Consider the following 57,671-nt stretch of genomic DNA (forward strand, 5'->3'; position numbering starts at 1 on the left):
CCTCCTCGGCGGGGGCCTCCTCGATGATCACGTGGGCGTTGGTGCCGCTGATGCCGAAGGAGGAGACGCCGGCGCGCCGGGTCCGCTCCCCCGCCTCCCAGGGCCGGGCTTCGGTGAGCAGCTCCACCGCGCCCTCGGTCCAGTCGACGTGACTGGAGGGGGTGTCGACGTGCAGGGTGCGCGGCAGTTCCTCGTTGCGCAGGGAGAGGACCATCTTGATGATCCCGGCGACGCCGGCCGCAGCCTGCGTGTGGCCGAGGTTGGACTTGATCGAGCCCAGCCACAGCGGAGCGCCCTCGGCACGGTCCTGCCCGTAGGTCGCCAGCAGCGCCTGCGCCTCGATCGGGTCACCCAGCCGGGTGCCGGTGCCGTGCGCCTCGACCGCGTCGACCTGCTGCGGAGTGAGGCGGGCGGAGGCGAGGGCCTGGCGGATGACACGCTGCTGGGAGGGGCCGTTGGGGGCGGTGAGGCCGTTGCTGGCACCGTCCTGGTTGATCGCCGAGCCTCGGACGACCGCGAGGACCCGGTGTCCGTTGCGGCGGGCGTCGGACAGCTTCTCCAGGACGAGCATGCCGACACCCTCGCCCCAGCCGGTGCCGTCGGCGGCCTCCGCGAACGGCTTGCACCGGCCGTCGGGGGCCAGTCCGCGCTGCCGGGAGAAGTCGACGAAGGTGTCCGGAGTGGCCATCACGGTCACGCCGCCGGCCAGGGCCAGGGTGCACTCGCCGCTGCGCAGCGCCTGCGCGGCGAGGTGCACGGCGACCAGCGAGGACGAGCAGGCCGTGTCGACGGTGACCGCCGGGCCTTCGAGGCCGAAGGCGTACGACACCCGGCCGGAGGCGATGCTGCCGCCGACCCCGAGGAAGCCCTCCAGGTCGTCGGTGGCGCGCTCCAGGACCTCGCTGTAGTCGTGGTACATGACGCCGGCGAAGACACCGGTGGCGCTGCCGCGCACACCCGCAGGGTCGATCCCGGCCCGCTCGAACGCCTCCCACGAGGTCTCCAGCAGCAGCCGGTGCTGCGGGTCCATGGCGAGCGCCTCGCGCGGGCTGATCCCGAAGAACGCGGGGTCGAACTCCGCTGCCTGGGAGAGGAATCCACCCTCGACCGAGTACGTCCGCCCGGCCGCGTCGGGGTCGGGGTCGTACAGGCTCTCCGTGTCCCAGCCGCGCTCCTCCGGGAAGCGGCTGATGGCGTCGCCTCCGGAGGCCAGCAACTCCCAGAGGCCTTCAGGCGAGTTGACGCCCCCGGGGTAGCGGCAGGCCATGCCGACGATGGCGATGGGCTCGTGCGCGGAGGCGGTCAGCCGGCGGTTCTGCTCGCGCAGCCGCTCGGTCTCCTTCAGTGACGCCCGGAGAGCCTCGACGATCTTCTCGTTCTGTGCAGACACGTTCTGTGCAGGCACCTTCTGTCCAGACACTTGTTACCTCACCCAATCCGCGTCGCGCGTCGTCAGCCGCGTCATCAGAAGTCCGATCCTTCGAGCGCCATCGAGATGAGGCTCTCCGCATCCATGTCGTCGATGTCGTCGACGGCCCCGGCCTCCGCGGCCGGGTCGTCCGCCGACCGGGGCGTTCCCGTCGACTCGGGCCGGTGGCCCCCGAGTTCGAGCAGCGTGTCCAGCAGGCCCGCGTCCCTCAGCCGGGCCAGCGGGATCGCCAGCAGGGCCGCCCGTACGCTCTCCTCGTGCGCCGCGTCACCGGCGTCGGCCGCGTCGTCCGGAACCAGCTGCTGGAGCAGGAATCCGGCGAGTTCGGCCGGCGTCGGATAGTCGAAGACGAGCGTCGCCGGCAGGCGGACCCCCGCTTCGGCCCCCAGGGCGTTGCGCAGTTCGACCGCGGTGAGCGAGTCGAACCCGAGTTCCTTGAACGGCTTGTCCGGCGTGATCTCGGGGGCTCCCGCATCGCCGGCCGTGCCGAGGACGGCTGCCACGTGCCGCTTGACCACGTCGAACACCAGCCGCTGCCGGTCGGTCGCGGCGAGCCCGGCCAGCCGCCGCGCCAGCTCCTGCCCGCCGCCCGAGCCGCCCGCCCCGGCCGCCGCCGACCGCCGTACGGCCGTGGGGCGTACCAACTGCGAGAGCAGAGCGGGGACTTGACCGCCCCCCGCCCGGGCGAGGGCGGGCAGGTCCAGTCCGGCCGGCAGCAGCAGCGCCCGGTCCGCCGCGACCGCCGCGTCCAGCAGGGCGAGCCCGTCCGCCGCCGCGAGGGGGCGAACACCGGAGCGTGCCATGCGGTCGACGTCGGTCTCGGTGAGACCCGCGCCCATACCGCCGGCCTCCGACGCCCACAGTCCCCAGGCGAGCGAGGTGCCGGGCAGCCCCTGCGCGCGCCGTTCGGCGGCCAGGGCGTCCAGTGCGGCGTTGGCGGCGGCGTAGGCGCCCTGTCCGGCGCCGCCCAGCACACCGGCGGCGGAGGAGTAGAGCACGAACGCCGCCAGGTCCCGGTCCGCCGTCAGCTCGTGCAGATACCGGGCCGCGTCGACCTTCGGTGCGCGCAGCTCGGTGAGCGTCTCCGCGGTGAGCGAGGCGACCGTGCCGTCCCGGACCACACCGGCCGTGTGGATGACGGCGCTGAGGTCGGGGTGCGCGTCGATCAGCCCGGCGAGGGCGGCACGGTCGGTGACGTCGCAGGCGACGACCTCGACCTTCGCACCGGCTGCCTCCAGCTCGGCGCTCAGTTCGGCGGCACCCGGCGCGTCCGGTCCACGCCTGCTGGTGAGCAGGAGACCGCGCACCCCGTGGGCGCCGACGAGATGCCGTGCCGTGAGCGCGCCGAGCCCACCGGTACCGCCGGTGATGAGCACCGTCCCGGAGGTGGACCAGGAGCCTTCCGCCACGACGGTCTCCCGGGTCAGTCGCGGTGCCGTGAACTGGCTGTCGTTCTGCGCGAGTTCGGGTTCGCCGGTCGGGATGTGGTCGGGCAGGTCGCCGGTCGTGTCGATGAGGACGATCCGGTCGGGGTGTTCGGCCTGGGCGGCTCGTACGAGTCCGCGGATCGCGGCCTGGTCGGGGTCGGTGCCGGCCTGGCGGGTGTGGACGAGCAGGGGCTGTTCGTCCTCCAGGCGGGCCTGGAGGAGGGGGAGCAGTTCGGTGGCCGTGGCGGCCTGGAGGATCGTGTACGACGTGGTCGGCTCGGTCTGCTGCGCGGCGACCGGTGTCCAGTCGATCCGGTACAGGTCGCGGACCGTGCCGGACTCCACGGCCAGCGGCCGCAGCGCCAGCGAGCCGACCGTGGCCACCGGAGCCCCCGCCGCGTCGGCCGCGTCGATGCGGTAGGCCGAGCCGCTACGGCCGATGCGCAGCCGCAGCGCCGAGGCACCGGTGGCGTGCAGCGCGAAGTCCGCCCAGGAGAAGGGCAGTTGCGCCGTCCCGCCGTCCTCGTCCGTCAGCAGGCTGATGGCGTGGAGGGAGGCGTCCAGCAGGGCCGGGTGGATGCCGTAGCCGTCGGTGTCGGTCCCCTCGGGGAGGGTCACCTCGGCGTACACGGTGTCGTCCCCGTCCCGCCAGACCTCCGAGACACCCTGGAAGAGGGTGCCGTACTCCAGGCCGAGAGCGGCCAGGTCGGCGTACAGGGTCGTGGTGTCGACCTGTTCGGCACCGGCCGGCGGCCAGGCGGCCCCGAGGTCGGCGGGCTCGACGGCCTCGGCCGTCAGGAAGCCCTCGGCGTGCAGCGTCCAGTCTTCGCCCTCCACGCGGGAGTGGACGGAGAGCGTCGGCTCGTCGCCCTGACCGACCCGCACCCGCAGGTCCACGCCACGGTCGGCCGCCACGACGAGGGGGGCGTGCAGGGTCAGGTCGCGTACGGTGCCGCAGCCGATCTGGTCTCCGGCGCGCACGGCGATCTCGACGAGGGCGGCGCCGGGCACGATGACAGTGCCGTTCACGGCGTGCTCGGCGAGCCATGGGTGGGTGGAGAGGGACAGCCGGCCCGTGAACAGCACGCCTTCGCCGTCCGGCAGCTCCACCGCCGCCCCGAGCAGCGGGTGCCCGGCATCCGACTGGCCGAAGCCGGTCGCCGTTCCGGCTCCCTTGTCCGCGAGCCAGTAGGTGCCGTGCTGGAAGGCGTAGGTCGGCAGGTCGACGGCCAGGCTGCCGGTGCCGGCGAAGAACGCGGTCCAGTCGACGGAGGGGAGTCGGGTGAGGGCTTCTGTCAGGGCTTGGGGTTCGGTGCGGTCTCGGCGGAGGGTGGGGATGGCACGCGGGTCGGCTGCCATGGCGGTCAGGACCGCGTCGGGGCCGAGTTCGAGGAAGGTGGCGATGCCCTCGCCGTCGAGGGTGGCGATCGCGTCGACGAAACGGACAGCTTCACGGACGTGGCGAACCCAGTAGGAGGGCCGGGCGAGGTCGTCGTACGACACCGTCTGACCGGTCAGCGTCGAGACGATCGGGACCGTGAGGTCCTGGTACGTGAGCTGGGCGGCGATCTGCTCGAACTCGGCGAGCATCGGCTCCATCAGCGGCGAGTGGAAAGCATGGCTCACGGTGAGCTTCTTCGCCTTACGGCCTTCACCACTGAAGTGGCTGACAACCGAGTTCACACCCGTTTCCGGGCCGGAGACGACGATCGCGTTCGGCCCGTTCACAGCCGCGATACCGGTGCCGTCCGGCAACACGGCCCGCACCTCGTCCTCGGTCGCCTGCACAGCCGCCATCGCACCGCCCGCAGGCAACTCCTGCATCAGCCGGCCACGAGCCGCCACCAGCGTCGCCGCGTCCTCCAGCGACCACAACCCCGCCACATGCGCGGCAGCCAGCTCACCGATCGAATGCCCGGCCAGCACGTCAGGCCGTACACCCCACGCCTGAAGCAACCGGAACAGGGCAACTTCCAGAGCGAACAGCGCGGGCTGCGTGTACCCCGTCTCACCCAGCCCCTCACCCCCGAACATCACACCCTTCAGCGGACGTTCCAGGTGGGCGTCCAAGACAGCGCACACCTCATCCAGCGCGGCGGCGAACACCGGGAAGGCCTCATACAGCTCCCGACCCATCCCCGCCCGCTGACTCCCCTGCCCCGTGAACAGGAACGCCAGCGGACCCGACGGCACAGCCTTGCCACCCTCGACCGCCTCCAGCCCGGCCAGCAGTCCCTCACGGTCCCCCGCCACCACACCCGCCCGGTAGGCGAACGCGGCGCGTCGGGAGACGAGGGAAGCGGCGATGTTGGTGGAGTCCAGCTCCGGGTGGGCGGTGGCGAAGTCGAGCAGGCGGGCGGCCTGGGCGCGGACGGCCTCGGCCGACTTGCCCGACACGATCCAGGGGAGGACCGGCAGGCGGCGCGCCGAGGAGTCCGGCTCGGCCGGGGTCTCGGCAGGAGCCTCCTCGATGATCACGTGGGCGTTGGTGCCGCTGATACCGAAGGAGGAGACGCCGGCGCGCCGGGTCCGCTCCCCCGCCTTCCACGGCTGGGCCTCGGTCAGCAGCTCCACCGCCCCCGCCGACCAGTCCACATGCGAGGACGGAGCGTCGACATGCAGCGTGCGCGGCAGTTCCTCGTGATGCAGGGAGAGGACCATCTTGATGATCCCGGCGACACCGGCCGCAGCCTGCGTGTGCCCGAGGTTGGACTTGATGGACCCCAGCCACAGCGGGGAGTCGGCGGCGCGTCCCTGACCGTAGGTCGCCAGCAGCGCCTGCGCCTCGATCGGGTCGCCCAGCTTGGTGCCCGTACCGTGCGCCTCGACCGCGTCGATCTGCTGGGCGGTGAGCCGGGCGGCGGCCAGCGCCTGCTTGATCACACGCTGCTGGGACGGACCGTTGGGAGCGGTGAGCCCGTTGCTCGCACCGTCCTGGTTGATCGCCGAGCCCCGCACGACCGCCAGCACGTGGTGGCCGTTGCGGCGGGCGTCGGACAGTTTCTCCAGGACGAGCATGCCGGCGCCCTCGCCCCAGCCGGTGCCGTCGGCGGCCTCCGCGAACGGCTTGCAGCGGCCGTCGGGGGCCAGCCCACGCTGGCGGCTGAAGCCGACGAACGTCTCGGGTGTCGCCATCACGGTCACGCCGCCCGCGAGGGCCAGGGTGCACTCGCCGCTGCGCAGCGCCTGCGCGGCCATGTGGACCGTGACCAGGGAGGACGAGCAGGCCGTGTCGACGGTGACCGCCGGGCCTTCGAGGCCGAGGACGTAGGCGACGCGGCCCGAGGCGACGCTGCCGGAGCTGCCGGTGCCGAGGTATCCCTCCAGGTCGGCCGGGTAGCCGTTGAGCCGGATGCCGTAGTCGTTGTACATGACGCCGGCGAAGACACCGGTGGCGCTGCCGCGCACGCCCGCAGGGTCGATCCCGGCCCGCTCGAATGCCTCCCACGAGGTCTCCAGCAGCAGCCGGTGCTGCGGGTCCATGGCGAGCGCCTCGCGCGGGCTGATCCCGAAGAACGCGGGGTCGAACTCCGCTGCCTGGGAGAGGAATCCGCCGTGACGGGCGTAGGTCTTGCCGACGGCCTCCGGGTCCGGGTCGTACAGGCCGGCCACGTCCCAGCCACGGTCGGTGGGCAGGGAGGTGATCGCGTCGCCGCCGGACGCCAGCAACTGCCACAGGTCGTCGGGCGAGTTGACGCCTCCGGGGTAGCGGCAGGCCATGCCGACGATGGCGATCGGCTCGTCCGCGGGGGCGGCCGAGGTGACCGTGGCGCCCGATTCCGCCCCCGACTCCGGGTCGGCTCCGACGAGTTCGGCCAGCAAGTAGTCGGCGACCGCGCCGGGGCTCGGGTAGTCGAAGACGAGTGTGGCGGGCAGTCGTACGCCTGCCTCGGCGGAGAGCGCGTTGCGGAACTCGACGGCGGTGAGCGAGTCGAAGCCCAGCTCGGTGAAGGCCGCGTCGGTGGCTACGGCATGGGCTCCGGAGAACCCGAGTACCGCCGCCACGTGCTTGCGGGCCAGGTCCAGCAGCACTTCGCGGCGGGCCGGGCTGTCGGGCAGGGCGGCCAGCCGGTCCTGCAGGGAGTTGCCGGTCGTTCCCGCCGTGGCCTGCGTGAGGGACGCGCGACGTGCGGCACGGCGTGCGCGTGGCCGTACGAGGTCGCGCAGGAGGGCCGGCGCGTCCTCCGTGCCGTCCCAGGCGCGCGGGTTGAGCTTGATCGGGACGAGATGAGCACGGTGCTCGGCGGCTGCCAGCGCCGCGTCGAAGAGGGCGATCCCTTCCTCGGCCGTGATGGCCTCGACTCCGGCGCGTGCCATGCGGTCGAGGTCGGTGTCGGTGAGTCCGGCGCCCATGCCTCCGGCGTCGGGCGCCCACAGTCCCCAGCCGAGCGACAGGGCAGGCAGTCCCTGGTTCCGGCGCTGTGCGGCGAGTGTGTCCAAGTAGGCGTTGGCGGCGGCGTAGTTGGCCTGCCCGATGCCGTCGAAGCTGCCGGCGGCGGAGGAGAACAGGACGAAGGCCCCGAGGTCCCGGTCGGCCGTCAGCTCGTGCAGGTGCCGGGCGGCATCGGCCTTGGGCGCCCATACGCCGGCCAGGCGCTCCGGGGTGAGATGGGTGACGGTGGTGTCGTCGAGGACCCCCGCGGTGTGCAGGACGGCGGTGATGTCCTGGTGGGCGTCCAGCAGCCGCGCGACCGCGTCCCGGTCGGAGACGTCACAGGCCTCGACGGCCACCGAGGCGCCCAACTCGACCAGTTCCGCCACGAGTTCCGTTGCGCCGGGCGCCGCGGCGCCGCGCCGGCTGGTGAGCAGCAGGCTGCGCACGCCGTGCCGGGTGACGAGGTGGCGGGCGACGAGCGCGCCGAGCCCTCCGGTGCCGCCGGTGACGAGGGTGGTGCCGGTGGCCGGCCACACGGGGGCGTCCAGGTCGGCGGGGTCAGTGGTGTCAGTGGTGAGGCGAGGTGCGGTGAACGTGGCGCCGTCGTAGGCGAGTTCGGGTTCCAGGGTGGGGATGTGCTCCGGGATTTCCGTGTTCGTGTCCAGGAGCACGATCCGGCCCGGCTGCTCGGCCTGGGCCGCCCGTGCCAGGGCGCGCACCGCCGACTGGTCGGGGTCGGTGAGCGCGTCGTGCGTGACGACGAGCAGCGGTTCCTGTCCCTCCAGGCGGTCCTGGAGCTGCGGGAGCAGGCCGGCGGTGGTGTCGGCGCGCAGCACGCTGTACGAGGCGGTGGGCTCGGTCTCCTGGGTGGTGACCGGCGTCCAGCCGATCCGGTAGAGGTCACGGGCGGCACCGGTCCCGGCACCGGCCACGGCCATGGGCCGCAGGATCAGCGTCCCCACCGTGGCGACCGGCGTCCCGGTGGGATCGGCGAGGTCCAGCCGGTGTCCGGCGCCCTCCTTCGTGATCCGCACCCGCAGGGCGGTGGCGCCAGACGCGTGCAGGGTGACGTCGGACCAGGAGAAGGGCAGCTCGGCCCGTGAACCGTTGCCGGAGGGCCACAGTCCGATGGCGTGCAGGGAGGCGTCGAGCAGGGCGGGGTGGATGCCGTAGCCGTCGGTGTCGGTGCCGTCGGGCAGCGCGAGTTCGGCGTAGACGGTGGTGCCGTCCGTCGAGCGCCAGGCGGTGGTCACGCCCTGGAACAGGGGGCCGTACTCCAGCCCGGCCGCGGCCAGTTCGTCGTAGAGGCTCGTGGTGTCGACCGGTTCGGCGCCGGCCGGCGGCCAGGCGGGACCGAGGTCGGCAGGGCCGGCGTCCTGGGCGGACAGGGTGCCTTCCGCGTGCAGCGTCCAGGTGTCCTCGCCCTCGGGGCGGGAGTGCACGGTGACTGCGGGCTCGTCGCCCTCACCTACACGCACCCGCAGGTCCACCGCACAGTCGGCCGGTACGACGAGGGGAGCGTGCAGGGTCAGGTCGCCGACCGTGCCCCGGCCGACCTCGTCACCGGCGCGGACCGCGATCTCCACGAGCGCGGCGCCGGGCACGATCACGGTGCCGTCGACCGCGTGCTCGGTCAGCCACTGGTGCGCGGCCTGCGACAGCCGGCCCGTGAACAAGACACCGTCGCCGTCCGGAAGTTCGACCATCGCGCCGAGGAGCGGGTGCCCGGCGGTCGCGACTCCGGCGCCCTGGACGTCGCCCACGCGGGTCGCCGGGATCGCGGGCCAGTACGTCTCGTGCTCGAAGGGGTAGGTGGGCAGGTCGACGGCCTGCCGGCCCGGCCCGAAGTAGCCGGTCCAGTCGACCTCCGGGAGCCGGGTGAGCGCCTCGACCAGGGCCTGCGGCTCGGACCGGTCCCGGCGCAGCGTGGCGACCGGCGTCGCCTCCGTGCCGGTGTCTGCGGCCATCGCGGTGAGCACGGCGTCGGGGCCGAGTTCGAGGAAGGTGCCGATGCCCTGGCCGTCGAGGGTGGTGATCGCGTCGGCGAAGCGGACGGCTTCGCGGACGTGGCGGACCCAGTAGGAGGGCTGGGCGAGGTCGTCGTAGGAGACCGTCGTGCCTGTCAGCGTCGAGACGATCGGCAAGGCCGGCTCGTCGTAGGTGAGCTGGGCGGCGATCTGCTCGAACTCGGCGAGCATCGGCTCCATGAGGGGCGAGTGGAAAGCGTGGCTCACAGTGAGCTTCTTCGCCTTACGGCCTTCACCACTGAAGTGGCTGACAACCGTGTTCACACCTGTTTCCGGGCCGGACACGACGATCGACATCGGTCCATTCACAGCCGCGATGCCCGTGCCGTCCGGCAACACCGCCCGCACCTCGTCCTCGGTCGCCTGCACAGCCGCCATCGCACCCCCCGAAGGGAGCAGCTGCATCAGCCGGCCACGAGCCGCCACCAGCTTCGCCGCGTCCTCCAGGGACCACAGCCCCGCCACGTGCGCGGCAGCCAGCTCACCGATCGAATGCCCGGCCAACGCATCCGGCCGCACACCCCAGAACTCCAGCAACCGGAACAGAGCGACTTCGAGAGCGAACAGCGCGGGCTGCGTGTACCCCGTCTCGTCCAGCTCCTCCCCGCCGAACATGACGTCCTTCAGGTCCCGTTCGAGATGCGCGTCAAGCGCCCCGCACACCTCATCCAAGGCAGCGGCGAACACCGGGAAGGCCTCATACAGCTCCCGTCCCATCCCCGCCCGCTGACTCCCCTGCCCCGTGAACAGGAACGCCACGGAACCGGCCGTGCTGGACGGCTGGACCGTCCCGTCGGCGATCGCCGACAGCCCGGTGAGCAGCGTTTCCCGGTCGTCCGCGACCACGGCGGCGCGGTGGGTGAACGCCGAGCGCTGAGTGGTCAGGGAGTAGGCGACGTCCGCCGGATCGGCGTCGGCCCCCGTTCCCTCGCCGAGGGCGGTCAGGAGTCGTACGGCCTGTTCGCGTGCCGCGCTGGCGGTCCGGCCGGAGACGATCCAGGGCACGACCGGCAGCGCGGCCGGCGCCTCGGACGCGGTCGGCTCCTCGGCCGGGGCTTCCTCCACGATGACGTGGGCGTTGGTCCCGCTGATGCCGAAGGAGGAGACGCCGGCGCGCCGGGTCCGCTCCCCCGCCTCCCAGGGCCGGGCCTCGGTCAGCAGCTCCACCGCCCCCGCCGACCAGTCCACATGCGAGGACGGAGCGTCGACATGCAGCGTGCGCGGCAGTTCCTCGTGGTGCAGGGAGAGGACCATCTTGATGATCCCGGCGACACCGGCCGCAGCCTGCGTGTGCCCCAGGTTGGACTTGATCGAGCCGAGCCACAGTGGCGCGTCCGAAGTCCGCTCGTGGCCGTAGGTCGCGAGCAGCGCCTGCGCCTCGATCGGGTCGCCGAGCTTCGTGCCGGTGCCGTGCGCCTCGACGGCGTCCACGTCGGCCGGCGCCAGTCCCGCCGCCGCGAGGGCCTGCTTGATGACGCGCTGCTGGGCGGGGCCGTTGGGGGCGGTGAGGCCGTTGCTGGCGCCGTCCTGGTTGACGGCGGAGCCCCGGACCACGGCGAGCACGCGGTGGCCGTTGCGACGTGCGTCGGACAGGCGCTCCAGAACGAGGACACCCACGCCCTCGCCCCAGCCGGTGCCGTCGGCGGCCTCCGCGAACGGCTTGCAGCGGCCGTCGGCCGCCAGGCCGCGCTGGCGGCTGAAGTCCACGAAGGTGTCGGGCGTGGCCATCACGGTGACACCGCCGGCCAGGGCGAGCGTGCACTCGCCGCCCCTGAGCGCCTGCGCCGCCAGGTGCACGGCGACCAGGGACGACGAGCAGGCGGTGTCGACCGTGACGGCCGGTCCCTCCAGGCCCAGGGCGTAGGAGACCCGGCCGGAGGCGATGCTGCCGCCGACGCCCATGAAACCCTCGGTGTCATGGTGGGCGGAGCGTTCCAGGACGGTGGCGTAGTCGTGGTACATGACGCCGGTGAAGACACCGGTGGCGCTGCCGCGCACACCCGCCGGGTCGATCCCGGCCCGCTCGAACGCCTCCCACGAGGTCTCCAGCAGCAGCCGGTGCTGCGGGTCCATGGCGAGCGCCTCGCGCGGGCTGATCCCGAAGAACGCGGGGTCGAACTCGGCGGCCCCGGTGAGGAATCCGCCGTGGCGCGTGTAGGTCTTGCCGGCGGTCTCCGGATCCGGGTCGTACGACTCCTGCCACTGCGGGCCCCGGTCGGCGGGGAACTCGGAGACGGCGTCACCGCCTGCCGCGAGGAGCCTCCACAGGCCCTCGGGTGAGGTCACTCCGCCGGGGTAGCGGCAGGCCATGCCGACGATCACGACCGGATCGTCGGTCCCGGCGGACGGGCCGTTCGTCGGCGTCAGCGCGAACTGCTCTTCCCCGCCGACGAGTTCGGACTGGAGGAAATCGGCCACGGCACCGGGGGTGGGGTGGTCGAAGACGAGGGTCGCGGGCAGGCGCAGGCCGGCTTCCGCGCCGAGCCGGTTGCGGAATTCCACGGCCGTGAGGGAGTCGAAGCCGAACTCCTTGAACGGCTTCTCCGCGGCGACCTCGCCGGCCCCGCCGAAGCCGAGGACGGCGGCGACGTGGCGGCGGACGAGGTCGAGCAGGACGCGGGTGCGCTCGGCGGCCGGGAGGCGCTCCAGTCGGGCGGCCAGGTCACCGGCCGCGGCGGCGGCTCCGGCGGCCGCGGTCCTGCGTACGGCGGAGGGGCGGACGAGTCCGTGCAGCACGCGGGGCAGTCCGCCGAGCTTGGCCCGCTGTTCCAGGGCCCGGGTGTCCATGACGACGGGAAGCAGCTGGGCGGGGGTGCCGCCGCGGAGCGCCGCGTCCAGGAGGGCGAGGCCCCGCTCCTCGTCCAGGGGCAGGACGCCGACCCGGGCCATCCTGTCGATGTCGGCCGCGGTCAGCCCGGCGCCCATGCCGCCGACGGACGGGTCCCACAGGCCCCAGGCGAGCGAGACACCCGGGAGGCCCTGGGCCTGGCGTGCGGCGGCGAGGGCGTCCAAGTAGGCGTTGGCTGCGGCGTAGTTGGCCTGGCCGGTACCGTCGAAGGTGGCGGCGCTCGACGAGTACAGCACGAAGGCGTCGAGGTCGCGGTCCGCCGTCAGCTCGTGCAGGTGCTGTGCCGCGCGCGCCTTGGGCGCCCACACCGACTCCAGCCGTTCCGGTGTCAGCGACTCGATGGTCGCGTCGTCGACGACGCCCGCCGTGTGGACGACCGCCGTGATGTCCGGGTGGTCGGCGAACAGCCGGGCCAGCGCCTCCCGGTCGGAGACGTCACACGCCTCGACCGTCACCTCGGCGCCCACCTGCCGCAGTGCGGCGGCCAGTTCTTCGGCGCCGGGCGCTGCGGTGCCGCGCCGACTGGTGAGCAGCAGGCTGCGGACGTCGTGTGCGGTGACCAGGTGGCGGGCGGTGAGCGCGCCGAGGCCGCCCGTGCCGCCGGTGACGAGGACCGTGCCGGACGTGGACCAGGCTCCGGTCTCCGGTGTCTCCCGCGCCAGGCGGGGCACGAGGAAGTGGCCGTCGACGTAGGCGAGTTCCGGCTCCCCGGCGGGCAGCCGGGCGGGCAGGTCCTCGGCGTCGAGGAGGACGATCCGGTCCGGGTGCTCGGCCTGCGCGGCCCGGGTGAGGCCACGGATCGCCGATTGTTCGGCGTCGGTGGTTGCCCCACGGGTGACGACGAGGAGGTTCTCCTCACCGCCGAGGTGAGCCTGGAGCCGCGGGAGCAGGTCTGCGGCCGTGTCCGCCCGGAGGACGGTGTACGACTCCGTCGGCTCGGTCGCCTCCGTGGGCGCCGGGATCCAGTCGACCCGGTACAGGTCGCGTACGGCACTCGCCGCCGAACCCTTGTCGGCCGTCGCGGCGGGCCGCAGGGCGAGCGCGCCGACCGTGGCGACCGGGGTTCCGGCCGGGTCGGCGAGGTCGATCCGGTAGCCGGAGCCCGCGTCGCCGATGCGCACCCGCAGGGCGGTGGCCCCGGAGGCGTGCAGGGTGACGTCCGACCAGGAGAACGGCAGTTGGGCCGCCGAGCCCTCCTCCTGGGCGAGGGTGATGGCGTGCAGGGAGGCGTCGAGCAGGGCGGGGTGGACGCCGAAGCCGTCGGTGTCGGTGCCGTCGGCCAGGGCGACCTCGGCGTAGAACGTGCCGTCGGCGGTGCGCCAGGCGGCGCTCAGGCCCTGGAAGAGGGGGCCGTACTCCAGTCCGGCCGCGGCCAGTTCGTCGTAGAGGCTCGTGGTGTCGACCGGCTCGGCGCCGGCCGGCGGCCAGGCGTCCCCGAGGTCTGCGGGCTGGACGGGCTCGGCCGCCAGGGTGCCCTCGGCGTGCAGGGTCCAGGTGTCCTGGCCCTCGGCGCGGGAGTGCACGGTGACGGCGGGCTCGTCGCCCTCACCCACGCGCACCCGGAGGTCCACGGCCCGGTCGGTGGGCAGGACGAGCGGGGCGTGCAGGGTCAGGTCACGGACGGTCCCGCGGCCGACCTGGTCGCCGGCCCGCACCGCGATCTCGACGAGGGCCGCGCCGGGCAGGACCACGGTCCCGTGCACCGCGTGCTCGGCCAGCCAGGGCTGAGCGGCCGGGGACAGCCGCCCGGTGAACAACACGCCTTCATCGTCCGGGAGTTCGACGGCGGCGGTGAGCAGCGCGTGCTCGGCGTCCGTCTGGCCCGCACTCGTCACGTCGCCCTTGGCCGCGCCCGCGTAGGCGTCGAGCCAGTACGGCTGGTGCTGGAAGGCGTAGGTGGGCAGGTCGACCGGCTGCCGGCCCGGCCCGAAGTAGGCGGACCAGTCGACGCCGGGCAGCCGGGTCAGCGCCTCGACGAGGGCCTGCGGCTCGGACCGGTCCCGGCGCAGGCCCGCGATCAGCGTCCCCTCGGTGCCGGTGTCGGCGGCCATCGCGGTGAGCACGGCGTCTGGGCCCAGCTCCAGGAAGGTGCGGACTCCGCGCCCGTCGAGGGTGGCGACGGCGTCGGCGAACCGGACTGCCTCGCGGACGTGGCGAACCCAGTAGGAGGGCTGGGAGAGGTCGTCGTACGAGACCGTCGTGCCCGTCAGCGTCGAGACGATCGCGGTCGTCGTCTCGTGGTACGTGAGCTGGGCGGCGATCTGCTCGAACTCGGCGAGCATCGGCTCCATGAGAGGTGAGTGGAAAGCGTGGCTCACGGTGAGCTTCTTCGCCTTACGGCCTTCACCACTGAAGTGGCTGACAACCGTGTTCACACCTGTTTCCGGGCCGGACACGACGATCGACATCGGTCCGTTCACAGCCGCGATGCCCGTGCCGTCCGGCAACACGGCCCGCACCTCGTCCTCGGTCGCCTGTACGGCAGCCATCGCGCCCCCTGAAGGGAGCCGCTGCATCAGCCTCCCGCGGGCAGCGACCAGCTTGCTCGCGTCCTCCAGGGACCACAGTCCCGCCACGTGCGCGGCAGCCAGCTCACCGATCGAATGCCCGGCCAGCACGTCAGGCCGTACACCCCACGCCTGAAGCAACCGGAACAGGGCAACTTCCAGGGCGAACAGCGCGGGCTGCGTGTACCCCGTCTCGTCCAGCCCCTCCCCGCCGAACATGACCTCCTTGAGGGGCCGTTCGAGATGCGCATCCAGCGCATCGCACACCTCGTCCAACGCAGCGGCGAACACCGGGAAGGCCTCATACAGCTCACGCCCCATCCCCGCCCGCTGACTCCCCTGCCCCGTGAACAGGAACGCCAGCGGATCACGCCCGGCGCCCGGCAGCGGAGCGGTGCCGCCGGCCAGGGCCTCCAGGCCGGCCAGCAGTCCTTCCCGGTCCCCGGCTGCCACACCGGCCCTGTGGGCGAAGGACGACCGGTGCGCCACCAGGGCGTGGCCCACGTCCGCGAGGTCCAGGTCGGGACGGGCGGTGGCGAACCCGAGCAGGCGTGCCGCCTGGCCGCGGACCGCCTCTGCGGTCTTGCCGGAGACGATCCAGGGAACGACCGAGAGCGGCGCGGCTTCAGGAGCCTCGGCGGACTCCTCGGCGGGAGCCTCCTCGACGATGACGTGGGCGTTGGTGCCGCTGATCCCGAACGAGGAGACACCGGCCCGCCGTACCCGCTGCTCATCCGCCTTCCACGGCCGGGCCTCGGTCAGCAGCTCCACCGCCCCAGCCGACCAGTCGACGTGGGACGAGGGAGCATCGGCGTGCAGGGTCTGCGGCAGTTTCTCGTGACGCAGGGAGAGGACCATCTTGATGATCCCGGCGACACCGGCCGCCGCCTGCGTGTGTCCCAGGTTGGACTTGATGGACCCCAGCCACAGCGGGGCTCCCTCGGCACGGTCCTGACCGTAGGTCGCCAGCAGCGCCTGCGCCTCGATCGGATCGCCCAGCCGGGTACCGGTGCCATGGGCCTCGACCGCGTCGACCTGCTGGGCGGTGAGGCGGGCGGAGGCGAGGGCCTGCCGGATGACACGCTGCTGGGACGGCCCGTTCGGCGCGGTCAGCTGGCTGCTCGCACCGTCCTGGTTGACCGCCGAACCCTTGATGAGGGCGAGGACACGGTGGCCGTTCTTCCGCGCGTCCGACAGCCGCTCCAGGACCAGGACACCCACGCCCTCGCCCCAGCCGGTGCCGTCGGCGGCCTCCGCGAACGGCTTGCACCGGCCGTCCGACGCAAGCCCCCGCTGCCGGGAGAAGTCGACAAACGTGTCCGGCGTCGACATCACCGTCACACCACCGGCCAGAGCGAGCGTGCACTCGCCGCCCCGCAGCGCCTGCGCCGCCAGGTGCACCGCGACCAGCGACGACGAACACGCCGTGTCCACCGTCACCGCCGGACCCTCAAGACCCAGCGCGTACGACACCCGGCCCGACACCACACTCGCCGCGCTGCCGTTACCGAGGAAGGCGGAGAGATCCTGGGGGACGTCCTGGAGGTGGGCGCCGTAGTCGTGGTACATGACGCCGGCGAAGACGCCGGTCGCGCTGCCGCGCAGGGCCGCCGGGTCGATGCCCGCCCGCTCGAACGCCTCCCACGAGGTCTCCAGCAGCACCCGCTGCTGAGGGTCCGTCGCCAGCGCCTCACGCGGGCTGATCCCGAAGAAGTCGGCGTCGAAGTCGGCGGCGCCGTCCAGGAAGCCGCCCTCGACGGACGTGGTCTTGCCCGGGGCGTCCGGGTCGGGGTCGTACAGGCCCGCCACGTCCCAGCCGCGGTCCGTGGGGAACGGGGTGATGGCGTCGCCGCCCGCGGCGAGCAGGCTCCACAGGTCCTCCGGGGAGGTCACCCCGCCGGGGTAGCGGCAGGCCATGCCGACGACGGCGATCGGCTCGTGGCTCTTCTCCTCCTCCTCGCGCAACCGCCTGCGGGTGTCACGCAGTTCGGTCGTGGCCCTCTTGAGGTAGTCGAGGAGCTTCTGTTCGTTCGACTCATTCGACATGCGGTTCGTCCACCTGTGGGAGAGGAGAGCGGGAGGAGGGAGAAAGGGGGGCGGGATCCGTCAGCTCAGGGCCGCGGTGCGCAGTCCGGAGAGGGTGCGCCAGAGGGCCCCCGGGGTGCTGAAGGTCTCCATGGACAGGGCGTCGTCGGTGAACTTGACGTCGTAGGCGTTCTCGATCTCGATCAGGAGGTCGACGATGCCGAGGGAGTCGAGGCCCGCGTCACGCAGGTCCAGGCTCTCGGTGAAGGAGGCGTCCTCGGGGAGGAAGCCGAGGTGGGGGCGGACGATGCCCTCGAACTGGTCGTCCCACATGGCCGGTTGGTCCTCTCTGCGGGTGGGGTTGCTGGTCAGTCGCGCGGGGCGAGAACGCACTCGACGACGCTGTGCTCGGTGGAGAGATTGCGGATGGACCGCACCTGGAGGCCGGCGCCCACCGCCTGCGCCCGCATGTCCTCCTCGGAGCGGATGCGGGTGCCCTCCTCGCAGACGACCATCTGGAACAGGGAGCGGATCGCGGAGGCGTTGTCGTGGCCGAGGAGCGGCTCGATGACGAACAGGACGGGCTCGGCGGCCAGGCCCTCGGACTCCTCGACGGTGCGGGTCATGGCCCGCTGGACGGTCTTGAGGATGCGGGTGCTGCTGTCGGGGCTCCAGTTGTGCAGGACGTTCTTGAGGAAGTAGGCGTCGGCGCCGCTCGGCACCTCCTCGAAGAAGTCGGCCTCGGCGAAGGACAGCCGGCGGATCAGGTCCTGGTCGCCGGACTCCTCCAATATCTGGGCGCCGCGCTTGGCGACGTCGGCGCGCTCGGCGACGGTGCCGTGGATGTCGGGGTGGGCCGCGAGGATGCCCTTGAGGAGGTGGCCGCTGCCGCCGCCGACGTCGACGACGGTGGAGATGCGGGAGAAGTCGAAGTCGCGGGCGAGTTCGGCGGCGGCGGGCCGGGTGATGTCGGCCATGGCCTTGTCGTAGACCTCGCCGGCGTCGGTGTCCTTGTCCATGTAGGCGTAGATGGACTCGCCGTACTCGGAGCGGGAGGCGGGCTTGCCGCTCTTGACGGTGGTGAGCAGGTCGCGCCAGACGTCGTAGTACATCTCGCCGCCGAGGACGCACCAGTAGCGCATGGACTGCGGGTGGTCGTCGCGCATCCGCTCGGAGGTCTCGGTCTGCTCGAAGGTGCCGTCCTCGCGTTCGTGGAAGACGCCGACGATGCCGAGGACGCGCAGCAGGTAGAGCACGCCGTCGGGGTTGGCGTCGGTCAGCTCGGCGAGCTGGGCCGGGGTCTTGGGGCCGTCGGCGAGGTGGTCGGCGATGCCGAGCCGGGCGGCCACGCTGAGGGACCGGGAGATCCAGCCCATGCCGGCGAGCTGCAGCAGCTCCATCGTGTCTCCAATTCCTGGTGCTGGTCGTACGTCGGCCGGATGTCGGTCGTACGTGGGTGTCGGCGGGGTCCCGGCGGAAGCCGGGGAGGTCACTCGGCGGCCGGGGCGAGGGCCGTGCGCAGGCGCCGTACGGTGCGGTGGTCGGCGATGTCCTGGAGGCTGACCCGGATGCCCTGCCTGCGGGCCTTGTTGGCGACCTGGGCGGCGCCGAGGCTGGTGCCGCCGAGGGCGAAGAAGTCGTCGTCGAGGCCGGCCTTCGGGGCGCCGGAGAACTGGGCGAACAGGTCGCACAGCAGCGTCTCTTCGGGGGTGCCGGGTGCGGTGTAGCGGGTGACGGCGGCGAAGTCGGGCGCGGGAAGGCGTCCGGTCTCCAGCTTGCCGTTGGCGTTCAGGGGCAGCGTGTCGAGGGTGAGGAAGGCGCTCGGCACCATGTAGTCGGGGAGGGTGTCGGCGAGGTGCTTCTTCAACTCGCCTCCGTCGACGTGTCCTTCAACCTCCGACTGCGGTACGACGTAGGCGACGAGGTGCGTGTCGCCGGTGGGCGTGCGGTGCACGGTGACGGCGGTGCGGGAGACCGCGGGGTGGCGCAGCAGGGCGGACTCGATCTCGCCGAGTTCGACGCGGTAGCCGCGGATCTTGACCTGGCCGTCGAGCCGACCGAGGAAGAACAGGGTGCCGTCGTCGGCGCGGCGGACCCGGTCGCCGGTGCGGTACATGCGGGTGCCGGGCGGGCCGTAGGGGTCGGCGACGAAGCGTTCGGCGGTGAGGGCCGGGCGGCGCAGGTAGCCGCGGGCGAGCTGGCCGCCGGCGATGTACAGCTCGCCGTCGTCGGTGGGCCGCAACTCCTCGTCCAGGACTCTCAGTTCGCTGGTCCAGGTCGGCCGGCCGATGGCGACGGCACCGGACGGCAGGGTGTCGCCGGGGCTGACGGTGTGCACACAGCAGCCGACGGTGGCCTCGGTGGGGCCGTACTCGTTGAGGACCGTGACCTTAGGGTGGCGGGCACGGAAGGCGTCGACGGTCTCGGCGAGCAGGAGTTCGCCGCCGACGACGAGCTGCTCGGTGGGCGCCGCCTCGGGCGGCAGGGTGGCGAGCAGCGCCATGTGGGACGGGGTGACCTTGAGGAGGGCGGGGCTGGGGGCCGGGTCCTCCAGGGCGCCCACGCGGATGGTGCCGCCGCTGGTGAGGGGCGCGTACAGGGTGGTGACCGTCATGTCGAAGGCGACGGAGGAGTGCAGCAGCGTGGTGCGGGCGGCGCTCGGGTAGGTTCCGCGCGCGTAGGCGAGGTAGGCGGCCAGCGGGCGGTGGGTGACGACGACGCCCTTGGGGCGGCCCGTGGAGCCGGAGGTGTAGATGATGTACGCCGGGTGGTCGGGGTGCAGCGGCCGGACGCGGTCGGTGTCACCGGGGCCGGTGGCGGGGGCGGCGTCGATACGGGCGCGGGTGGCGGGGTCGTCGAGGAGGACGGTGACCACGGCGCCGGCCGGGGCCGCGCTGCCGCTGTGGGTGAGCAGGGCGGCCGGGCGGGCGTCCTCGGTCATCAGGGCCAGTCGCTGCGCCGGGTTCTGCAGGTCGAGAGGGAGGTAGGCGGCGCCGGCCTGGAGGACGGCGAGGAAGGCCGCGACGAGGTCCGCGCCGCGCCGCATCCCGACGGCGACGATGTCCTCCGGGCCGAGGCCCAGGGAGATCAGGTGGTGGGCCAGCCGGGAGGACCGCTCGGCGAGCTCGCGGTAGCTGACCGTGTCGTCACCGTCGACGAGGGCGACGGCGTCGGGGGTACGGCGGGCCTGCTCGGCGAAGAGGGCGGGGAGCAGGGCGGGCTGGGCGTCACCGGCGGGCGCGGCGGCCGGTGCGACGGGCGCGACGGCCGGTGCGACGGGCGCGGTGTTCGTTGCGCCGGGCGCGGTGTCGGTTGCGCCGGGCGTGGCGGCCGGCGTTTCGAGGGTGGCGGCCGGCGTTTCGACGGTGGCGGCCGGCGTTTCGACGGTGGCGGCCGGCGTTTCGACGGTGGCGGCCGGCGTTTCGAGGGTGGTGAAGGTGGTGTCCCCCGTGGTGGTCGTCATCGCGGTCACCCGGCCTTCCCGGCCGCGGTCACGGCCACCGTCGCGGCTGCGGGCACCTCGGACAGCAGGCGTTCCAGGGCCCGTGCGGTGGCGGGTGAGCGCAGCAGCTCGTCGTGGGGTACGTCGATGCGGTGCTCGTCGGCGACCGGGTGGTCCGGGGTGGTCGTCGTGAGGGCGGTGGCGGCCGACCAGGCGGGCAGCGGGCTGAGGGTGGTTGCCGCGGTGAGGTAGGAGACCAGGGAGACGAAGGCGCCGGAGAGTTCGTCGCGGATGTCCTCGTCGAGGTCGAGCCGCTCGGCGGCGGCGGCCACGGCGGCCGTGAAGGTTTCGGCGAGTTCCCGGCCGACGACGGGCAGCCGCTCGTCGCCGTACCGCGCCCGCAGGGCCTCGCCGCGGGCGTGGAACGCGTCGAGTTCGGCCGGGGTGAGCAGCGCGCCCAGGGAGTCGCCGGCGGTGTGGAAGTCGTCGTACAGACCTCTGTTCGCGGGGAGTTCGGGGTCCAGGAGGATCAGCCGGGGGGCGGGCTGCCAGTCGGCGATGCGCTCGGCGAGGGCCGCCGCGAAGACGCCGCCGGCGCAGTAGCCGAGCACCGCCTCCACGGGGGCGCCGAAGGCGCGGACCTCGCCGAGCCACCAGTCGAGGTAGGCGTTGCCGGTGGGCGGGACCTGGTCGTCGGGGCCGGGCGGGCGGCTCGTCCAGAGTGTGCGCGGCTGGTCGAGGAGCGGGGCGAGGTCGGCGAACTGGGCCGGCCCGCGGCTGCCCGCGGCGAAGTCGACCGCCAGCAGGAGACTTTCACTCTCTCCGCGCTTGAGCGTCTTCCACGCTATTCGGCTCACGGCGATTCCCTGTTTCTGTCCTCGGGCCACAAAAGGAGAATTCGTGGCAGCGGTGAACGTCACGCTAGATGCGGGCGGGCGCGGTGCGGACCCCTACCTTCGGCGGGGGCCACCCCTAACCTCGGATTCCGGCCCGGGCGCCGATACCGGTGGTGATGGCGTCGAGCACCTCGCGCTGGCGGTCGACGAGGTAGAAATGGCCGCCGGCGAACACCTGCACGTCACAGGCGGCGGTGGTGTGCGCGGACCAGGCGCGGGCCTCGTCGAGGGTGGTGTTGGGGTCGCTGTCCCCGGTCAGCACGGTGACAGGGCTGTCGATCCGCGCGCCGGGGTCGGCGCGGTAGGTCTCGACGGCCTTGTAGTCGTTGCGCAGCACGGGCAGGGCGAGCCGCATGATCTCCTCGTTGCCGAGGACCCGGTCGTCGGTGCCGCTGAGCCTGCGCAGCTCCCGGATGACGCCCTCGTCGTCGCGGGTGTGGACGCGGTCCGCGCGGGTGCGGGAGGGGGCGCGGCGGGCGGACGCGAACAGCCGGGCGGGGGCGGGCAGTCCGGCGCCGGCGAAGCGGCGGGCGATCTCGAAGGCGACGGTGGCGCCCATGCTGTGCCCGAAGAAGTACAGCGGCCGGTCGGCGTACTGCCGTACCTCCTCGAAGGCGAGGTCGGCGAGTTCGGGAACATTGTCGATCAGGGGTTCCCTACGGCGTTCCTGGCGGCCGGGATATTGCACGACGAGGACGTCGATGCCGGGGGTGAGCGCCTTGGCGACCGGGAAATAGAAACTCGCCGAACCGCCGGCGTGCGGAAAGCAGATGAGGCGGGGTGCGCCGGCCACGGCGGGGTGGTAGCGGCGAATCCAGTCGCTTTCGAGAAGGTCGGTGTCGGCCCCCTGTGCCTGGGTGTGCGCCAACTGCTGCTGTGTGGTCATGCGAAGCCCCTCGGGTCGTCGTCAGTGCTGGGTGTCGTCGGTGTCGGGCGCCGGTGCGGGAGCGGGGCCTGCGTCGGCGTCCGCGTCGGCATCGGCATCGGCATCGGCATCCGCGTCCGCGTCCATACCCGGGCCCGCGTCGGGAATGTCCGGGAGGAATCCGAAGAGCATCTCGGTGAGCTGCCACTGCCCGGCGAACTCGGCGAGTTCCGCCTCCGGGACGGGCACGCCGGCCCGCCGCAGTGCTTCGCCGAGCTGCCGCTGGGCGTCCGGCTCGGAGGGGGCGCCCTGCGGGAGGACGACCGGTGCGGGACGGCCCGCCGGGAGCGGGCCGGGGGCGCGCAGGTGCCAGTCGGTGTGCTGCTGGTAGGCGTCGGCGACGGCGAGCAGGGCCCGGTCGGTGCCGGGGGCGCCGGCCAGTTGCAGGGACAGCGGGAGACCCGCCGGGTCGAAGCCCATGGGCAGGGCGACGGCGGGGAAGCCGACGGCACTCCACAGGCTGGGCAGCCAGGACACGGCGCCGAGGCCCGCCGGGTCGTCGTAGCGGGGGGCGACGCCGGGCCAGGTGGGGGTGGCGATCGCGTCGAGTCCGTCGAGCCGGCGGCGCAGCCCGGCCGCGCCCCAGGCACGGACCCGCTGGGCGTGGACGTACACGGAGGCGGGGATCAGGCCGCCGAGGACGAGGGTGCGCCGGAAGGGCCGCCCGTACTGGTCCCAGCGGGCGCGCAGTCCGGCGCCGTGGGTGTCGAAGCCCTCGGCGAGGAGGGTGATGAGCTGGGCGGCGAACAGCGGGTACAGCTCGGGGAGTTCGACGCTGACGACCTTGGCGCCCTGGTCCCTGAGGCGTTCGAGGGCGGTGTCGAAGGCGTCCCGGCAGTCCGGGGAGAGCTGGCCGGCCTCCTCCAGGGCGCGGTCGGGCACGCCGACGCGCACGCCGTCCAGGCCGGTGCGCCACTCGGGTTCGGGGGCGTCCCAGGCGGCGGCGACACCGAGGGCGCGGGCCGCGTCGCGGACGGTACGGGCCAGGGTGCCGACGGTGTCGAGGCTGGGCGCGAGCGGGCGGCAGCCGGCGGTCGGGACGAGGCCGTGGGTGGGCTTGACGCCGGTGACCCCGCACAGGGCGGCGGGGATGCGGATGCTGCCTCCGGTGTCGGTGCCGAGGCCGACGTCGAACAGGCCGTGCACGAGCCCGGCCGCGCTGCCGCTGCTGGAACCGCCCGGGTAGCGGTCGGGGTCCCAGGGGTTGCGCGGCACGGGGAACGGCAGGGCCGGGTCGGGGCGGCCCAGCGCGTGCTCGCCCGCGGTGGTCAGGCCCAGCGGGACGGCGCCGGCGGCGCGCAGCCGTCGTACGGCCACGGCGTCCCGGCCGCGGTGCCAGTCGGCGTCGTGCACCTTGCTGTGCCCGGTGGGGACGGCCTCGCGGGTGGCGAAGACGTCCTTGACACCGAGGGTCACCCCGTCGAGCGGGCCTGTGCCGGTGGTGGCGGTGTGCGGCTCGTCGGCGTGTGGTGCGCCGACGTGTGGTGCGTCGGCGCGTGGTGCGTCGATCTGCGGCTCGCCGGTGTGCGGTTCGCCGGTGTGCGGTGCGTCGAAGCGGTGCGCGAACACCCCGAGCCGCTCGTCGAGGCGGTCGGCGGGGAGCCGCCCCCGCTCCCCCCGGGTACTGACGTCCACCATGGCCGCTCTCCGTAGGTCCGTTGACTGCCCGGGCGTTCCGGGTCTACGACCCTAGGAAGGGGTCACGGGCGTGCAGTCCCCCTTGACGGACCCCTGCCCACCCCTGAATTCCCACCCCTGCCTGCCGGTTGTCCTCGGGCTTCCCGGCTACGGTGGCAGGGGCGCCCGGAACAGGACGGCGTCCGGGGCGGTCCAGGCCGCCGCGATCCCGGGTCCGGAAAGGGGGGATTTCCTTGCTGCGGGACGACACACCTCTGCCCATCGGGCAGGTGACGCTGTACGACGACGCGGGCGACGCCTCTCCGGCCCGCGTCCTGATCTCCGCGCTGGGCGACCTCTACGACCCCGGACCGGCCCCGGAGGACGGCCCATTGGCGCTGCGCACCGCGACATCCGTCGTCGACCCGCCGTTCTTCGGCAACGGCGACATCGGGCGGCTCGCGGTCTGTACGGCCGTCAACGCGCTCGCGGCCACCGGCGCGCTGCCGCGCCGGCTGGCGCTGGCCGCCGTCGTCGAGGCGGGGCTGCCGTCCGTGCTGCTGCACCGGGCCGCCGGGTCCGTACGGGAGGCCGTGCGGGAGGCCGGGGTGCGGGTCGCGGCCGTCGACGCGCGGGTGGTGCGGGCCGGTGAGGTCGATCAACTCGCCCTCATGGCGACGGCGTTCGGGGTGTTTACCCGCCCGCCGCTGGACGCGTCCGCGCTGCGCCCCGGCGACCGCGTCCTGCTCTCCGCCCCGCTGGGCAGCCACGCCGTGCACGTGCTCTCGCTGCGCGCCGGACTGGGGTACGAGTACCACGTGCCCAGCGACGCCGCCCCGCTGGCCGGACTGGTCGAAGGGGTCCGCGCGGCCCTGCCGCCGGACGCGGTCCGCGCGGCCGGGGCGGTGGCCGAGGGCGGACTGGCGGCGGTCCTGCGGGAGTTCGCGTCCCGCTCGGGCCACGCGGTGCGCGTCGACGAGTACGCGCTCCCCGTCCCCTACGGTGCCCGCGAGGCGTTCGACGTGCTCGGCCTCGACCCGCTGTACGCCGCAGGAGCGGGCTGCCTCTGCCTGGTGGTCGCCCCCGAGGCGGAACCGGCCGCCCTGACCGCCCTGCGCGCCCACCGCGCGGGCCGCCTCGCCACGGCGGTGGGGTGGATCGGCGGCACCGCGCGCGGTGTCGTCGAAGTCCGCGCGCTGGACGGCACGGTGACGCCGGTGCGCGCGGAGGGGGAACTCGACGGGGGGCCGGCCCGGTTGCTGTGAGGCGGGAGGCCGCCGTGGCGCTACGGGTTGCATCCCGGCTGCCGGTCCGTCGGAGCTTGTCGCGCAGTTCCCCGCGCCCCTGGGGGGGCGACCCGGTCGGCCGGGCCGGGCCCTGCGTTGCAGCGGGAGCCCGGCCCGGGCGTCATTCCGGCTACCGGTCCGTCGGAGCTTGTCGCGCAGTTTTTTCCCCCCGCGAGGGGATCCGCGGTTGGCCGGGCTGGGCCTCAGTTGGATGGGCTCTCGGGGGGTGTCGTTCTGCCCCGCCCCAGTACTGCGGTCGCCGCCGCTGCCGCGAGGGCGGGGAGCAGGGCGATGCCGACGAGGATGCCCTCGCGGGCCGTGTGCGACTGGGTGACGGCGAGGCCGGTGCCGGAGGAGACGTAGCCGAACGCGGCCAGCGTCAGGCCGTAGAGGAAGGGGCCGACGGCCAGGCCCAGGGTCTCGCAGGTGGTGAACAGGCCCGAGGAGACGCCCGCCCCGCGCAGCTCCTGACCGGCGATGCAGTCCTGCAACAGGGCGTACAGGAACAGCAGTTGTCCGGCATGTCCGGCGCCGGCGACGACCATGAGTAGCAGGACCAGGGGCAGCGGCAGGACCGGCGCGGCGAACAGCAGCAGGCAGCCGGTGCCGAACACGGCGCAGGCCCACCGGTATCCGGCGCGGTGTCCTACGCGGGCGCCGAGCCGGGTCCAGGCGCGCACGGTGAGGAGGTTGGGGGCGACGAACGCGGCGACGAGCAGGCCGGTGGCGTTCTTGTCGCCGAGGATGTGCTCACTGAAGTAGGGGGCGCCCGCCGTGAGGCCCCCGGTGGCCACCGACTGGATGACGATCCCGGCGAGGAGCGCGGGGAAGCCCGGGATCGCGCGCGCGAAGGCGAGTTGCCGGCGCAGTCCGGCGGGCCGGTCGCCCGGGCGGGTGTCCGGTGCCGCACGCCGGGGCGCGCCCTTGACGCCGAGCACCACGCCCGCCGTCCCGGCGAGCACGCACAGCGCGCCGAAGACGCCGACGAGCCGGTGGCCCGGCACTCCCCCGCCGCCCGCGTCCACCAGTGCCGGGCCGGCGCCGCCGATGAGCAGCGCGGACACGGCGATCACGGCGACGCGGCCGGCCACGAGGGCGACCCGGTCGGCCGGCCGTTCGGTCAGCTCGGCGGGCAGCGCGGAGTACGGCACCTGGAAGAAGGCGTAGGCGGTCGCGGCGAGGAAGAAGCCGACGGCGGCCCACCAGACGCCGGCCGCGTGGGAGCCGGGCGCGGAGAACATCAGGGCGAACGCGGCGGCCACCCCGACGCCTCCGGCCGGCAGATGGAGAGCGCGGCGGGGCCGCAGGTCCCCGGCATGGCCGACGAGGGGTCCCAGCAGGGCGTTCCACACCTTGGGCACGAGGACGACGGTGCCGGCGAGGGCCGCGCCGGCGCCGAGGGTGTCGGTGAGGTACGGCAGCAGCAGGAGGCCGGGCAGCGTGCTGAACGCGCCGGTGACCAGGGCTCCGGAGGCGTACCCGGCCCGTAGCCCGCGGCGGACGCCGGGCACGGGGGGTGCCGTTCCCTCGCGGGCGGCGGGTTGTGAGTCGACAGCCATGGTTCGAGCCTGAACCGGCCCCGGAACCGGCAGTAGTCCGGTGTTCACCCCACGTTCGGGGGAGTTCCTGTCGTGCAACTACCGGACAGGGGCGCACCCTTGGAGCGGCGGCGCGGGTGGGAGAGGGTCGTGGTGACCAGGGGGAAGGCAGGTACGGGGATGCTGACCGAGGACATCACGAACGGCGGCGCGGAAGCGGCCGGGGGCGGGGCCGGGGCCGGGCTGCTGCGGGTCGCGGCGAGTGGTCTGCACCGGGAGGCCAACGCCGCGGCCTCGCTGCTGCGGCTCCTGCCGCCCGACGACGTGGAGGCGGCCTCGCTGCGCGCGCGTGCGCTGGTGCTGGCGGGCCGCCCCGAGGCCGCCCTGCGTGCGTACACGCCGCTGCCGGCGTCCGCGAGGGAGACACCCACCAGGGCAACGGCTTTGCGCCTGCTGGGCCGTTGGAACGAGGCCGAGCAGTGCCTGGACCACTGCGCCCCCGGCCGGCCCACCACGGCCGACGGCACACCGGCCCATTCGTGGCCCGTCGGCCCGTCGGCCCACGAATGGACAGCGGAGTGCGCCGCCCTCGCCCTCGACCGCGGCGAACCGGTCCTGGGCCGCCCCGCCCAACACTGGGCACAGCAGGCACTGCGCACCGCGCAACGGACCGACGCCGACACCGCGGCCCAGCCGCGCCAGGCTATGACTCCGACCGCCCGCACGCCGGAGCAGGCACCGCGCACCGCGCACCCGGCCCTCGACACTCCGCCCCGCCACCACCTGGACCCCGCACCCCTCGACCCGGCCCGGGAAGCAGTGCCCACCGCGGATCCCGCCACCGGCAGCTTTCCCCAGCCGCATCCGGCGCCCGCCCCGCCCGACCCGGGCCTCGACACCACGCGCCATCCTCATCCGGTTCCCGCAGCCCCGGACTCGGCCCAGGTGGCACCACACGCCCCGAACGCCGCCCCCGACACCCCTCCCCAACCGCATCCGGCGCCTGGGCCGCCCGGCCCGACCCGCGAGGTGCCCCGCCGCGAACACCCCACCCCCACCCCCGGCACCGCGTACGCGTGTTCGCTTCTTGCTGCCGCCTGCGCCGCCGCCGGGCTTTTCGGGGCCGCTCTCGATGCCGCCGATGCCGCTGTGCGGGAGCTTGAGGTTCTCGGGGAGGACGGGCTGTTGCGCAGGCTGGACGCGGTGTGCCGGGTGGCCGACGCGTTGTTCCACACGGGGCGCCGGCATGCGGCGGAGCGGTGGCTGGAGGCGGCGTTGGTGCCGGCGCGGGAGGCCGGGCAGGAGCTGGTGGCGGGCCGGCTGGAGCTGGGGCTCGCGCGGGCGCGGCTCGCCGCGGAGGATCACGCGGCGGCCGGCCGGTGGGCCGAGCGGGCGGCGGAGTCGGCGCGGCGGACGGGCGGTGTGCCGCTGGCCGTGGACGCTGACCTGTGGCTGGCCCGGATCCGGCTCGCCGCCGGTGACAGCGTCGCCGCGCTCGCGGCGGCCCGCGCGGCGGCGCGGGGGGCACGCCCGCTGGGCGGGGTGTGGCGGGACCGTGCGCAGGCCCGGCTGCGCGAGGTGCGGGTCGTCCTCGAACAGGAGGCGCCTGGGACGGTGCCGCCGGCGGCGCCCGGTGACGGGGACGCGGCGGACGGGGCGGGGACGGCACCGGGGTCGGAGTCCGCGTCGCTGAGCCGGCGGGAGGCGCAGGTGGCGCTGCTGGTCAGTGAGGGCTGCACGAATCATCAGATCGCGGCCCGGCTCCAGGTCAGTCCGAAGACGGTGGAGACCCATCTCAGCCGTATCTTCAAGAAGCTCGGCATCACCTCGCGCGCCCAGGTGGCGCACTGGGTCGGAGTGGGCGCGGGCCCCGCCCGGGACATCGGGGGATGACGTCCCGGGCGGGGCTGGCAGACGGCGCCGGCCCGCGGTGACGGGGGGATCGGTGGGACCGTGCCGTGGGCACCACCCTCGCGCCGGCGGCATGAGCGTGACTAAAGCGCGGCTGGCGTGCCACCAGCGGCGTCACCCCAACTAACTGCCGTGCAACTTGCTGCCACCGTCCCCGGCTGGCATCCGGGACCGTCGGTTTCGCACCCTTGTGGGCGTGGGCCGTCCGCGTGACGGCCACGGGGACAGCGCGCGCCGCACGACGGGCCCTCCCCCACGCTCTGCGAGCAGGGAGCGCTCCCAACGCGCCGAGGAGAGACCATGACTGTCGACACGACCAGCAGCACCGTGCAGGGACTCACGTACGCCACCCGCCACCTGATCCACTGTCCGACGTCCTGGGAGCACTACCTCCTGGACGCGCCCAGCAGCGGCGAGGAGAACTTCGTCCTGGCCGGCGCCGTGCCCACCGGGCACCCGCTGTTCAACGACGGTCCGGGCCACTTCCACGACGCGCAGTCGGTCACGGAGGAGGTCCGCGAGGTCGGCGAGTTCGTCGGCCACCGCTACTTCGGCGTGCCGCGTGACCGGCCGGGGCTGTTCTACCGGTTCTCGCTCGCCCTGACCGATCTGCGGGCCTGGCGCGCCGGTGACAGCGAGCCGCCCCGGATGACGACGCGGCTGACCGCCCGCCCCGACCACATGATCGGCGGGGTGCCGCGCGGCCTGACGTTCGGTGTCGACGTCCGCATCGACGACGTCCCCTGCTGCACCGGCAGCGCGGGCCTGGTGTTCCTCACCCCCGCCCTGCACCGCAACCACGTGGAGCACAGCCGCCGCGCCCTGCGGGCCGCGCCGGAGCTGGACGACGCCCCGGACGGCGCGGGCTGGCCGGTGGACCCGGCCGAGATCGGCCGCCGCGCGCCGGGCAACGTGGTGGTGTGCGAGCCGAGCGTGTCGGCGCAGGGCCGGCTGACGACGTGGATCCTCACCCGGGGTGACAATCCGGCGCTGGCGCCGTCCGACGACGGGCAGGTCTCGGGTCTGCTGCTGCTGGAGGCGCTGCGCCAGACGTCGATCCTCACGGCGGGCCGGGCCAGCGGGGTCGACGCCGACCGGGCCGTGGTCGCCGACTGGGACGTGCACTTCCGCGGCTACGCGCAGGCGGGGCTGCCGCTGCGCTGTGTCGCGGTGCCGGGGCCGCTGGAGCGGGACGCCGAGGGGCGCCCGTCGGTGCCGGTGACCCTGACGGTGACACAGCACCGGCGCGCGGTGGCCGAGGCCCGCACCAGTGTCGTGCAGGATCTGTGACCCGGGTGTCCGCATGAGGTTCCGCATCCTCGGCCCGATGGAGATCGAGGGCAGCGCCGGCCCCGGGGTGTCGTACACGCCGCGGGCCGCGAAGCTCCGTGTCGTGCTCGGCACGCTGCTGGTGCGCGGCGGCGAGGTGGTGTCCGTGCAGGCGCTGACGGACGAGCTGTGGCAGGACGATCCGCCGCGTACGGCGACCACCACACTCCAGGTGTACATCTCGCAGCTGCGCAAGCAGCTCAACGCCGCCGAGGACGGGTTCGGCCGCGAGTCGCTGGTGACCCGGCAGCCGGGCTATGTGCTGCGGCTGGAGCCGGACCAGCTGGACCTGGCCCGGTTCGAGGCACTGCACGCGCGCGGCCGCAAGGCGCTGGAGTCGGGTGACTTCGCGCAGGCGTCGGCGCTGCAGCGGCAGGCGGTCGAGCTGTGGCGCGGCCCGCTGCTGTCGGACACTCCGCACGGTCCCGCGCTGGACGCGGCGGCGGTCCGGCTGGACGAGGCGGGCGTGGCCGCCCTGGAGCAGCGGATCCGGGCCGACCTGGAACTGGGCCGGCACCGGGACCTGATCGCCGAGCTCCAGTCGGTGACCACGCGGTACGCCCTGCGCGAGGAGTTCCACGGCCATCTGATGCTGGCGCTGTTCCGGTCGGGCCGGCAGGCGGAGGCGCTGCGCGTGTTCACGCAGTTGCGGCACACGCTGGTGGAGGAGCTGGCGATCGAGCCCGGTCCGGCGCTGCAACGGCTGCACGGCCGGATCCTGGCGGGCGACGCCGGGCTGCTGGTCGACGAGGCCGCGCCGACCGGCACGGTCACCGTGGCGCAGACCCGGGGCCGGCCCGTCGCGCTGCCCACCGCCGACCCGGCGTTCACCGGCCGGGACACGGAACTCGCCCGGGTGGTCGCGCTGTTGACGTCGGCACCGGCCGGGACATGTGTGGCCGTCGCCGGGATGCCCGGGGTCGGCAAGACGGCCTTGGCCGTGGAGGCCGCGCACCGCTGCGCGGACGCGTTCCCCGACGGCCGGCTGTTCCTCGACCTGGAGCCCGAGCCGGGCCGCCCGCTGACCGCCGCGCAGGCGCTGACCCGGCTGCTGCGGCGGGCGGGCGAGACGGGCCCGCTGCCGGAGGCGGTGGAGGACCTGCGGGACGCGCTGCACGTGCTGCTGGCGGGCCGCCGTCTGCTGCTCGTCCTGGACCACGCCGCCTCCGAGGCCCAGCTGCGTCCCCTGCTGCCGGCGACCGAGGGGTGCCGCGCGCTGGTCACCATCCGCCGCACCCCGGCGTCCCTCGCGGCCGTCCGCACGGTGACCCTGGCCCCCCTTCCGCCGGAAGCGGCCCGCACCCTGCTGACCACGGCCTCCGGGCGGATCCGGCCGGGGGCCACGTCCGGCCCGGATGCCTCCAACGGCTCGGATGGGTCGGTACGGCCACCTGTCGCGGCCCGGGACGCTGTCGTACGACGGCTCGTCGGGCACGGTCGGGGCGCGGCCGGGGCCGAGGACGCGCGGGGGCCCGCCGCCGAGGTCGCCGTGCTCTGCGGGGGCCTGCCGCTGGCGCTGCGCAGCGCGGCGGCACAGCTCGCGGCACGCCCGCACTGGACCCTCCAGACCCTCGTGGACCGGCTGCGCGACGCACGGGACCGGCTGGACGCTCTGCGGGTCGGTGAACTCGACGTCCGGGACGTCCTGTTGACGGCGTACGCGGCGGCGACGGCGCAGCAGCAGCGGTCCTTCCGGCTGCTGGCCCTGCTGCCCGACGCCCCCTTCGAGACCGGTCCGGCGGCAGCCGTGCTGGGGCTCGGCGCCGAGGCGGCCGGACGTGGTGTGGAGAGCCTCGTCGACGTACGGCTGCTGGAGGCCGACGAGTCGGGCCGCTACCGCTTCCACCCGCTGCTGCGGCTGCTCGCCGCCGAACTGCTCGCGCGGCACGAGCCCGAGGACTCGGCGCGGGACGCGGCGGGCCGGCTCGCCGAGGTGTACGCGGGCACCGGGCCGGTTGCGGGCGGTGCCGCGACCACCCCGCGCACCGATCTGCCGGCCCTCGTCGGCGTCCTGCGCACCGCGCACGCGCACGGTGCCTGGCCGTCGGCGCTGCGGCTGGCCGACGCCCTGTCCGGCAGTCTCGAATCGCACGCCGCGTGGCCCCTGTGGCGGACGGCGCACACGCTCGGGCTGGACGCGGCGCGGCGGGCCCGGGACCGGGCGGGCGAGGCGCGGATGCTGCGCTCGCTCGGCGATCTGGCGTGGCAGCAGCGGCAGTTGGGGCGCTGTGAGGAGCTGTACGAGTCGGCCGTGCGGGCGGCGCGGGGGTGCTCGGACGAGCATGAGCACGGGCGGGCGCTGGTGGGGCTGGCCGATGTGCGGTTGGACGCGGGGGCGTACGACGAGGCGGGCGTGCTGCTCGATACCGCTCTCGGTGCGCTTCCGGAGCGTTCGCCGGCCCGGTTCGACGCGCTGCGGGCAGGGGCGTTGCTTGCGCTGGACCTTGGTGACGAGGTGACGGCTGCGGCGCGGTTCACCGCGTGCCGGGAGCTGGCCGCTGCGTTGCGGGATCGGCGGTTGGAGGCCTATGCCCGCAGGTGCCTGCGGCGGCTTGGGGAGTCTGAGGTTGCGCCGGCGGTGGAGGTTCGGCCGGGGGTGTGGCGGTTGAGGGGGGTTGCGGAGGCGGCGTAGGTCGGGCGGCGGGGGTGGGTGGGCCTCGGTCGTTCGGGTGCGGGTTGAGTGTGGCTTGTCGCGCAGTTCCCCGCGCCCCTGAGTTTGTTGGTGTCGGCCGCGTTCAAAAGTAGCCGTTGGGACAGGCACCCCTTCGCGCAGTTCCCCGCGCTCCTGGGCTTGTTGGTGTCGGCCGCGTTCAAAAGTAGCCGTTGGGACGGGCGCCCCATTGCGCAGTTCCCCGCGCCCCTGGGGGGTTGGTGCCGGGCGGGTTGGCAGGTGGACGTTCTTTGAGGGTGCGTTTAAGGCGGGCTTTGGGGGTGGGGGGGAGGGTGGGGGGAGCCACCTTCAGGGGGAGAGCATGAGCGTTGTTGAGCGGGCTCCGCGGGTTTTGGGGATGCGGTCGGGGTTGGTGGGTGGGGGGCGGCCTCTTGTGGGGAGGGAGGCCGAGCTGATCGGGCTCGGGGGGCGGTTGGGGGACGTCGGGGCTCGGCTGGTGACGTTGACCGGGCCCGGTGGGGTGGGGAAGAGCGCGTTGGCGGGGGCCTTCGAGCCGGCGCAGGGGCAGTTCCGGGGGGTGCGGACCGCCGATCTGGCGCCCGCAGCCTCGGCGGACGAGGCCGCGGCCACCGTGCTGCGGCTGACCGCCGAACTGCGCAGGATCCCCGGGGACGCGGATGCTCTGCTGGTTCTCGACGGCTGTGACCATCATGGGGAGCCGTTGACCACCATGCTGACCGAACTCCTCTCCCCCAGGGGGCGGTTGCGGGTACTGGCGACCAGCCGGGAGCCCTTGCGGGTCGCCGGTGAGCTGCTGCTTCCCGTGCGCCGGCTGCCGGTTCCGGCGGGCGCGTGCGACGATCCCGGTGAGCTGGCCGGCAATGCCTCGGTCGCCCTGTTCACCCGGGCCGCGCGGGACGTCGTACCCGGATTCGCCGTCACCGAGGAGAACGCCGCCGCCGTCGCCACGCTGTGCGGGCTGCTCGAAGGGCTGCCGCTGGCACTGGAGTTGGCGGCCGGGCGGTTGCGGCTGTTCACTCCGCAGGTGCTGCTGGCCCGGCTGCGGCACCGTGGCGGCGCGCTGACCGCGCTGTCCGGCGGGCCGGTGCACGCTCCGGCCCGGCACCGTTCGCTCGCCGCGCTCGCGGAGTCCGCCGTGGCCGGGCTGAGCCGGGACGAGCTGACGCTGCTCGGCCATCTCGCGGTGTTCGAGCCCAGGTTCGGGCTGCCGATGCTGGAGCGGGTCTCACCCCTGCCCCGGGCGGAGACGGACGCCGTCCTCGACGCGCTGCTCGACCGAAGCCTCGTCGTCGCCCTCGACCAGGAGCAGGGGGAGCCACGGTTCGCGGTGCCCGAGCCGGTGCGGTCCCACATGGGAGAGGAACTGGCCGCCGACGGGCTGCTGGAGGCGGCCCAGGACCGGCACGCCAGTGCCTACCGGCACCTCGTCACCACCGTCGAACCCCGGCTGACCGGACCCCGGCAGAGTCACTGGCTGCGTGTGCTGGCCGCCGAGCACCCCAACATCGTGGCGGCGCTGCGCCGCCTGCGGCAGTGCGGCGCCGTCGAGGACGTGGCCTCGCTGGTCCTCGCCCTGCGGCTGCCCTGGCTGGTGCAGGGGCACCTGCGGACCGGCGTGGAGTGGTGCGACTCGCTCGGCCAGGACGAACCGGCACCGGACAGCGCCGGCACGCGGCCCTCACTGCCCGAACCGCTGCGGGCCCGCCTCGTCGACCTGTCGGCGACGTTCACGCTGGCCCTCGGCGACGCCGACCTCGCCGTACGGCGGCACCGCCGGGCCCTCGCCCTGTCCAAGCGGCTCGGTGACCGCCGGCAGACGGCACTGGTGACCGCACGGATGGGCCTCGCACTGCTCCGCCACGGCGACCCCGCGGGCGCGGTCGCCGCGCTCGGCCCCGCGCTGACCGCCCTGGAGTCGCTGGGCGCGGCCGCCCCGGCGGCGGACACGGCGGTCGCGCTGGCCGCCGCGCTCCGCGCGCAGGGCGACACGCGCAAGGCGCAGGACGCCCTGGAGAAGGGGCTCGACGCGCACCGCCGGGTGGCGGACGCCCGCGGGCTGGCGGCGGCGCTGCGCGAGTCGGCGGCCGGGGCCGTGGAACGCGACGACACCCGGACCGCGGCGACAGCCCTGCGCGAGTGCCTGGAGCTGTACCGGTCACTGGACGAGCGCACCGAACTCCCGGGCGTGTTGGAGGAGTTGGCGCTGCTGTGGCTGCGGACCGACGCGGCGGCGGGCGGCCCCCGGATCACCCGCGTCCTGGCGTCCTGTTCGGCCCTGCGCACGGCACTGGGCAGCACCGCCGACGCCGCGCGCCGGGCGGCCGTCGAGGAGGCCCTGGACGCCCTGCGCTCCCGGCTGCCCGGAACCGGTTTCACCGTGGCCTGGGCCGAGGGCCTGCGGATGCCGGCGGCCACCGCGTTCGAGGAGGCGCTGGCCGCTCCGGCGCCCGACACGCGCCCGGCCGCCCCCACCCCGGAGGCGCAGCCGCTCACCCCCCGGCAGGTGCAGGTGGCGATGCTGGTCGCGGAGGGGCTGACCAACCGCCAGATAGCGGCCCGGCTGGACATCTCGGAGTGGACGGTCGTCAACCACGTACGGCAGATCATGCGGAGACTGGGCTGCACCTCCCGCCTGCAGGTGGCATGGTCGGTGGGCCGGTGGACGTGACCGGCCGGGACACGGTCCCGGTCCCGCTGCCGGACGGGTCGAGCGTGCCGGCGGCCGTCGCCGGGCGCTGGCGCGCGGCCGGGCTCTGGCGCGCCGAGGGCTTCGTGCACGACGTGCTGCGCGCCGCCGCGGCGCACCCCGACCGTCCCGCCTTCGTCGGCCACCGCGCCCACCTGCCGCCTGACCGGCGCACGGTCACGGTGTCGTACGCCCGGCTCGCCCTCTGCATGGACCGTTTCGCGGCCGCGTTGCGCTCCCTGGGGGTCGGGGAGAACGACCCGGTGGCGGTGCAGCTGCCCAACTGGTGGGAGGCGGCGGCCCTCGCGCTGGCCTGCTGGCGGATCGGTGCGGTGGTGGTGCCGGTGCTGCCGGGGGTGCGGGCGCCCGACCTGGAGCGGATCCTGGCGGACACGCGGGCCCGGGTGTGCGTGGTGCCGGACCGGTGGGAGGAGTACGGCCACGCCGAGGTGCTGGCGGAACTCGCGCACCGGCTGCCCTGGCTGCGGCGCCGGGTGGTCCTCGGCGACGCGGGGTCGACGGGGGCGGTGGACTTCGGGACGTACTTCCTGCGCACCGCACACGAACGCGGCCCGCACGGCCGCGACCTCCCCCTCTCCCTGGCCGCGCCCGACCGCCCCGCGCTCCTGCTGACGGTGATGGGCATGGGCGAGGACCACGGCGCGGTACTGCACACGGCCAACACCCTGTACGCGGGGTTCGCGGCGCAGTCGGGGGTGACGGAGCCCTGGGCGGGGGGCCCGCGCCGGGCGGGGAGCGAGCCCCGGACCACCGGAGGGAGGATCAGGGCAGGAGGCGGGTCCGGGGGCGCGGAGACCGGCCCCGGGACAGGTGGCGATCCGGTGGACCGGCTCGTGTACGCACCGACAGACCGGCCGGGGGTCGAGACGGGAGTCCGGGCGGAGGGCGGGCCGGAAGCCTGGCCCGGAGACGGGCCCGGAGCCTGGCCCGGGGACGATCCCGGGATCAGGCCCGCAGCCTGGTCCGGGGACGAGTCCGGTGGCGGGTCTCGGGGGGTGTTCGGGGAAGGGGTTGCGGGCGCCCCCGGCGCGACCTCCGGCACGACCCCCGGTGCGGCGCCCGGTGTGTTCGCCACGCCGCTCCCCCTCACCTCCCTCGCCTCGCTCCTCTACTCGGTGTGCTGGCCGTTGGCGGCCGGCGGCACCGGGGTGTTCCAGGATGTGTGGGACCCGCGGGTCTTTCTCGGTCTGGTCGAGTCCGCCGGTGTCGACCGGGTGTACGCCACGCCCGCGCTCTGGTCCGAGCTGCTGGCCGCGCAGCGGCAGGAACGCCGGGACGTGTCGGGACTGCGGCTGGCGCTGACGGGCGGCCGCGTGGACACGCCTCCCGCGCTGCCGGGGGACCTGCGGGCCGAACTGGGCGTGCGGGTGCGGGACGTGTGGGGGTCGCCCGAGGCGGGGCTGGGCGCGCTGTCGTACGGCTCCGGGGAACGCCCGCTCCCGGGACTGGAAGTGGCGCTGCGGAACGGGCAGCTGGCAGTGCGCGGCCCTTCGGTCGCGACGGCCGCCTGGCGGCACGGGGAACCGGTGACGGCGGCCTGGGAACGGTCGGACGGCTGGCTGGACACGGGGGACGCGGCGCTGCCGGGGCAGCCGGGGCGGCCCGGAGAGGTCACCGTGGTGGGCCGCGCCGACGAACGCACCGGCGGGCTGTTCGTCGTACCGGTGGACGCGTTGGAGGCCGCGCTGCTGTCGCATCCGCGGGTCGGGGAGGCGGCCGTGGTGGAGTACACGGACGCCACGTACGGGGAGATGCCGTGCGCCGTGGTGGTGCCCGCGCTCCAGGAGGAACCGCCGGGGCTGGTGGAGCTGCGCGAGCATCTCTCCCGCGCCGGGCTCACGGAGGCGTTCCTGCCGACCCGCCTGGAACTGGTCGGCTCCCTCCCCCGGGACACCGGGGGCCGCCTCCGCAAGGAGGCCCTCCGAACCTGGCTGACCCGCCTCCGCCCCGGCACACCCCGGCCCCGCCCGGTCGCACCGGAGTGACCCGTCCGCAAGGCGTTGCAACGGGGCCGGGACCCATACCGGGGACGGTGCCGCGCCGGATCCCGAGGCCATGCCCGAGGCCCGCGGACGAAGGCCGGGCTGCGTGCCGGTCGCGCGGAACAGCCGGCCTGCGCCAGGGTGCTCACCCGGGCCTGCCCCGCGCGTGACGGCCAGCCTCAGAGGGCCGCCCGACCGCGCACCGTGCTGGTCGTCCTGTCGGCACGCATGCACGCATGCACGCATGCACGCATGCACGCCGGAGAGCCTCGCAGGATCGCCCGCGCGCACGGCACTGAGCCCCGCCGGGACAGGCGCCCTCATCCGCGTGAGCGCGGGTGCCGGAGGCGGCGGTCCAGGTGGAGGCGGTTTTACGCCGCCGCGACGCGGGAGGCGAAGGTCATCAGTTCTGTGCGCCACTCCGGTGGGAGGGTGGCGTCGGCGGCGGTGCGGGACGCCCTCTTGACGAGGTCGCGGATCATGCGTTCGGCCACGTCCCGTTCCTCGCCGTCGAGGAGCATCTCGCGGAGCAGATCGGCCTCCCAGGCGTACTCGGGGCCGCCGTCGAGGAAGCCGCGCAGGCGCCACGCGGCGTGCAGGGCGGCGGCGTAGGACTCGTAGGCGGGGGTGAGGTCCGCGCGGCCGGCGAGGGCCGCGCCGATGAGGAGGGGTGCGCGCAGGGCGTACCAGCCGGCGCGGCAGCCGCTGTCGCAGCCGGAGACGCAGCGGCCGGGCCACGGGTCGTCGAGGTAGGCGACGGTCATCGCCTCGCGGGCGTACAGGCCGATGGACCGGTCGGCGCGCAGTTCGTCCCAGTGGTCCCGTGCGACGCCGGTCAGGGCGCCGCCGGCCAGCCGGCCGGCGCAGGCGAGCGCGAGGTCGCCGGCGAGTGTCGCGGCGTACGTGCCGTGCCGGCGGGCGTCGCCGCCCCAGCCGCCGCGTTCGTGCTCGGCGGCGTGCGCCACGTGCAGGGCGGGCATGCCGCGCCGTACGGCCACCCCGTCGTGCTCGTCCGCGCGCAGCAGCGCGGCGGTGTCGAGGAGTTCGAGGGCGGCGGCCGCGTCGACGGCGCGCTCGTCGTCCGGGTCGCCGCCGGCCGCGAGGTAGCCGGTGAGCAGGACGACGGGACGGACCCGTTCGCCGCCGGCCGCGACGAGTTCGGCCAGTGACTCGACGAGGCCCGCGGCGCGCGCGTGCCCCGCGTGCCGGCGGTACTCGTCGCCCAGGACCGCGCGCAGTCTCGCCTCGACGCGGTCCAGCATGTCCTCGCGCCGGCGGGCCGGGGCGGTTGCCTTGGGGTCGTGTTCCGTCAGCATGGCGACCTCCTGCGGGGGTTACGTTCTGCGACCGACCCTGCTTCTTGCGTGAGGTGACCACAACGGCGGCAGGCGACGGCGCCCCCGCGTCGCCTGCGCTTTCGCGGGGGACGCCCCCGTGTCCTGCCATACCGGGGCGCCCGGCGGCGCCACCTTGCCATGCGCTTGCCACAAGCCATCCGCCGCTTTAGCGCGGTGGTGCTGTATGGAGGCGCTGCTCGACACGCAGACCGGGCACCGGCCCGGCCCCACGCTCGTCCTCAGGAGATCCCATGGCGAACAACTCCCCGGCGAACAACTCCATGTCGAACAACAGCAACAACAACTCCAACAGCAACGCGAACATCAGCAACAACATCGACAACAACATCAACAACGCGATGATGAACGACGACATCGACACCCCGCGTCTGCAGAGCGTGACCGCGACGGACCTCAACGCCCTCGCCGAGGACCTGTCGATCGTCGCCAACGACAACAACAGCAACAACAACAACGCGAACAGCAACTCGAACAACAACAACTCGAACGACAACGTCAACAACTGACGTGGCGCCTGAGCGGGGCGGGGCGCGCCCGCCCGCCCCGCAGGCCGACCTCACCGGTGCCCCCCACGCCGTCGCCGCCTACCGCGACGAGCGCCGGCGCCTGCAGCGGGAGGCGGTCCTCGGCACCGGTGACCTGATCGAGAAGCTGCTCACCGAGCGCCGTGCCCGGCTGGCCGCACTGCGGCGACTGGCCTGGGTGCGGCGCTTGTTCGACGTCACGCACCGGCAGGTGCGCCAGGTCCTCGCGGCCCCCCGGTACGCCGCCGTACTGCCGCTGCGCCGCTCGATGCTGGTGCACCTGGCCGAGCTGCCCCTGCCGCTGCCGGCCGACGACCTGATCCTGAGCCATCCCACGCACGCCCCGGCCGCCGAGATCCTTCCCGGTCTCGCGGAGCTGCGGCCCTGGCGCGAGCCGGTGCTGCGCATCCTCGCCGAGTCCTCGCTGGCCGAGCGCGGCACACCGTTCCGTACCGTCGGCCCGCCGCACGCCGCCGTGATTCTCGGTGCCGACGGCCCGACCCTGGGCTCCCTCGCCGGGGTCGCCCACGAGCTGGGCCACTGCCTCTACGAGCGGGCCCGCCCAGGTACCGGTCTGCGCACCCGGCTCGCCTCCGAGCGCCTCGCGCACCGGCTGGAGGAGCAGCTGACGGCGGCGTACCTGCGCGAGCACGGCACGGCCGAGGAGGCCCACCGCTGGTGGCTGTACCAGCGGCAGGTCGACGCCTTCAACCTGTACTACTTCGAGCTGGAACGCTCCCTGATGCGCGAAGAGGCGGACACCGTCGAGGAGTTGACGACCGAGTCCGCCTCCGCGCTGCGCGAGTCGCTGTTCATCGTCCCGGGCAGCCAGGTGGTGTACGCGCGGGCGTCACTGGCCCGGCTGCCCGTCGGCGGCCCGCAGTGAGGCGGGCCGCGCGTCGCTCCAGTGGCGGTCGATGTGGTCGAGCACGGCCTGCCGGGGCGCGGCGGCGAGGTCGACCCGCCAGCCCGCCGGCACGTCGGCCGCGGCGGGCCACACCGAGTACTGGCCCTCGTCGTTGACCAGCGCCAGGTACTCGGCGCCGGGCTTCTCGAACGGCGTACCGCTCATCGTGGTGGTCTCTCCTTCTCTTACGGCGGAACCCGGGACGCGCCCTCTCAGGCGAGGTCCAGGGCCTCGCTGAACGGCAGGTCGGCGGGCAGGTCCTGGCGGCGGGTGATGTTCAGCTTCCGGTAGACGCGGGTGAGGTGCTGTTCGACCGTGCTGACGGTGATGTACAGCTTCAGGGCGATCTCCCGGTTGGTGTGGCCGTGCACGGCGAGCAGGGCGACCCGCTTCTCCGACTCGCTGAGTTTCGCGTCGAGTTCGGCGTTGCGGGCGGCGTCGGGCGCGTCGACGGCGGCCCGGCCGGGCAGGATCCGCTCCCTGAGGGTCTGGGCGCCGCATTCCTTGGCCAGCTGCCAGGCGCGCCGGTTGACCATGGTGGCCCGGCCCGGATCGCCCGACTCCTTGAACGCCTCGCCCAGGTCGGCCATGGCACGGGCGAGTTCGAGCCGGTCGCCGGAGCGGCGCAGCTCGTCGACGGCGTGGGTGAGCAGCGCGGGGCGCTCCGCGGGTTCGGCGAGGGCCGCCTTCAGTCGGACCGTGAGACCGTTCACCCACGGGTGGGCGATGTCCCGGGAGGCGAGCTGGTCGGCGACCAGGCGGGCGGCCTGGCGGACCTCACCGAGCTGGAGCAGCGCGTCGGCGGCGAGGGTCCGCCAGGGCAGCACGACCGGCCGGTCGATGCCCCAGCGGCGCATGGCACGCCCGATGTCCAGATAGTCGGCGAGCGCGGCCTGGTAGCGGTTGGTGGCGAAGTAGTAGGTGCCGCGCGCCTTGAGGTGGGCCAGGAGCTGGAACGTTCCGGCAAGGCCCTCGGGCTGCGGGCGGCACACCTCCCGGCCGGCGTCGTCGTGCCGGCCCATGGGGGTGCGGGCGGCGGCCAGGGTGGCACCGGTCCAGCTGTGGAACAGGCTGTCGTCGTGCTCGGGCACCAGCGAGCGTGCCTCCAGGGCGAGTTGTTCCGCCCCCGGCAGGTCGCCCTGGCGCAGCAGGGCCTCGGCGCGGGTGAGCGCGAACACCGCCTGCCAGCCTGGCGCGCCCCGGCGGGCCGCCTCGTCCAGGTACGTCTGGGTCCAGGGCAGCGCGCGGCGCGGACCGTCGAGGTGCAGCAGGGCGCGCAGGGCCTGGAGGACGGGTGCGAGGGTGGTCTCGGCGGGGCTGGTGCGCCGCAGCAGCGCCTCGGCGATCTCGGTGCCGCGGGCGGAGCGCTCCCACTCCGGGACGCCCCAGAAGGCCACCGCCCAGCCCGGCCCGTGCGGTGTGGCGGGGGCGCGGTGCGCCGGCGCCGCGGACAGTGCGCGCTCCTTCGGCCGGGCGGATACGGCGGGGGGTGCGGGCCGCGCCGCCCAGTGCGGGAAGGCGGACAGTCCGTCCAGCAGCGGCACGCCCCGCAACTCGTCCCAGACACCGGGCTCGCCGGCGACGGCGTCGGCGCCGGGCGCCCCAGGAAACGCGGCGTGCCCGTCCGGCACAACCCCGCGCTGCTGCGGCGCGACCGCGCCCTCCCCGGACCGCCGGAAGCCCCTCCCGCCCACCGCGCCGGGACTCTCGGCGTACCGCCCACCCACGCTCGCCCGGGCTACGCCCCGACTGTCGACGGACCGGCGGTATGGCGCTGTACCTGGTGCGCCGGGGTTGTCGACGGACCTGCCCGACAGCCCGGCGTCGGACACGCCTCGACCCTCCGCCGACCTGCCATAGGACCCCGTACCCAAGCCGCCCCGGTTGTCGGCAGTCCCGCCCGACACGCCCGCGTCGGACACGCCTCGGCCCTCCACGGACGGGCCGTACGACCCCGCACCCGGTGCGCCGGGGTTCTCGACGGACCTGCCCGACAGCCCTGCGACGGACGTACCTCGACCCTCCGCCGACCTGCCGTACGACCCCGCACCCAAGTCACCCCGGTTGTCGGCAGTCCTGGCCGACAAGCCCGCGTCGGACACGCCTCGGCCCTCCGCGGACCGGCCGTACGACCCCGCACCCGCGGACCCGCGGTCGTCAGCGGCCCGGCCGGACAGCCCGGCGTCGGACACACCCCGGCCCCCGGCCGACCTGCCGTACGCCCCCGTACCCGGTGTGCCGGGGTTCTCGGCCGAGCGGCCCGGGAGTCTCGCGGCAAGGTCGCCCGCGCCCGGAGCTTCGGCGAGGCGGCCGGACGCCTGGGCACCGGGTTCGCCCGCGCCCTCGGTGGAGCGGTGGGACGGCGCCGTGGTGGACGCACCCCAGCTCTCGGCGGACCGGAGAGACGGCGCGCTTCCGCTCTCGGCGGACCGGTGGGACGGCGCGCTTCCGCTCTCGGCGGACCGGAGAGACGGCGCGCTTCCGCTCTCGGCGGACCGGAGAGACGGCGCGCTTCCGCTCTCGGCGGACCGGAGAGACGGCGCGCTTCCGCTCTCGGCGGACCGGAGAGACGGCGCGCTTCCGCTCTCCGCGGGCCGGGCGGACGGTATCCCGCCGGGTGCGTCCGGGTGTTCGTCGGCGCGCCCGGCGTCCCTCGTGCTTGGCTCGCCCAAGCTGCGCCCGGCGGACCTCGTCCCCGGCTCGCCCAAGCTGCGCCCGACGTCCCTCGCGCTCGGCGCGCCCAAGCTGGGTCCGGCGTCCCTCGCTCCCGGCTCGCCCCGAGTCTCGGGGGACGGGCCGGGTAGCCTCGCTCCCGGTGTGCCGGGGTCTGCGGCGGTGCGGGCCGGGGGCCTGTCGGTGGTGTGGCCCGGATACTCGGCCGGCGCGGTGCGCGGGACGGACGGGCGGTGCGGGGCGGCGCCCGGCGGGGGCTGGGCGGTGGTGGAGGCGGGCTGGTGCGGAGTGAGTGCGCGCAGCACCTCGCCAGCCTCGTCGATCCGTCCCTGGGTGACCAGCAGGCGGGCGAGCCGGGCGGCGACGGGTGACGGGAGCCGGCCGGCGCGCAGGGCGGCCAGCGGTTCTGCGAGCTGCTGGTCGGCGGCGGCCGGGTCGATGGCGAGCTGGGCGGCGGCCAGCGCGGTCCGCAACTCGGCGCTCTCCGCCGGGTCCTCGGTGCCCTCCAGCGCCACCTGGAGGCACTCCAGGGCCTTGCGGTGCTCGCCGTCGGCCAGCAGCCGGTCCGCGGCGGCGCGCAGCACCGGGCCCGCCCAGGCGGGTGCGGGCTCACCGGCCGCGAGGAGCTGCATGGCCACGTCTGTGGCCGGATGCCCCTGGGCGTGGGCGAGTTCGGCGGCCCGCTGGTGCCGCTGCGGGCGCACGGCGGAGTCCAGGTGGTCGAGCAGGGCGGTGCGCAGGGCCGGGTGCCGGAAAGCGGTGCCGTCCAGTAGTCCGGCCCGGGTGAGGGCGTCCAGGCAGTCCTTGACCTCGCCCTCGGGCAGGCCGAGCAGCCCCGCGACGGTGCCCGGTGCGGCGAGGGAGCCCAGCACCGCGACGGCTCCCGCGACGTCCTCGGTACGGCTGCCGCTGCGCCGCAGGCACGCGAGGAAGGCCTGGACGAAGGCCCGTCCCGGCCCGCCGTCCTCGGTCAGCGCCCGCAGCAGCAGCGGGTTGCCGCCGGTGAGCGCGTGGGCCTCGGCGGCGCCGCGCGGGCCGGCGCCGGAGCGCTCCAGGACCGCCGCGACGCCGTCCCGGGTGAGCGGGGCGAGTTCGATCCGGGCGAAGCCCGGCCTGCGCAGCAGGTCGGTGCCGAGTTCCGGGTCGTCGGCGCGTTCGTGCAGCGACTCGGCGAACACCAGCAGCACCCGGGCCCGGCGCAGCCGGCCGGCCAGGTGGAGCAGATAGCGCCGGGAGGGCTCGTCGACAAGGTGCAGGTCGTCGACGCAGATCGCCAGCGGCGTGTCGGCCGCCAGCCGCTGGACCGCGGTCACGAAGACCTGGCGGGCCGCGATCCCCTCGGCGGCGGCGGACCCTCCGGCCTGCGCGGACCCTCCGGCTCCCGCGGTCGCCAGGTCCGGTACGGCGTCGAGCGCCCCCTCGGGGGCCGCCGCCGCCAATTGCGCCACCACACCGAACGGAATGTTCCGTTCAGCTCGCGCGCCCTCCGCGCGCAGCACCAGCGCCTTCGCCCGTACGGCCATTTCGGCGGCCGATTCGAGCAGTTCGGTCTTTCCGCAGCCCACCGCGCCCTCGATGAGCACGATCCGGGCGGCTCCGTCGACCGCCTCTCCCACCGCGGATTCCAGCAACTGGATTTGATTTCTCCGGTCCATATGCATCGCCGCCGCCTCACATCCCCCGTTGTCAAGGAAGCCGAAATCCGCCGGAACTTATCGGAGTACCGAGAGGGACTTCTTCGTGACTTCCTCCAGACGTCCCCATGACTTCCCCAAGACAGCGCAAAGAAATTCCCTCGCGCGGGGCAACCGTCCTTCAAGGCCCCAGTTTAGGGGCCCTGTCGGCGCATGCCGGTGACCGAAAGCTGCACGACAGCAAGTCCCCCCGGCCGGGCCGGCGGCCTGTCAAGAGGGCAGAATCCGCCGGGGGACGTCCCTCGGGTGGCCGGGACGGCGCCACTCACGCGGGTAGCCGACGGACACCTCCTCGAAGCGGACACCGTCGTGGAACGTCGTACGGGGGATGTGCAGATGGCCGTAGACGACGGCCGCCGCCCGGAACCGCACGTGCCAGTCGGCGGTCAGCGCGGTGCCGCACCACTGGGCGAACTCCGGGTGGCGCAGCACGTCGGTGGGGGTGCGGACCAGCGGGAAGTGGTTGACCAGGACGGTCGGCAGGGCCGGGTCGCAGTCGGCGAGTCGCCGCTCGGTCTCGGCGACCCGCGCCCGGCACCAGGCGTCCCGGCTGGGGTAGGGGTCGGGGTGCAGCAGGAACTCGTCGGTGCACACCACCCCGGCCGCGTACGCCTGTTCCAGCGCCTGCTGCTTGGTGGGGGCGGTGGGGGTGCGGAACGAGTAGTCGTACAGCAGGAACAGCGGCGCCACGACGACGGGTCCGCCGGGGCCGCACCACACCGGGTACGGGTCCTCCGGGGTGTGCACGCCGAGGCCGCGGCAGATCTCCACGAGCCGGCGGTAGCGGGCGTCGCCCCTGAGCCGCACGGGGTCCTCGTGCGCGGTCCACAGGTCGTGGTTGCCGGGCACCCACACCACGCGGGCCCACCGCTCGGCCAGCACGCCGAGGGCCCACTCCACGTCCGAGAGCAGCTCCCCCACGTCCCCGGCGACGAGGAGCCAGTCCCCCGGATCCTCGGGGCGTACCCCGTCCAGGATCCGCCGGTTCTCCTCGAACGCCACGTGCAGATCGCTGATGGCCATCAGCCGTCCGTGCGCCATTCGCCCGACCCTACGGTCCGCCGAGGTCTTGGGTGTACCCCTGAAACCCCCTAGCGGGGCGCCGGTTCACCGCGGCAGGGCGATGCCCCTTCGCGCAGTTCCCCGCGCCCCCTACGGGCCGTGGTCAGCCGCGGGCCGGTGGGGGCTGGTCGCGCAGTTCCCCGCGCCCCTTTCAGGGGCGTTGCGTCCCCTGAGTGCCCGGTGACCCGGCGCCTTCGCGACTCCGTGAGGGCAGGCGCCCCTTCAGGGGCGCGGGGAACTGCGCGCAGTATCCCCACCGGGCGGCGGCCGGATGACAACCGTATGGCAACCCGCCGCCACGACACCCCTCGCCTAGCAGGGGACCGTCGCTTTCCGACCCGCCGGTCGACCGGACGGCAGCCGTCCCCCGGCTCCCGCTGGAGCCACCCCTCTCCCCGGCGGAACGTGAGAACACAGCCGCACCGCAGACCCGCGAGACGGCCCGTCCCACGAGGGTGATCCCCATGATCGAAACGCTGCTCCCCGCCGAGGTCGCCGCCGTCGACACGACAGTGGACCGCACCGACGTGGCCCTCTTCCCCGCCGAGGAGGCCCAGGTCGCCCGGGCCGTCGAGGCGCGGCGCCGGGAGTACACGACGGCCCGCTGGTGCGCCCGGCGCGCGATGGCCGCCCTCGGCCAGGACGCGGCGCCGGTGCTGCCGGGCCTGCGGGGCGCGCCGCAGTGGGCGCCGGGTCTGGTCGGCTCGGTGACGCACTGCGCCGGCTACCGCGGTGCCGCCCTGGCCCGCGTGGAGGACATCGCGGCGCTGGGCATCGACGCGGAGCCCAACCAGCCGTTGCCGGAGGGGATCCTGGAGTCGATCGGGCTGCCGCAGGAGCGCTCCTGGGTGGCGCGGCTGCTGCGCACCGCGCCCGGGGTCCGCTGGGACCGGCTGCTGTTCTCCATGAAGGAGGCGGTCTACAAGGCGTACTTCCCGCTGACCGGGCACACCCTGGAGTTCGAGGACGCGCTGCTCACAGTGGACGCCGAGCGGGGCACGTTCCGTGCGGCGCTGCTGCGCGACCCGGCGGCCGAGCCCGGCGCGGGGCGGCGGGTTCTCGGCGGGCGGTTCTCGGCCACGCACGGGCTGGTGCTGAGCGCGATCGCCGTACCGGCGGTGCGGCACGCGACGCTCACGCGGACGCCCGCAGGCGCCCCCCTGCCGGTCTGAGCGGGGAGCGCCTGCGGGCGGAGAACACGATGGGCGCGGTTTACGGCCAGCGGTCGTCGGGGCCGTCGGTGTGGTCCGTCGCCGTCACCACCGTCGCGTGGTGCGCGGGGGCGCCCTGGCTGTCACCATGCGTGCCGTAGAGTATGGCACCGGTAAACAACACACCAAGAGCAGTACCCAAAGCTGCACTACGAGCGACGATGTTGATCATGTTTGTCATGGCGTGCACGTTTCCCCCTGAAGACTCGATGACTCGGCGTACCAAAGGGGAAGGATCGTCATGAACTCCCTGAGCCCCCTGTCCACCCTTGGCACCTCCTGCTGCCGGGAACACCATCTCCAATCGGATCGGCCCAACCCAAGGGCCGGACGATGGCCCAAAGTTGCACGGCAACAACTCCGCCCGGGCCCCCGACCCCTCGGATGCGCGGAATGAATTACTCCCGTTCCGAATTCGCCGAGCTGGACGACATCAGCGCCGCCGCTTATGGACACGCTGTTGAATTGGGCCGGTTCACGCGCGACGACATAGTCGAGCGGCTGGCGCTGTCACCCGCCGAGGTCGAGCACGCGGAGAAGGTGCTGACGCTGCTGCGGCTGCTGCAGCCGATGCCGGGCAGCCCCGAGGTGCTGGTGCCGGTGGCGCCGGACGTGGCCACCGCCGACCTGGTCAGCTCGGCCGAGACGCAGATCCGCGACCTCCAGCAGGCGGTCACGGACGTGCGCAGCCGGCTGATGTCGCTGACGCCCGTCTACTTCGAGGGGCGCCGGCTGCGCAACCGGCTGGAGGCGTTCGACGTCATCACCGACCCGTCGACCGTGCAGTCGATGCTCGACCACCTCGGCACGCACTGCCGGCACGAGTGGGCGTCGGTGGCGCCGGGCGGCGCCCGCCCCGGCGAGGTCCTGCAGGCGGCCCGCAGATCGGCCCTCGGCATGCGGGAGCGGGACATCGCGATGCGCGTCGTCTACCAGCACACCGCGCGCAGCGACCTCGCCACGCGCGCCTACGTGCGGGACGTGACGGCGGCGGGCGTGGAGGTGCGCACCGCGGACCAGGTCATCGACCGGATCCTGATCTACGACCGGGAGACCGTGTTCCTGCCGACCCACATGGCGGACGACGAGGACGGCGAGGGCGGTCTGGACGGCGGGGCGATCGTCGTGCGGGAGCCGACCCTGGTGGCGTTCGTGTGCAGCGTCTTCGAGCATCTGTGGGACGGCGCCACGCCGTTCGTGCCGGACACCTCGCGGGCGCCGACCATCGCCGACGACCTCAAGCAGTCGATCCTGCGCCTGATGGCGAAGGGCTACAAGGACGAGATGGTCGCGCGCCGCCTCGGCATGTCGGTGCGCACCTGCCGCCGGCACATCTCGGAGATCACCGAGGAGCTGGAGGCGACCAGCCGCTTCCAGGCGGGGTACAACGTGGCGCTGGCGCACATGCTGGAGCAGCGGCCGGGTCCCGAGCGGGATCTGGGCTGACGCCCGCGCCGCCCGCATGCCGCTCACTCCTCCCCCAGCGCCTCCTCGATGGAATCCACGCAGTCCGCGTCGAGCATGGTGGTGATGTCGGTGCCGCCCGGCGTCCCGAACCCGGCGTCGTAGACGGCCGCGCTCACGCAGTACCCGCTGGCCAGCGGGAAGGTCCTGAAGGCCCATTCGTCCCCGGTGCCCGCGCTGCCGTCGGGGCGCTGCACCCGGACCGGCTTGCCGTCGGGGCCGAAGCCGAACTCGGTGAACCGGAACTGCATGCCCTGCCCGATGGCCTTGCTGTAGGCCTCCTTCAGCGTCCACAGCCGGACCAGGGACGGGTTGCGCTGCTCCTCCGGGAGGGCGGCGAGGGTCACCATCTCGTACGGGGTGCACACGTGCCGGCCGAGTCCGCCGCCGTACATCTGCCGGTCGGCGCGCTCGGCGTCGACGCCGATCAGGCCGCGGGTGGTCAGGCCCACGAAGAGCAGGTCGTCGGTGTGGCTGAGGCTGATGTCGACCTGGTCGCAGCCGCGCAGGTACGGCCGTCCGGTCGGCCCGTAGGCCAGCTCCAGGGCCTCGGGGTCGCCGCGCAGCACGGCGGCGGCGGCGGACTTCAGCAGCACCCGGGAGGCGGCGTAGCGGTCGCGGACGTCGGCGTGGGCGAGGCCGAGGTAGCGCGACCAGTCCCGGCCGAGGAGCCGGCGCAGCCCGTCGCCGGAGGGCAACTGGGGCTGCAGGACCGGCCGGTGGGCGTACAGGAGCGCGGTCCCGCAGCCGGTGAGGTCCTCCCTGACCCGGTCCCACGCGGCGTCGTCGACGCCCACCTCGACGGGTGCGCCGAGCGGCGGCCCGAGCGTGGAGTTGCCGGGGACCGTCATGCCTGTGCCTCCGCGGTGTGCTGTGGCTGTGCCTGCCGTACGACGACGGCGTGGATCTGGGCGAGCGTGCGGGCCTGGAGTATCTCGGCCAGGGGCAGCCGCCGGCCGGTCTCGTCCTCCATCAGCGCGACCAGCCGGAGCAGGTGCAGCGAGTCCCACCGGGGCAGGTCCGTCAGGCTGCGGTGGGCCTCGTCCGAGGTCGCGTCCAGGCCCAGTTCGTCGCCGATGGCCGCCAGGAACCCGTCGAGGGTGTCGACCGCGCTCATGAGTGCTTCCTCCTGTCGAGGCCGCCGGTCAGCGGCCCGGTGATCCGCACGTGCTCCGGCGGGGCGGGCAGCCTCCGCAGGTCGTGCCGGAACAGCAGCGTCCCGTCGTGCTCGCCCTCGGGTGCGAAGCCGAGCGACGGGTACAGCTCGCGGGCCCGCGCGTTCTTCGCGGTGGGCCGGAACGCGGCGCGGACCGCGTGCCGCCCGGTGTGCCGGGCGTGTGCCAGCAGGGTTGCCAGCAGGGCGTGTTCGATGCCCCGGGTAAGGACGCGGCAGCTGAGCCAGGCGTTGTCCAGGCGCAGGGTGTTCCCGTCCAGGGTGGCGAGGAGGGCGCCGGTCAGGCCGTTCCCGCCGAACCGGTCGGCGGTGCGCGCGGCCAGCAGCAGCCGGCCGGGGTCGGCGGTCAGACGGGCCGCGTCGGCGGGGGTGAGGCGCAGGCCGGTCAGGTTGAACTGGTTGGTGCGCTGGGTGAGTTGCGCGAGCCGTTCGTGTTCGTGCGGTTCGGGCGCGGACAGGTCGAGGGTGACGCCGAGGCCGCGCAGGAAGTCCTCGTGCGAGCCGGCCCCGGCGCGCAGGGCGGCGCGGGCGCCGGCCGCGCGGTAGTGGGCGGTGCGGGCCCGGTCCTCGTCGGTGACGGCGAGCGTGTCGAACCAGCCGTCGGCGAGGAGCCGTTCGACGTGCAGGGCGGGTTCGTCGTCCAGGGGCACGACGGCGGCGCCGAGCCCCGAGTGGCGCACCTCGGCGCGCTCGGCGGGCGAGTCGTCGGCGAACACGAGCGCGTCGGCGCCGATGCCGAGCGCGTCGGCGACGGCGGCCAGGTGTCCGCTCTTGGGTTCCCAGTCGGCGTGCACGGACGCGAAGTCGCCCTCGCGGAGCAGCAGATCCGGGTGGGCGCGCAGGACCGCCCGTACGGTGTCCCGGTCGTTCTTGCTGCTGACGGCGAGCAGCACGCCCTGGGCGGCCAGTTGACGCACGGCGCGCTGGAAGGCGCCGAAGGCCTCACCGCGCAGGGTGCCGGCGGCGGCGATCCCGTCGGGCCCGTCGTCGCCGAGCACGCCGTCCCACAGGGTGTGGTCCAGGTCCAGCACCAGGCACTTGCGGCCGCGTCCGGTCAACGCCCGCACCAGGTGGGCGGTTTCGCGGGCGCAGGCGTCGAGCAGCTCGGTGCCGAGGCGGGCTCCGGCGTACTGGGCGAGGCGGGTGTCGGCGACCGGTCCGCCGGCCGCGATCAGCGGGTCGAGGTCGATCACCACCAGGCCCGCCGTGCCGGCTCCGAGCCGCAGCAGCCGGGCGTTGAACTCCCGCCAGACCGCGCCCAGCCGGGCCCGGGAGCGGTGGTCGACGAGCTGGTGGGTGCGCTCGCGGGGCAGCGGCAGGGTGGTGAGCACCAGGGTGGGGGCGCCGGCCGCCGCGCGCTGCCGTACGACGGCCTCGATGCGCGCCGCGACCTGGGCGGCGGCCCGTTCCACGTCGTCGGGGCCCCAGACGGCGGGCACCTCGGCGAAGACGGTGGTGTCGTCCAGCAGGCAGAGCGTGAGGTCCGCGGCCACGCCCCGGAAGGACCCGTCGGGGTCCTCGGGGTCGGTGAGGTCGCGCAGCCAGCCGCCGTGGTCACCGACGACGGCGTGCAACAGCAGCCCGTGCCGGGCGAGTTCGCCGGTGAGCGGCTCGACGACGTCGGCGACCGTCGACTGCCCGGTGACCGCCACGGTCACCGGGGTGACGCCGGGATGGCGGGCGAGGACGGCGTCCCGGTCGGCGCGGCCGAGCAGCCGCCCGGCGCGCCGGGCCCAGCCCGGCCGCGCCCCGGGGTCGTCGGCCAGCTCGGCGAGGAGGGGGACGACCTCGTCGTACGCCTCCTCCAGCCGGCCCTCGGCGGCCAGGTCCCGCAGCCGGCGCAGGGGCTCGCCGCGCGTGGCCGCGCGCTCCAGTACCGCCATCGTCTACACCTTCTCCAGGCCGAGCCCGGACTTGATCCACTTGCTGGACTCCACCGCGATGGCCAGTGCGCGGCCGCCGGTGGGCAGGTCGGGCAGCAGCCGGGTGAGCTGTTGCAGGACCAGGGCGTTACCGGTGTTCCCGGTCTCGGCGACGCAGGACACCTCCTTGGCGCCGGGTACGTCGAGGTGCTCGGTGATGCGTTCGGTCATCCGTCCCGACAGCTGCGGCGGCAGCAGGAAGTCCAGGTCGTCCGGGGTCCATTCGAGCTGGTCGAGGAGTTCCCAGAGGATCTCGCGGGCCATGGTGGGCACGGACTCCTCGATGGCCTTGTAGTCCTCGACGACCATGGGGCGTTCGCTGTTCCGGTCGCTGATGCCGTACCAGTCCACGGTCTGCCCGGCCGGTCGGCCGAGACCTGTGAACCGGTTGAGCAGGCCCTTGATCTGGACGCGTTCGGCGACCGGTTCGGCGGTGAGGACGGCCGCGCCGGCTCCGTCGCCGAACAGCACGTAGTTGACCAGTTCCTCGGTGGGCATGCGGGCCACGTCCCGCCGGGCGTCGAGGTGGCGGTGGGTGACGTCGCCGCCGATGACCAGCCCGGCGCGGGCGCCGCCGCCGATCAGGGTGCGGCCCAGGTCGAGTGCCTGGACGGCGCCCGAGCAGCCGGACTGGATCTGGAACGCGGGCAGGTACATCAGGCCCAGCCGGTCCGCGACCTCGCTGGCGGTGGTGGGCAGCAGGGTGTCCGGGGTGGCGGTGGCGAGGAGCACGAACTCGATGTCGACCGGGTCCAGCCCGGCGGCCTCGATGGCGGCACCGCCGGCCTGCGCGCACAGGTCGGCGAGGGTGTGCCGGACCTCGCCGGTGTGCAGGTCCCAGCCGAAGTGCCGGGTGCGGGTGCCCACGAAGATGTCGACCCACTCCTCGCTGACCCCGAGCACCCTTCCCAGGGTCGCGTTGTCGACGGGCGGGCCGGGCAGCGCGCTGCCGGTCGCCGCGAGATAGGCGGTGGCGCTCACGCGCGGGCTCCTTCCAGTTGAAAGCCGAACGATACGGCCTGGGGTGCGCGCGCACCGCACAGCAGCACGCGTGTTCCCGCGGCCCGGGCCCTGCCGCTCATGCCCCGACCCCCTCGGTGAGATGCCCGCCGAGGAACTGGGCGAGGGTGCCCACCGACCTCAGGGCGGGCAGCAGTTGCTGCACGGAGACCTCGCCGAGGTGCGGCAGCCGGGCCTCGATGCGGTCCTTCAGCTGCATGATCATCACGGAGTCGAAGCCGAGGTCCTCGTAGAAGCGGGCGGTGGCCACGACCTGTTCCAGCGGGTACGACCCCACCTCCGCGACGGCGTCGACGACGGCGGCCAGCACCGGATCGCGGTCCCTGGACACCGGGTCGCTCGCCCGGGGCGCGGCGGACGCCGGCCGGGGCTGGGTGGCGGTGGGCCGGGGCCGCTCGGCCGGCTCGGCGTCGGGCCGGGCCGGCGCCGTCCAGTAGCGGTGGGCGGTGGAGAAGGAGTAGCCGCGCAGTTTCTCGGGGGAGCCGGCGGTGCTGTCGGGGTCGTACAGCCGCTCCCAGTCGGGGTCGAGTCCGGCGCGGTACAGCCGGGCGACCAGCTCGGCGAGGTCGGTGGCGCCGGCCTCCGGGCCCGGGGCCGGGTGCAGGAACTCCACGCCCGGCCCGAGTCCGGCGCGGCCGGCCAGCGGCAGCAGCTGCGGGCGCGGGCCGATCTCGATCAGATGGGTGGGCGCGCAGACGGTCTCCAGGTCGGCGAGCGCGTCCGCGAACAGCACCGGGGACTCGGCCTGGTCGGCCCAGTACGCGGCGTCCATGCGCTCGGCCGGGTCGAGGAGCCGGCCGTAGCGGGTGGAGAAGACGGGGATCTCGGGCGGCTTCGGCTCGGTGCCGGCGGCGGCCGAGCGGAGCCGGTCCAGGGCCGGGCGGACCATCGGGGAGTGGAAGGCGAGCGGCGCCTGGAGGTCGCGGACGCGTATCTGGGCCTCGCGCAGGGTCTCGGCGATCCGGGCGAGGGCCTCGGCGGTGCCGGACAGCACGGTGTCGCGGGGTCCGTTGAGGGCGGCGAGGTGCGCGTCGGGTTCCTCGGCGAGCAGCTGCCGTACGGCGTCGGGGCCGGCCTGTACGGAGAGCATGGCGCCACCGGCGGGCAGGGCGTGCATGAGCCGGCCGCGGGTGGCGACCAGGTGCGCGGCCTCGTCCAGGGTGAGCACGCCGGCGGTGACGGCCGCCGCGAACTCGCCGACGCTGTGCCCGAGGACGGCGGCCGGCCGGATGCCGAGCGCGGTCAGGGTGGCGGCGAGGGCGTACTCGACGGCGAACAGGGCGGGCTGGGTGAGCTCCCCGGCCACGGCGTCGTCGTCGCCGGAGCCGGCGGACAGGAGCCGGTCGCGCACCGAGGTGTCGGTGTACGGCCGCAGGGCCGCGTCGGCCGCGTCGAGAGCCTGCCGGTAGGTGTGGGAGTCCTGGTGGAGCGCGGCGGTCATGCCGGGATACTGGGCGCCCTGCCCGGAGAACAGGAAGGCCACCGTGGGCAGACTCCAGGGGCGGTGCGCGACCTGTTCGGGCAGCCCGCCCCGGGCCGCCTCGCGCAGCGCCGCCGCCAGCTCCTCGGTGTCCCGGGCGGCTGTGGAGAAACGGTACGGCAGACCGGTCTTGACCCGGTTGCTCTGCCGGCACAGCGCGGCGGCGGAGGTGCGCGGGCGGCGGGCGACGGCGTCCGCCTGCTCGGTGAGGTTGCGGATCAGGGCGGCCGGGGTGTCGGCGGTGAGCGTGAACACGCCGGCGCCGGGCCGGGCCCGGCGGGCCGTCGTGCGCGGGGCCGGCCGGGGCGCGGAGCCGAGGACGGCGTGCGCGTTGGTGCCGCCCATCCCGAAGCTGGACAGCCCGGCCACGACCGGGGCCGGCGGCAGCCTGAGCGGCGACTTCAGCAGCCTGAGGCCCCGCTGGGAGAGCCGGAGCTGCGGGTTCTCGCGGTCGGCGAAGCGGCTGGCGGGCACGATCCGGTGGTGCAGCGCGAGGGCGACCTTGATCAGCCCGGCGATCCCGGCCGCGCCCTCGGTGTGCCCGAGGTTGCCCTTGACCGAGCCGATCGCCAGGGGTTCGTCGCGGCCCTCCGCGTGCAGACTGCCCAGCGCGGCGCATTCGATGGTGTCGCCGAGCGCGGTGCCGGTGCCGTGCGCCTCGACGAACGCCACCTCGCGCGGCTCCACCCGGGCGCGTTTGCAGGCGGTGGCCACGACCTGCTCCTGCGACCAGCGGTTGGGCGCGGTGATGCCGTTGCTGCGGCCGTCCTGGTTGACGGCGGTGCCCCGGATCACGGCGTAGACCCGCTGCCCGTCGGCGACGGCGTCGGCGAGCCGGCGCAGCACGACCAGGCCGACGCCCTCGCTGCGCCCGATGCCGTCGGCGTGCAGGCTGAACGGCTTGCAGCGCCCGTCGGCCGCGGCCAGCCCCAGCTGGTGGTAGACCAGCCCGAGCGCGGGTGACATCACGAGGTTGACCCCGCCCGCGAGGACGGTGTCGCACTCCCCCGACAGCAGTGCGCCGACGCCGAGGTGCACGGCGACCAGCGAGGAGGAGCAGGCGGTGTCGACGGCCATGCTGGGCCCGGTGAAGCCCAGTTGGTAGGAGATCCGGTTGGCGGTCATGCCGGCGCTGCTGCCGGCGCCGAGCTGGGGGGTGACCCTGTCGTAGTCGCCGAGGTGCAGCCGGCCCCACTCGCCGCCCATGACGCCGACGTAGACGCCGGTGCCGCTGCCCGCCAGCGCGCCGGGGGCCACGCCGGAGTCCTCCACGGCCCGCCAGGCGCAGTGCAGCAGCAGCCGCTGCTGGGGGTCCATGGCGGCGGCCTCGCGGGGCGGCACGGAGAAGAACTCGTTGTCGAACACGTCGGCGCCGTCCAGGAATCCGCCGCGGTCGAGCCCGGCGCGGGCGGCGCCGTCGGCGGCCGGGAACGCGGCCGGGTCCCAGCGCTCCGGGGGCACCTCACCGATCGCGTCGCCGCCGCGCAGCAGCAGTTCCCAGTAGGCGTCGGTGTCCCGCGCGAGCGGGAAGGCGCAGTCGATCCCGACGATCGCGACGCCGTCGCCGTAAGCGGGCCCGTCCGTCATCGCCGCTCTCCGCCGGTCCGGCCCGTCCGTCATCACCGCTCCCCGTTCGCGCCGGGCGCGGGGGCCTGGACGGCGAGGAACGCGAGAAGGGCCTGCACGGTGGGGTGGTCCCACAGCAGGGTCGGCTCGACCATCAGGCCGAACTCGTCCTCCAGGTCGCCGCACAGGCTCAGCGCGCACACCGAGTCCATGCCGTACTCGGCCAGCGGCACGGTCGGGTCGATGGTCTCCGCGTCCCGGCCCAGGTAGAGCGCGACCCGGTCGAGGAGCCAGCCGCGCGGCACGGCGGAGTCGGGGGTGTAGAGGGACTGCGGGTGGGTCGGTACGTTCATGGCCGAACGCCTTTCGCTGGGATTCGCCGGTCCGGGATGCCTTCTTGGGGCGCGCTCATCCCGGCAGCGGGGTGTCGTAGAGGTCGTAGGAGCGGCGGTCGCTGAAGCGCAGCTGCACTTCGTGGCGGACCCGCAGCTCGCACTCGGCCGGCAGGTCGGGCGCCGGGGCGCCGAGGCGGCGGGCCAGGCGGTGCAGGGCGGCCGCCGCCCAGGCCGGGTCGGCGAGGAACGGATCGGAGCCGTCCTGGTTGTGCCGCCACACGCCGAGCACCGCGGCGGCGGCGAGCAGATGGGCGTAGCGGTCCATGAGCGGGAACGGGGCGGCGCCGGGTTCGGGGCCGAGGGCGAGGACGCGGGCGCGCAGGTCGCGGAACTCGTCGACCAGGGTCAGCGCCAGGTCGCGCAGGGCCCGTTCGACGGCGCCGGTCCCCGGTGTCTCGGCGGCCACCGCGAGCAGGGTGGCGCTGAGGCTGTCCCGCCCGCAGGCGAGCGCCAGCCGGTCCGGGTCGAACGGGGGCAGCGGGTCGCGCGGCCGGAACAGTGCGGCGGGCGCCTCGTCCTCGACGAACCAGGAGCGGCGGGCCAGGCGCGGCAGCTGGGGGATGATCGTGCCCTGGCAGGCGACGGTCCCGGCGTGCCCGAGGGTGACCATGGGCACGTCCCGCAGGTGCTTCTGGAAGATGCCGAGGGTGCCCTCGCGGGTGTAGAGGCCGGCGCCGAGGACGATCGACAGGTCGTACATGGTCTCGGTCAGCATGCGCGGCAGCAGGTACTTCACGGCGGCCGAGTAGACGCTGGTCTGCTCCGGCAGGACGTGGATGGCCCGGGTGGCGACGGTGGCGAGGGCGTCGTAGAGCAGCAGGTTGACGAAGGCGCCGGTGATGGTGGCGGCGGTGCGCTGGGAGTCGGAGCCGCCGGTGGACCAGCCGCCGCCGCGGTGTTCGTGGTCGAAGGCGACGGCGGTGCGCAGGCTGGTGTCGACGGCGGCGAGCACCATCGAGGAGATGACGGTGCGGGTGATCTGGAAGGAGCGCTGTGCGATCGGCACGCCGTCGCCGACGGGCCCGAGCAGGGCGTCGGCGGGGACGGGGCAGTCGTCGAAGTCGACCCCGCCGAAGACGCAGCCGCGCAGCCCCAGCGAGGTGTGCCGGCGCAGGAGTTCGGCCCGGCCCTCCGGGAACCGGGTGGGGTCCAGGAGGACGGCGGTGTGGCTGCGCCGGCCGGGGGCGGGGTCGGTGCGGGCGAACAGCACCAGGGCGTCCGCGCGGTCGAGGTTGTTGATGACGGGCTTGCGGCCGCTGAGCAGCAGCCCGCCGCCGGGCGCGGGCCGGGCGGAGACCTGGCTGCGGACGTAGTCGTTGCTGTGGGCGGTCTCCAGCTGGGCGATGGCCGCGCGGGAGCCGCGCAGCAACTGCCGGGCGAGGGCGGTCTGCTGGTCCTCGGTGCCGGCCATCCACACGTCGGCGGCGGCCATGAAGGACATCGCGCCGTACCCCATGCCGAGGCCCACGTCCCGCCGGAAGACCGGGCGCATGACGCGGACCAGGGTGTCCATGGAGGTGAGCCGGCCGCCGAGTTCGACGGGCACGTACTCGCGGTGCATGCCGGCCCGGTCGAGGGCGTCCTCGCCGGGGACGCTGCGCACGGCGTCCCGGTCGGCGTCCAGCAGGGCCGCGTAGCCGCACGGGTTGGCCGGGTCGCCGGGGTCGCCGAGGAGGTCCTCCACGGCGGCCACCCGGCGCTGCGCCTCGGCCTCGCGCACGGGCGCGGCGGTCAGGGTCACCATGCGCCACCGCCGGCGGTGGACTGCAGCAGCCCCTCCCCGAGCAGGACGTCCCCGGCGCGGGCGAGCGCGCGGACGGCCGGGTCGAACACCTCGTACTCGCCGTGCACCTCGCCGGCGAGGAACTCGCGCCGCATGAGGGTGCGCTGGACCTTTCCGCTGGTGGTGCGGCGGACGGTGCCGGGGCGGACGAGGAGCACGTTCCCGGCGGGCACGTGGAACTCCTTGCCGATCAGCTCCTGGATGCGCTGGGCGAGTTCGCGCAGCCGGGGTCCGTCGAGCTGCTCGCCCCGCACCTCCTGGACGAGGACGAGCTGTTCGCGGCCGGCCTCGACGGAGAACGCGGCGCCGCTGCCCGCCGCGAGCGCGGGGTGCAGGGCCTTCACGGCGTACTCGACGTCCTGCGGGTAGACGTTCCGCCCGTTGAGGATGACGACTTCCTTCAGCCGCCCGGTGACGTACAGCTGCCCGTCGTCGAGGACGCCGAGGTCGCCGGTGCGCAGGAAGCCGTCCTCGCCGGTGTCCAGCACGCCCTGGAAGGTGGCCTCGGTCTCCTCGGGCTTGCCGTAGTACCCGG

The 57,671-nt window shown here is 74.5% G+C and carries 32 protein-coding genes (2 of these 32 cut by a window edge); 10 read left to right on the forward strand and 22 right to left on the reverse strand.

Annotation, left to right across the window (positions count from 1 at the left end; all coding sequences use genetic code 11):
* The 8 genes from DBP14_RS06420 to DBP14_RS06455 form a co-directional block, all read right to left on the reverse strand.
* Positions 1 to 1,390, reverse strand: partial view of a type I polyketide synthase gene (locus tag DBP14_RS06420; protein WP_129306066.1) — the 5' portion only. 10,289 nt of this gene lie to the left of the window's left edge; the window shows 1,390 of its 11,679 coding nt (coding positions 1-1,390); the start codon lies at positions 1,388 to 1,390; its stop codon lies off the left edge, out of view.
* A gap of 74 nt (positions 1,391 to 1,464) precedes the next feature.
* Positions 1,465 to 16,659 carry a type I polyketide synthase gene (locus DBP14_RS06425; protein ID WP_129306067.1) on the reverse strand — a complete coding sequence of 5,065 codons (15,195 nt, stop codon included), beginning with the start codon at positions 16,657 to 16,659 and terminating at the stop codon, positions 1,465 to 1,467.
* A gap of 60 nt (positions 16,660 to 16,719) precedes the next feature.
* Positions 16,720 to 16,971, reverse strand: a complete 252-nt coding sequence (locus DBP14_RS06430) for a phosphopantetheine-binding protein (protein ID WP_129306068.1) — start codon at positions 16,969 to 16,971, stop codon at positions 16,720 to 16,722.
* Between the two features lie 35 nt (positions 16,972 to 17,006).
* Positions 17,007 to 18,038, reverse strand: coding sequence for a methyltransferase (locus DBP14_RS06435; protein ID WP_129306069.1), 1,032 nt, complete (start codon positions 18,036 to 18,038; stop codon positions 17,007 to 17,009).
* Positions 18,039 to 18,127: 89 nt separating this feature from the next.
* Positions 18,128 to 20,101: a non-ribosomal peptide synthetase gene (locus tag DBP14_RS06440; RefSeq protein WP_129306070.1), complete on the reverse strand. Its 1,974-nt coding sequence runs from the start codon at positions 20,099 to 20,101 to the stop codon at positions 18,128 to 18,130.
* A 5-nt stretch (positions 20,102 to 20,106) separates the two neighbouring features.
* Positions 20,107 to 20,937, reverse strand: a complete 831-nt coding sequence (locus tag DBP14_RS06445; protein ID WP_129306071.1) for a hypothetical protein — start codon at positions 20,935 to 20,937, stop codon at positions 20,107 to 20,109.
* Positions 20,938 to 21,052: 115 nt separating this feature from the next.
* Entirely contained in the window at positions 21,053 to 21,862 is an 810-nt protein-coding gene (locus DBP14_RS06450) for an alpha/beta fold hydrolase (protein WP_129306072.1), read from the reverse strand.
* Positions 21,863 to 21,883: 21 nt separating this feature from the next.
* Positions 21,884 to 23,539 carry an amidase gene (locus tag DBP14_RS06455; RefSeq protein WP_129306073.1) on the reverse strand — a complete coding sequence of 552 codons (1,656 nt, stop codon included), beginning with the start codon at positions 23,537 to 23,539 and terminating at the stop codon, positions 21,884 to 21,886.
* Between the two features lie 233 nt (positions 23,540 to 23,772).
* Here DBP14_RS06455 and DBP14_RS06460 point away from each other — a divergent pair, with 233 nt between their 5' ends.
* Entirely contained in the window at positions 23,773 to 24,783 is a 1,011-nt protein-coding gene (locus DBP14_RS06460) for an AIR synthase-related protein (protein ID WP_129306074.1), read from the forward strand.
* Between the two features lie 224 nt (positions 24,784 to 25,007).
* Here DBP14_RS06460 and DBP14_RS06465 read toward each other — a convergent pair whose 3' ends face one another.
* Positions 25,008 to 26,363, reverse strand: a complete 1,356-nt coding sequence (locus DBP14_RS06465; RefSeq protein WP_129306075.1) for an MFS transporter — start codon at positions 26,361 to 26,363, stop codon at positions 25,008 to 25,010.
* Positions 26,364 to 26,492: 129 nt separating this feature from the next.
* Here DBP14_RS06465 and DBP14_RS37245 point away from each other — a divergent pair, with 129 nt between their 5' ends.
* The 5 genes from DBP14_RS37245 (at position 26,493) to DBP14_RS36690 (ending at position 36,906) form a co-directional block, all read left to right on the forward strand.
* Complete coding sequence (locus DBP14_RS37245) at positions 26,493 to 28,235, forward strand: helix-turn-helix transcriptional regulator (RefSeq protein WP_164992262.1); 1,743 nt, start codon at positions 26,493 to 26,495, stop codon at positions 28,233 to 28,235.
* A gap of 318 nt (positions 28,236 to 28,553) precedes the next feature.
* The gene (locus tag DBP14_RS06475) at positions 28,554 to 29,543 is read left to right on the forward strand and encodes an AfsA-related hotdog domain-containing protein (RefSeq protein WP_129306077.1); all 990 of its coding nucleotides are present in this window, start codon (positions 28,554 to 28,556) and stop codon (positions 29,541 to 29,543) included.
* Positions 29,544 to 29,556: 13 nt separating this feature from the next.
* On the forward strand, positions 29,557 to 32,214 hold the full coding sequence (locus DBP14_RS06480; RefSeq protein ID WP_129306078.1) for an AfsR/SARP family transcriptional regulator: 2,658 nt from the start codon (positions 29,557 to 29,559) through the stop codon (positions 32,212 to 32,214).
* Between the two features lie 475 nt (positions 32,215 to 32,689).
* The gene (locus DBP14_RS06485) at positions 32,690 to 34,882 is read left to right on the forward strand and encodes a LuxR C-terminal-related transcriptional regulator (protein WP_129306079.1); all 2,193 of its coding nucleotides are present in this window, start codon (positions 32,690 to 32,692) and stop codon (positions 34,880 to 34,882) included.
* Positions 34,858 to 36,906: an AMP-binding protein gene (locus tag DBP14_RS36690; RefSeq protein ID WP_241740828.1), complete on the forward strand. Its 2,049-nt coding sequence runs from the start codon at positions 34,858 to 34,860 to the stop codon at positions 36,904 to 36,906. Before DBP14_RS06485 ends, DBP14_RS36690 begins: the two co-directional genes overlap by 25 nt.
* Positions 36,907 to 37,274: 368 nt before the next feature.
* Here the strand turns inward: DBP14_RS36690 and DBP14_RS06495 are convergent, their stop codons facing one another.
* Positions 37,275 to 38,219 (reverse strand): polyprenyl synthetase family protein, encoded by a 945-nt coding sequence (locus DBP14_RS06495; RefSeq protein WP_241740829.1) that lies wholly within the window; start codon positions 38,217 to 38,219, stop codon positions 37,275 to 37,277.
* A gap of 272 nt (positions 38,220 to 38,491) precedes the next feature.
* On the opposite strand from DBP14_RS06495, the gene DBP14_RS06500 reads away from it, so the two are divergent.
* Positions 38,492 to 38,767 (forward strand): hypothetical protein, encoded by a 276-nt coding sequence (locus DBP14_RS06500; RefSeq protein WP_129306080.1) that lies wholly within the window; start codon positions 38,492 to 38,494, stop codon positions 38,765 to 38,767.
* A gap of 1 nt (position 38,768) precedes the next feature.
* The gene (locus DBP14_RS06505) at positions 38,769 to 39,671 is read left to right on the forward strand and encodes a hypothetical protein (RefSeq protein ID WP_129306081.1); all 903 of its coding nucleotides are present in this window, start codon (positions 38,769 to 38,771) and stop codon (positions 39,669 to 39,671) included.
* Here DBP14_RS06505 and DBP14_RS06510 read toward each other — a convergent pair.
* The 3 genes from DBP14_RS06510 to DBP14_RS06520 form a co-directional block, all read right to left on the reverse strand.
* Positions 39,636 to 39,857 (reverse strand): MbtH family protein, encoded by a 222-nt coding sequence (locus DBP14_RS06510; RefSeq protein WP_129306082.1) that lies wholly within the window; start codon positions 39,855 to 39,857, stop codon positions 39,636 to 39,638. The two genes, DBP14_RS06505 and DBP14_RS06510, sit on opposite strands and share 36 nt — an antisense overlap.
* Positions 39,858 to 39,904: 47 nt before the next feature.
* Positions 39,905 to 44,026 carry an AAA family ATPase gene (locus tag DBP14_RS06515; RefSeq protein ID WP_129306083.1) on the reverse strand — a complete coding sequence of 1,374 codons (4,122 nt, stop codon included), beginning with the start codon at positions 44,024 to 44,026 and terminating at the stop codon, positions 39,905 to 39,907.
* 243 nt (positions 44,027 to 44,269) lie between these two features.
* Positions 44,270 to 45,100 (reverse strand): metallophosphoesterase, encoded by an 831-nt coding sequence (locus DBP14_RS06520; RefSeq protein WP_241740830.1) that lies wholly within the window; start codon positions 45,098 to 45,100, stop codon positions 44,270 to 44,272.
* 485 nt (positions 45,101 to 45,585) lie between these two features.
* Between DBP14_RS06520 and DBP14_RS06525 the strand changes: the two genes are divergently transcribed.
* Entirely contained in the window at positions 45,586 to 46,293 is a 708-nt protein-coding gene (locus DBP14_RS06525) for a 4'-phosphopantetheinyl transferase superfamily protein (protein ID WP_129306084.1), read from the forward strand.
* 40 nt (positions 46,294 to 46,333) lie between these two features.
* Here DBP14_RS06525 and DBP14_RS35950 read toward each other — a convergent pair whose 3' ends face one another.
* Positions 46,334 to 46,504 (reverse strand): hypothetical protein, encoded by a 171-nt coding sequence (locus DBP14_RS35950; RefSeq protein WP_164992264.1) that lies wholly within the window; start codon positions 46,502 to 46,504, stop codon positions 46,334 to 46,336.
* Positions 46,505 to 46,725: 221 nt separating this feature from the next.
* Between DBP14_RS35950 and DBP14_RS06530 the strand changes: the two genes are divergently transcribed.
* Positions 46,726 to 47,778, forward strand: a complete 1,053-nt coding sequence (locus DBP14_RS06530) for a helix-turn-helix transcriptional regulator (protein ID WP_241740831.1) — start codon at positions 46,726 to 46,728, stop codon at positions 47,776 to 47,778.
* A 23-nt stretch (positions 47,779 to 47,801) separates the two neighbouring features.
* Here DBP14_RS06530 and DBP14_RS06535 read toward each other — a convergent pair whose 3' ends face one another.
* The 8 genes from DBP14_RS06535 to DBP14_RS06570 all read right to left on the reverse strand — a co-directional run.
* Positions 47,802 to 48,647, reverse strand: coding sequence for a 4'-phosphopantetheinyl transferase superfamily protein (locus DBP14_RS06535; protein ID WP_129306086.1), 846 nt, complete (start codon positions 48,645 to 48,647; stop codon positions 47,802 to 47,804).
* Entirely contained in the window at positions 48,644 to 48,913 is a 270-nt protein-coding gene (locus tag DBP14_RS06540) for an acyl carrier protein (RefSeq protein WP_129306087.1), read from the reverse strand. Before DBP14_RS06540 ends, DBP14_RS06535 begins: the two co-directional genes overlap by 4 nt.
* Positions 48,910 to 50,853 carry an HAD-IIIC family phosphatase gene (locus tag DBP14_RS06545; RefSeq protein ID WP_129306088.1) on the reverse strand — a complete coding sequence of 648 codons (1,944 nt, stop codon included), beginning with the start codon at positions 50,851 to 50,853 and terminating at the stop codon, positions 48,910 to 48,912. The genes DBP14_RS06540 and DBP14_RS06545 overlap by 4 nt, the downstream gene beginning before the upstream one ends.
* Before the next feature lie 3 nt (positions 50,854 to 50,856).
* Positions 50,857 to 51,873, reverse strand: a complete 1,017-nt coding sequence (locus DBP14_RS06550) for a 3-oxoacyl-ACP synthase III family protein (RefSeq protein ID WP_206739216.1) — start codon at positions 51,871 to 51,873, stop codon at positions 50,857 to 50,859.
* 97 nt (positions 51,874 to 51,970) lie between these two features.
* Positions 51,971 to 55,012 (reverse strand): type I polyketide synthase, encoded by a 3,042-nt coding sequence (locus DBP14_RS06555; protein WP_241740832.1) that lies wholly within the window; start codon positions 55,010 to 55,012, stop codon positions 51,971 to 51,973.
* A complete protein-coding gene (locus tag DBP14_RS06560) occupies positions 55,012 to 55,311 on the reverse strand; it encodes an acyl carrier protein (protein ID WP_129306089.1) in 300 nt (99 codons plus the stop codon). Before DBP14_RS06560 ends, DBP14_RS06555 begins: the two co-directional genes overlap by 1 nt.
* A 55-nt stretch (positions 55,312 to 55,366) precedes the next feature.
* The gene (locus DBP14_RS06565) at positions 55,367 to 57,097 is read right to left on the reverse strand and encodes an acyl-CoA dehydrogenase family protein (protein ID WP_129306090.1); all 1,731 of its coding nucleotides are present in this window, start codon (positions 57,095 to 57,097) and stop codon (positions 55,367 to 55,369) included.
* A protein-coding gene (locus DBP14_RS06570; RefSeq protein WP_129306091.1) for a fatty acyl-AMP ligase crosses the window boundary here: on the reverse strand, positions 57,091 to 57,671 show its final stretch. 1,228 nt of this gene lie beyond the right edge of the window; the window shows 581 of its 1,809 coding nt (coding positions 1,229-1,809); its start codon lies beyond the right edge, outside the window — the gene reads right to left on this strand; the stop codon is at positions 57,091 to 57,093. Before DBP14_RS06570 ends, DBP14_RS06565 begins: the two co-directional genes overlap by 7 nt.

It is taken from the genome of Streptomyces sp. L2, from assembly GCF_004124325.1.
Lineage (GTDB): Bacteria > Actinomycetota > Actinomycetes > Streptomycetales > Streptomycetaceae > Streptomyces.

Bases quoted from the DNA above. Each gene is read 5' to 3' on its own strand.
- DBP14_RS06425 (WP_129306067.1), bottom strand. From the start codon at position 16,659: ATGTCGAATGAGTCGAACGAACAGAAGCTCCTCGACTACCTCAAGAGG.
- DBP14_RS06430 (WP_129306068.1), bottom strand. From the start codon at position 16,971: ATGTGGGACGACCAGTTCGAGGGCATCGTCCGCCCCCACCTCGGCTTC.
- DBP14_RS06435 (WP_129306069.1), bottom strand. From the start codon at position 18,038: ATGGAGCTGCTGCAGCTCGCCGGCATGGGCTGGATCTCCCGGTCCCTC.
- DBP14_RS06440 (WP_129306070.1), bottom strand. From the start codon at position 20,101: ATGACGACCACCACGGGGGACACCACCTTCACCACCCTCGAAACGCCG.
- DBP14_RS06450 (WP_129306072.1), bottom strand. From the start codon at position 21,862: ATGACCACACAGCAGCAGTTGGCGCACACCCAGGCACAGGGGGCCGAC.
- DBP14_RS06455 (WP_129306073.1), bottom strand. From the start codon at position 23,539: ATGGTGGACGTCAGTACCCGGGGGGAGCGGGGGCGGCTCCCCGCCGAC.
- DBP14_RS06465 (WP_129306075.1), bottom strand. From the start codon at position 26,363: ATGGCTGTCGACTCACAACCCGCCGCCCGCGAGGGAACGGCACCCCCC.
- DBP14_RS06475 (WP_129306077.1), top strand. From the start codon at position 28,554: ATGACTGTCGACACGACCAGCAGCACCGTGCAGGGACTCACGTACGCC.
- DBP14_RS06480 (WP_129306078.1), top strand. From the start codon at position 29,557: ATGAGGTTCCGCATCCTCGGCCCGATGGAGATCGAGGGCAGCGCCGGC.
- DBP14_RS36690 (WP_241740828.1), top strand. From the start codon at position 34,858: ATGGTCGGTGGGCCGGTGGACGTGACCGGCCGGGACACGGTCCCGGTC.
- DBP14_RS06495 (WP_241740829.1), bottom strand. From the start codon at position 38,219: ATGCTGACGGAACACGACCCCAAGGCAACCGCCCCGGCCCGCCGGCGC.
- DBP14_RS06500 (WP_129306080.1), top strand. From the start codon at position 38,492: ATGGCGAACAACTCCCCGGCGAACAACTCCATGTCGAACAACAGCAAC.
- DBP14_RS06510 (WP_129306082.1), bottom strand. From the start codon at position 39,857: ATGAGCGGTACGCCGTTCGAGAAGCCCGGCGCCGAGTACCTGGCGCTG.
- DBP14_RS06515 (WP_129306083.1), bottom strand. From the start codon at position 44,026: ATGCATATGGACCGGAGAAATCAAATCCAGTTGCTGGAATCCGCGGTG.
- DBP14_RS06520 (WP_241740830.1), bottom strand. From the start codon at position 45,100: ATGGCGCACGGACGGCTGATGGCCATCAGCGATCTGCACGTGGCGTTC.
- DBP14_RS06525 (WP_129306084.1), top strand. From the start codon at position 45,586: ATGATCGAAACGCTGCTCCCCGCCGAGGTCGCCGCCGTCGACACGACA.
- DBP14_RS35950 (WP_164992264.1), bottom strand. From the start codon at position 46,504: ATGATCAACATCGTCGCTCGTAGTGCAGCTTTGGGTACTGCTCTTGGT.
- DBP14_RS06530 (WP_241740831.1), top strand. From the start codon at position 46,726: ATGAATTACTCCCGTTCCGAATTCGCCGAGCTGGACGACATCAGCGCC.
- DBP14_RS06535 (WP_129306086.1), bottom strand. From the start codon at position 48,647: ATGACGGTCCCCGGCAACTCCACGCTCGGGCCGCCGCTCGGCGCACCC.
- DBP14_RS06540 (WP_129306087.1), bottom strand. From the start codon at position 48,913: ATGAGCGCGGTCGACACCCTCGACGGGTTCCTGGCGGCCATCGGCGAC.
- DBP14_RS06545 (WP_129306088.1), bottom strand. From the start codon at position 50,853: ATGGCGGTACTGGAGCGCGCGGCCACGCGCGGCGAGCCCCTGCGCCGG.
- DBP14_RS06555 (WP_241740832.1), bottom strand. From the start codon at position 55,012: ATGACGGACGGGCCGGACCGGCGGAGAGCGGCGATGACGGACGGGCCC.
- DBP14_RS06560 (WP_129306089.1), bottom strand. From the start codon at position 55,311: ATGAACGTACCGACCCACCCGCAGTCCCTCTACACCCCCGACTCCGCC.
- DBP14_RS06565 (WP_129306090.1), bottom strand. From the start codon at position 57,097: ATGGTGACCCTGACCGCCGCGCCCGTGCGCGAGGCCGAGGCGCAGCGC.